At 70.7% G+C, this 57,455-nt stretch carries 52 protein-coding genes and 1 riboswitch (1 of these 53 running past the window's edge); of the genes, 20 read left to right on the top strand and 32 right to left on the bottom strand.

Annotated elements, in window-relative coordinates; all coding sequences use genetic code 11:
• On the bottom strand, window positions 1–681 hold the 5' portion of the coding sequence (locus tag ABT061_RS43790) for a bifunctional 5,10-methylenetetrahydrofolate dehydrogenase/5,10-methenyltetrahydrofolate cyclohydrolase (RefSeq protein WP_350929518.1). Its footprint begins 234 nt before the window's first position; only the first 681 of its 915 coding nucleotides appear in the window; it begins with the start codon at window positions 679–681; its stop codon lies off the left edge, out of view.
• A 14-nt stretch (window positions 682–695) separates the two neighbouring features.
• A riboswitch (ZMP/ZTP riboswitch) is annotated at window positions 696–778 on the bottom strand.
• A gap of 42 nt (window positions 779–820) precedes the next feature.
• Window positions 821–1,993, bottom strand: a complete 1,173-nt coding sequence (locus ABT061_RS43785) for a pyridoxal phosphate-dependent aminotransferase (RefSeq protein WP_350929516.1) — start codon at window positions 1,991–1,993, stop codon at window positions 821–823.
• 209 nt (window positions 1,994–2,202) lie between these two features.
• On the opposite strand from ABT061_RS43785, the gene ABT061_RS43780 reads away from it, so the two are divergent.
• From ABT061_RS43780 to ABT061_RS43770, 3 genes are all read left to right on the top strand, one after another.
• On the top strand, window positions 2,203–5,331 hold the full coding sequence (locus tag ABT061_RS43780; protein WP_350929540.1) for a DEAD/DEAH box helicase: 3,129 nt from the start codon (window positions 2,203–2,205) through the stop codon (window positions 5,329–5,331).
• A gap of 43 nt (window positions 5,332–5,374) precedes the next feature.
• Window positions 5,375–6,220 (top strand): SWIM zinc finger family protein, encoded by an 846-nt coding sequence (locus ABT061_RS43775; protein WP_350929514.1) that lies wholly within the window; start codon window positions 5,375–5,377, stop codon window positions 6,218–6,220.
• Between the two features lie 237 nt (window positions 6,221–6,457).
• A complete protein-coding gene (locus tag ABT061_RS43770) occupies window positions 6,458–7,750 on the top strand; it encodes a serine hydrolase domain-containing protein (RefSeq protein WP_350929512.1) in 1,293 nt (430 codons plus the stop codon).
• A gap of 90 nt (window positions 7,751–7,840) precedes the next feature.
• Here the strand turns inward: ABT061_RS43770 and ABT061_RS43765 are convergent, their stop codons facing one another.
• Both ABT061_RS43765 and ABT061_RS43760 read right to left on the bottom strand, forming a co-directional pair.
• Complete coding sequence (locus tag ABT061_RS43765; protein ID WP_350929510.1) at window positions 7,841–8,224, bottom strand: type II toxin-antitoxin system death-on-curing family toxin; 384 nt, start codon at window positions 8,222–8,224, stop codon at window positions 7,841–7,843.
• Window positions 8,221–8,424, bottom strand: coding sequence for a FitA-like ribbon-helix-helix domain-containing protein (locus ABT061_RS43760; RefSeq protein WP_350929508.1), 204 nt, complete (start codon window positions 8,422–8,424; stop codon window positions 8,221–8,223). Before ABT061_RS43760 ends, ABT061_RS43765 begins: the two co-directional genes overlap by 4 nt.
• Window positions 8,425–8,752: 328 nt before the next feature.
• On the opposite strand from ABT061_RS43760, the gene ABT061_RS43755 reads away from it, so the two are divergent.
• Genes ABT061_RS43755 through ABT061_RS43740 form a run of 4 tightly spaced genes read left to right on the top strand, consistent with a single transcriptional unit; the run spans window position 8,753 to window position 11,391 of the window.
• Window positions 8,753–9,700, top strand: a complete 948-nt coding sequence (locus tag ABT061_RS43755; RefSeq protein WP_350929505.1) for a DUF418 domain-containing protein — start codon at window positions 8,753–8,755, stop codon at window positions 9,698–9,700.
• Window positions 9,697–10,491 carry a carbon-nitrogen hydrolase family protein gene (locus ABT061_RS43750; RefSeq protein ID WP_350929503.1) on the top strand — a complete coding sequence of 265 codons (795 nt, stop codon included), beginning with the start codon at window positions 9,697–9,699 and terminating at the stop codon, window positions 10,489–10,491. The genes ABT061_RS43755 and ABT061_RS43750 overlap by 4 nt, the downstream gene beginning before the upstream one ends.
• A gap of 10 nt (window positions 10,492–10,501) precedes the next feature.
• Complete coding sequence (locus tag ABT061_RS43745; RefSeq protein ID WP_245651881.1) at window positions 10,502–10,963, top strand: hypothetical protein; 462 nt, start codon at window positions 10,502–10,504, stop codon at window positions 10,961–10,963.
• Entirely contained in the window at window positions 10,960–11,391 is a 432-nt protein-coding gene (locus tag ABT061_RS43740; RefSeq protein ID WP_350929501.1) for a hypothetical protein, read from the top strand. The genes ABT061_RS43745 and ABT061_RS43740 overlap by 4 nt, the downstream gene beginning before the upstream one ends.
• A gap of 100 nt (window positions 11,392–11,491) precedes the next feature.
• On the opposite strand, the gene ABT061_RS43735 is transcribed toward ABT061_RS43740, so the two are convergent.
• From ABT061_RS43735 to ABT061_RS43705, 7 genes are all read right to left on the bottom strand, one after another.
• Window positions 11,492–12,988 (bottom strand): carboxyl transferase domain-containing protein, encoded by a 1,497-nt coding sequence (locus ABT061_RS43735; protein WP_350929499.1) that lies wholly within the window; start codon window positions 12,986–12,988, stop codon window positions 11,492–11,494.
• Between the two features lie 31 nt (window positions 12,989–13,019).
• Window positions 13,020–14,177: a CaiB/BaiF CoA transferase family protein gene (locus ABT061_RS43730; protein ID WP_350929497.1), complete on the bottom strand. Its 1,158-nt coding sequence runs from the start codon at window positions 14,175–14,177 to the stop codon at window positions 13,020–13,022.
• Window positions 14,178–14,356: 179 nt separating this feature from the next.
• Window positions 14,357–15,016, bottom strand: a complete 660-nt coding sequence (locus ABT061_RS43725) for a histidine phosphatase family protein (protein WP_350929495.1) — start codon at window positions 15,014–15,016, stop codon at window positions 14,357–14,359.
• A 115-nt stretch (window positions 15,017–15,131) separates the two neighbouring features.
• On the bottom strand, window positions 15,132–15,335 hold the full coding sequence (locus tag ABT061_RS43720; protein ID WP_350929493.1) for a cold-shock protein: 204 nt from the start codon (window positions 15,333–15,335) through the stop codon (window positions 15,132–15,134).
• Window positions 15,336–15,745: 410 nt separating this feature from the next.
• Window positions 15,746–17,608, bottom strand: coding sequence for a hydantoinase B/oxoprolinase family protein (locus tag ABT061_RS43715; RefSeq protein ID WP_350929491.1), 1,863 nt, complete (start codon window positions 17,606–17,608; stop codon window positions 15,746–15,748).
• Entirely contained in the window at window positions 17,586–19,691 is a 2,106-nt protein-coding gene (locus ABT061_RS43710) for a hydantoinase/oxoprolinase family protein (RefSeq protein ID WP_350929489.1), read from the bottom strand. Before ABT061_RS43710 ends, ABT061_RS43715 begins: the two co-directional genes overlap by 23 nt.
• A gap of 214 nt (window positions 19,692–19,905) precedes the next feature.
• Entirely contained in the window at window positions 19,906–20,349 is a 444-nt protein-coding gene (locus tag ABT061_RS43705) for a hypothetical protein (RefSeq protein ID WP_350929487.1), read from the bottom strand.
• A 302-nt stretch (window positions 20,350–20,651) separates the two neighbouring features.
• Between ABT061_RS43705 and ABT061_RS43700 the strand changes: the two genes are divergently transcribed.
• Both ABT061_RS43700 and ABT061_RS43695 read left to right on the top strand, forming a co-directional pair.
• Window positions 20,652–21,290: an SRPBCC family protein gene (locus tag ABT061_RS43700; RefSeq protein ID WP_350929484.1), complete on the top strand. Its 639-nt coding sequence runs from the start codon at window positions 20,652–20,654 to the stop codon at window positions 21,288–21,290.
• A 263-nt stretch (window positions 21,291–21,553) separates the two neighbouring features.
• Window positions 21,554–22,195, top strand: a complete 642-nt coding sequence (locus tag ABT061_RS43695) for a thymidine kinase (protein ID WP_350929482.1) — start codon at window positions 21,554–21,556, stop codon at window positions 22,193–22,195.
• Window positions 22,196–22,220: 25 nt separating this feature from the next.
• On the opposite strand, the gene ABT061_RS43690 is transcribed toward ABT061_RS43695, so the two are convergent.
• The 3 genes from ABT061_RS43690 to ABT061_RS43680 form a co-directional block, all read right to left on the bottom strand.
• A complete protein-coding gene (locus tag ABT061_RS43690) occupies window positions 22,221–22,919 on the bottom strand; it encodes a DsbA family oxidoreductase (protein ID WP_350929480.1) in 699 nt (232 codons plus the stop codon).
• Between the two features lie 327 nt (window positions 22,920–23,246).
• Window positions 23,247–23,459, bottom strand: coding sequence for a DUF5999 family protein (locus ABT061_RS43685; RefSeq protein WP_350929478.1), 213 nt, complete (start codon window positions 23,457–23,459; stop codon window positions 23,247–23,249).
• Window positions 23,460–23,982: 523 nt separating this feature from the next.
• Window positions 23,983–24,990 carry a LysR family transcriptional regulator gene (locus ABT061_RS43680; protein ID WP_350929476.1) on the bottom strand — a complete coding sequence of 336 codons (1,008 nt, stop codon included), beginning with the start codon at window positions 24,988–24,990 and terminating at the stop codon, window positions 23,983–23,985.
• Window positions 24,991–25,133: 143 nt separating this feature from the next.
• Between ABT061_RS43680 and ABT061_RS43675 the strand changes: the two genes are divergently transcribed.
• Window positions 25,134–26,030, top strand: coding sequence for a serine hydrolase (locus tag ABT061_RS43675; protein ID WP_350929474.1), 897 nt, complete (start codon window positions 25,134–25,136; stop codon window positions 26,028–26,030).
• 63 nt (window positions 26,031–26,093) lie between these two features.
• On the opposite strand, the gene ABT061_RS43670 is transcribed toward ABT061_RS43675, so the two are convergent.
• Window positions 26,094–27,116: a LacI family DNA-binding transcriptional regulator gene (locus tag ABT061_RS43670; RefSeq protein WP_350929472.1), complete on the bottom strand. Its 1,023-nt coding sequence runs from the start codon at window positions 27,114–27,116 to the stop codon at window positions 26,094–26,096.
• A 207-nt stretch (window positions 27,117–27,323) separates the two neighbouring features.
• Between ABT061_RS43670 and ABT061_RS43665 the strand changes: the two genes are divergently transcribed.
• The 4 genes from ABT061_RS43665 to ABT061_RS43650 are packed head-to-tail and all read left to right on the top strand — an operon-like array spanning window position 27,324 to window position 32,086.
• On the top strand, window positions 27,324–28,586 hold the full coding sequence (locus ABT061_RS43665) for an ABC transporter substrate-binding protein (protein WP_350929470.1): 1,263 nt from the start codon (window positions 27,324–27,326) through the stop codon (window positions 28,584–28,586).
• Window positions 28,583–29,515: a carbohydrate ABC transporter permease gene (locus tag ABT061_RS43660; protein WP_350929468.1), complete on the top strand. Its 933-nt coding sequence runs from the start codon at window positions 28,583–28,585 to the stop codon at window positions 29,513–29,515. Before ABT061_RS43665 ends, ABT061_RS43660 begins: the two co-directional genes overlap by 4 nt.
• A complete protein-coding gene (locus ABT061_RS43655; protein ID WP_350929465.1) occupies window positions 29,512–30,297 on the top strand; it encodes a carbohydrate ABC transporter permease in 786 nt (261 codons plus the stop codon). Before ABT061_RS43660 ends, ABT061_RS43655 begins: the two co-directional genes overlap by 4 nt.
• Window positions 30,290–32,086, top strand: a complete 1,797-nt coding sequence (locus ABT061_RS43650) for a glycoside hydrolase family 127 protein (RefSeq protein ID WP_350929463.1) — start codon at window positions 30,290–30,292, stop codon at window positions 32,084–32,086. Before ABT061_RS43655 ends, ABT061_RS43650 begins: the two co-directional genes overlap by 8 nt.
• A gap of 22 nt (window positions 32,087–32,108) precedes the next feature.
• Here ABT061_RS43650 and ABT061_RS43645 read toward each other — a convergent pair whose 3' ends face one another.
• The 7 genes from ABT061_RS43645 to ABT061_RS43615 all read right to left on the bottom strand — a co-directional run bounded on the left by ABT061_RS43645 (window position 32,109) and on the right by ABT061_RS43615 (window position 38,757).
• Complete coding sequence (locus ABT061_RS43645; RefSeq protein WP_350929461.1) at window positions 32,109–33,008, bottom strand: hypothetical protein; 900 nt, start codon at window positions 33,006–33,008, stop codon at window positions 32,109–32,111.
• A gap of 233 nt (window positions 33,009–33,241) precedes the next feature.
• Window positions 33,242–34,174 carry a nucleoside hydrolase gene (locus ABT061_RS43640; protein ID WP_350929459.1) on the bottom strand — a complete coding sequence of 311 codons (933 nt, stop codon included), beginning with the start codon at window positions 34,172–34,174 and terminating at the stop codon, window positions 33,242–33,244.
• 1 nt (window position 34,175) lies between these two features.
• On the bottom strand, window positions 34,176–34,925 hold the full coding sequence (locus ABT061_RS43635) for a glutamine amidotransferase (RefSeq protein ID WP_350929457.1): 750 nt from the start codon (window positions 34,923–34,925) through the stop codon (window positions 34,176–34,178).
• Between the two features lie 10 nt (window positions 34,926–34,935).
• The gene (locus tag ABT061_RS43630; protein WP_350929455.1) at window positions 34,936–35,988 is read right to left on the bottom strand and encodes a phosphotriesterase family protein; all 1,053 of its coding nucleotides are present in this window, start codon (window positions 35,986–35,988) and stop codon (window positions 34,936–34,938) included.
• Complete coding sequence (locus tag ABT061_RS43625) at window positions 35,985–36,986, bottom strand: ABC transporter permease (protein ID WP_030923544.1); 1,002 nt, start codon at window positions 36,984–36,986, stop codon at window positions 35,985–35,987. The genes ABT061_RS43630 and ABT061_RS43625 overlap by 4 nt, the downstream gene beginning before the upstream one ends.
• Window positions 36,983–37,756: an ATP-binding cassette domain-containing protein gene (locus tag ABT061_RS43620; protein WP_030923543.1), complete on the bottom strand. Its 774-nt coding sequence runs from the start codon at window positions 37,754–37,756 to the stop codon at window positions 36,983–36,985. Before ABT061_RS43620 ends, ABT061_RS43625 begins: the two co-directional genes overlap by 4 nt.
• Before the next feature lie 17 nt (window positions 37,757–37,773).
• The gene (locus tag ABT061_RS43615) at window positions 37,774–38,757 is read right to left on the bottom strand and encodes a substrate-binding domain-containing protein (protein ID WP_350929452.1); all 984 of its coding nucleotides are present in this window, start codon (window positions 38,755–38,757) and stop codon (window positions 37,774–37,776) included.
• Between the two features lie 208 nt (window positions 38,758–38,965).
• Here ABT061_RS43615 and ABT061_RS43610 point away from each other — a divergent pair, with 208 nt between their 5' ends.
• Window positions 38,966–40,036 (top strand): LacI family DNA-binding transcriptional regulator, encoded by a 1,071-nt coding sequence (locus ABT061_RS43610; RefSeq protein WP_350929449.1) that lies wholly within the window; start codon window positions 38,966–38,968, stop codon window positions 40,034–40,036.
• Window positions 40,033–41,124: a M20 family metallopeptidase gene (locus tag ABT061_RS43605; protein ID WP_350929447.1), complete on the top strand. Its 1,092-nt coding sequence runs from the start codon at window positions 40,033–40,035 to the stop codon at window positions 41,122–41,124. Before ABT061_RS43610 ends, ABT061_RS43605 begins: the two co-directional genes overlap by 4 nt.
• 252 nt (window positions 41,125–41,376) lie before the next feature.
• Here the strand turns inward: ABT061_RS43605 and mnhG are convergent, their stop codons facing one another.
• From mnhG to ABT061_RS43565, 8 genes are all read right to left on the bottom strand, one after another.
• Window positions 41,377–41,712 carry a monovalent cation/H(+) antiporter subunit G gene (mnhG, locus tag ABT061_RS43600; protein ID WP_350929537.1) on the bottom strand — a complete coding sequence of 112 codons (336 nt, stop codon included), beginning with the start codon at window positions 41,710–41,712 and terminating at the stop codon, window positions 41,377–41,379.
• Window positions 41,713–41,717: 5 nt separating this feature from the next.
• Window positions 41,718–41,978 carry an MrpF/PhaF family protein gene (locus ABT061_RS43595; RefSeq protein WP_350929445.1) on the bottom strand — a complete coding sequence of 87 codons (261 nt, stop codon included), beginning with the start codon at window positions 41,976–41,978 and terminating at the stop codon, window positions 41,718–41,720.
• Window positions 41,975–42,535 (bottom strand): Na+/H+ antiporter subunit E, encoded by a 561-nt coding sequence (locus ABT061_RS43590; protein WP_350929443.1) that lies wholly within the window; start codon window positions 42,533–42,535, stop codon window positions 41,975–41,977. Before ABT061_RS43590 ends, ABT061_RS43595 begins: the two co-directional genes overlap by 4 nt.
• Window positions 42,532–44,136: a Na+/H+ antiporter subunit D gene (locus tag ABT061_RS43585; protein ID WP_350929441.1), complete on the bottom strand. Its 1,605-nt coding sequence runs from the start codon at window positions 44,134–44,136 to the stop codon at window positions 42,532–42,534. The genes ABT061_RS43590 and ABT061_RS43585 overlap by 4 nt, the downstream gene beginning before the upstream one ends.
• Window positions 44,136–44,954: a Na(+)/H(+) antiporter subunit C gene (locus tag ABT061_RS43580; protein ID WP_350929439.1), complete on the bottom strand. Its 819-nt coding sequence runs from the start codon at window positions 44,952–44,954 to the stop codon at window positions 44,136–44,138. The genes ABT061_RS43585 and ABT061_RS43580 overlap by 1 nt, the downstream gene beginning before the upstream one ends.
• Complete coding sequence (locus ABT061_RS43575) at window positions 44,951–47,740, bottom strand: Na+/H+ antiporter subunit A (RefSeq protein WP_350929437.1); 2,790 nt, start codon at window positions 47,738–47,740, stop codon at window positions 44,951–44,953. The genes ABT061_RS43580 and ABT061_RS43575 overlap by 4 nt, the downstream gene beginning before the upstream one ends.
• 210 nt (window positions 47,741–47,950) lie before the next feature.
• Entirely contained in the window at window positions 47,951–48,637 is a 687-nt protein-coding gene (locus ABT061_RS43570; RefSeq protein ID WP_350929434.1) for an SRPBCC family protein, read from the bottom strand.
• 108 nt (window positions 48,638–48,745) lie between these two features.
• Window positions 48,746–49,813 (bottom strand): fatty acid desaturase family protein, encoded by a 1,068-nt coding sequence (locus ABT061_RS43565; RefSeq protein WP_502991611.1) that lies wholly within the window; start codon window positions 49,811–49,813, stop codon window positions 48,746–48,748.
• Window positions 49,814–50,074: 261 nt separating this feature from the next.
• Here ABT061_RS43565 and ABT061_RS43560 point away from each other — a divergent pair, with 261 nt between their 5' ends.
• The 3 genes from ABT061_RS43560 (at window position 50,075) to cydB (ending at window position 53,819) form a co-directional block, all read left to right on the top strand.
• Window positions 50,075–50,977: a polysaccharide deacetylase family protein gene (locus tag ABT061_RS43560; protein ID WP_350929432.1), complete on the top strand. Its 903-nt coding sequence runs from the start codon at window positions 50,075–50,077 to the stop codon at window positions 50,975–50,977.
• A 464-nt stretch (window positions 50,978–51,441) separates the two neighbouring features.
• The gene (locus tag ABT061_RS43555; protein ID WP_350929430.1) at window positions 51,442–52,866 is read left to right on the top strand and encodes a cytochrome ubiquinol oxidase subunit I; all 1,425 of its coding nucleotides are present in this window, start codon (window positions 51,442–51,444) and stop codon (window positions 52,864–52,866) included.
• 11 nt (window positions 52,867–52,877) lie between these two features.
• Window positions 52,878–53,819: a cytochrome d ubiquinol oxidase subunit II gene (gene cydB / locus ABT061_RS43550; RefSeq protein WP_350929428.1), complete on the top strand. Its 942-nt coding sequence runs from the start codon at window positions 52,878–52,880 to the stop codon at window positions 53,817–53,819.
• Between the two features lie 94 nt (window positions 53,820–53,913).
• On the opposite strand, the gene ABT061_RS43545 is transcribed toward cydB, so the two are convergent.
• Complete coding sequence (locus ABT061_RS43545) at window positions 53,914–55,500, bottom strand: LLM class flavin-dependent oxidoreductase (RefSeq protein ID WP_350929426.1); 1,587 nt, start codon at window positions 55,498–55,500, stop codon at window positions 53,914–53,916.
• A 119-nt stretch (window positions 55,501–55,619) separates the two neighbouring features.
• On the opposite strand from ABT061_RS43545, the gene ABT061_RS43540 reads away from it, so the two are divergent.
• On the top strand, window positions 55,620–56,165 hold the full coding sequence (locus tag ABT061_RS43540; RefSeq protein ID WP_350929424.1) for a MarR family winged helix-turn-helix transcriptional regulator: 546 nt from the start codon (window positions 55,620–55,622) through the stop codon (window positions 56,163–56,165).
• Between the two features lie 89 nt (window positions 56,166–56,254).
• On the opposite strand, the gene ABT061_RS43535 is transcribed toward ABT061_RS43540, so the two are convergent.
• A partial coding sequence (locus ABT061_RS43535) for a purine-cytosine permease family protein (RefSeq protein WP_350929421.1) occupies window positions 56,255–57,455 on the bottom strand: 1,201 nt, incomplete at its 5' end.

Below are 57,455 nucleotides of genomic sequence, written 5' to 3'. Positions count from 1 at the left end.
GACGAGGATGTCGGCACGGCGCGTGTAGCGGGGCCAGTCGCTCACCCCGGTGTGCACCACGGTGACGGCGGCGTTCGCCGTCGGGCGCTTCTGCGCGAGGAGGATCGACAGGGGCCGCCCGAGCGTGGCCCCGCGCCCGAGGATGACCACCTCCCGACCGGCGACCGGGATGTCGTAGTAGGCGAGCAGCGCCTCGATCCCCGCTGGCGTGCACGGCAGCGGACCGGGAAGCTCCAGCGCCAGCCGCCCGATGTTGAGCGGGTGCATGCCGTCGACGTCCTTGTCGGGATCCATGACCTGCAGGGCCCGGTCGTAGTCGAGGTGCCTGGGGACGGGGTGCTGCACGAGCAGCCCGTGCACCGCCGGGTCGTCGTTGAACGCGGTGATGACCGCGTGCAGGTCCGCCTGGGTGGCGCTCGCGGGCAGGTGCTCGTGCGGCGAGGCGAACCCGAGCTCGGCGGCCTGCCGCTGCTTGATCCGGATGTATCCGGCGCTGGCGTCGTCGTCGCCGACGAGAACCGTCGCCAGGCTGGGGGTGACGCCCCCGCGGGTCAGCGCGGCCGCCCGCGCGGCCACGTCGGCGAGGATGCTCTGCGCGACCGGGCCACCGGGAAGCAGCCGGGCGGACCGCGCGCTCTCGGACTCCGAACCGTCTGAGCCGTTTCGAACGGGCTGGGACATGCGTCTCCTCTCGACGTGGGCGCCCAGGCGGTCGACTCCCACGACGAGCTCCCCGATGGTTGATGCCATCCCCTTGCCGCCAGTCGCGTCACTCTCAGGATGCCCGATCGGCATCCTCCAGGTCGAACCGCCCCACCCGTCAGGAGGGGGTGCCGAGCCGGGCCAGGCGGCTCACCGCCTCATCGATGACCTCGTCCCTCTTGCAGAAGGCGAAGCGGACGAAGTGGCTGCCCCGCTCGGGGCGGGCGTAGAAGACCTGGGTGGGGACGGCGACCACGCCCGCCAGGGACGGCAGTTCCCGGGCCAGGGCGAGGCCGTCGGTGAAGCCGAGGGGGCGGATGTCGGTCTGCACGAAATAGGTGCCCGCGGGGCGGTAGACCTCGAAGCCCGCCGCGGCCAGCCCCGCCGCCAGCCGGTCGCGCTTGGACTCCAGGTCGGCCCGGAGACGGGAGACCCAGTCCAGCTCGTGGCGGAGGCCGTGGGCGACGGCGAGCTGCCAGGGCGCGGCGGCGGTGAAGGTGAGGAACTGCTTGACGGTCTGCGCGGCCCTGACGAACTCGGCCGGGCCGCAGATCCAACCGGTCTTCCAGCCGGTGACCGAGAAGGTCTTGCCGGCCGAGGAGATCATCACGGTCCGCTCCCGCATGCCGGGCAGGGTGGCCAGCGGGACGTGCTCGACGCCGTCGAAGGTGAGGTGCTCGTAGACCTCGTCGGTGACGGCGATCAGATCGCGCTCCTGGCAGAGCAGGGCGATCTCGTTCAGCTCGGCACGGGTGAGGACCGTGCCGGTGGGATTGTGCGGGGAGTTGACCAGGACGACGCGGGTGCGCGGTCCGACCGCGGCGCGCAGCTCGGCGGGGTCGAAGGTGAAGCGGCCCTCGACGGGGCGCAGGGTGACCGGGCGGAGCACCGCTCCGGCGAGGGCGACGGAGGCGGCGTAGGAGTCGTAGTACGGTTCGAACGCGATCACCTCGTCCCCTGGCTCGCAGAGCGCCAGGATCGCCGCCGCGACGGCCTCGGTGGCGCCGACGGTGACGAGGATCTCGCCGTCGGGGTCGAAGGAGAGGCCGTAGTGGTCCTTGTGGTGCTCACAGACGGCCTGGCGCAGCTCGGGCACGCCCGGCCCCGGCGGGTACTGGTTGGCGCCCTCGCGGATCGCCGACACCGCACGCTCCAGCATCGCCGCGGGCCCGTCGGTGTCGGGAAAGCCCTGCCCCAGATTGATCGAACCCGTCCGCAGGGCCAGCGCCGACATCTCGGCGAAGATGGTCGTGCCGAACCCGCGCATCCGTGTCACCAGAGGATCGTCCACGCGCCCCAGCGTAATCGGCGCCCCGGATCACTCGTCCGCGACCGTGCGGGTACGGCGCCGGCGCGGATCAACCGATCACTTCACCTCGCATACCGCCGGAGTCGTCGGTGCGCGAGACGGGCACCGGCCGCCTGGCGCTCCGCGGACGAGGGCCAGGCGCCGCGCCACAGCTGTTACGGTCTTTCGTGGCGCGAGGAGGGGGCTTGGCGGTGCTGGTCATCCATGGGGCCTGGGTCGGTGACAGGCTGGCGCTGTGGGGGGAGGATGCGGACGGTTCCGCCGGGAGCGCCTCTCGGGCGAAGGTCCGGCCGCATCCGTTCGCGGCCCCGGCGACGGGCCTGGCGGGCGGGGTGCCGCTCTGGGGAGAGATCGCGGCGGCGGCCGTGGGCAAGGCCGTCCCCGAAGAGCTCGTCCTGCTGCTGCCCGGCTCCGCGCGGAGCCCGCTGCCCTCCGCCGAGTCCGGGATCGAGATCGGCGCGCGGCAGCCAAAGATCGGCCGCTGGCGGGTGCCCGCCCTGCTGATCGAGCCCGGCGCGGCACTGAGCCTGCTCGACGCCGTGGACGAGATGACCCGTCTGCCGGCGGAGAGGTACGAGCCCGACGAGTTCCCCGACGGAGCGGACCGGACACCGGTCCCCGGCGCCTCCCTGCGCTATCTCGCCGTCGTCGCGGCGTACGCCCGTGATCTGATCCGCCGGGGCCGGGTGCTGCCACAGCTCGTCGCCGAGGACGCGGGCTACGCGGCCCGGTGGCGTCCCGTGCTGACCGGTCCCTACGCGGCCCGCTTCCGTGAGCTGGCCGCCGCGATGCCGCCCGTCTGCCGGGCCGTCGTCGAGGAGCGGCCCTCGGCCCACGTGCTGATCGAGGCCGTGGCCTGCCTCACCGACGCCGCGGTACGGCGGGCGCTCCCCGACCGCCTGCTCGGCGGGCACCGGCCGGGACCGCGCGCTCCCCTCCCGGACCGCTGGATGGTCGCCCTCACCGGTGCGGACGCCGCGCTTCCCGGGCTGACCCGGACCTCGGCGGAGAAGCTGGCCGGGCCGCTCCGCGAGTGGTTCGACTCCGCGCACCGGCTCGACGGCCCGGTCAGGGTGTGCTTCCGGCTGACCGAGCCCGAGAGCGGCCCGGAGCCCGAGCCCGCCCGCGACCTCGTCGCGGAGTACGGCGGCCGTCCGGCACCGCCCCCCGACGGCTCCCGCTGGCGGTTGGAGTTCGCCCTCCAGTCCTCGGACGACCTGAGCCTCTACCTTCCCGCGCCGCTCATCTGGGCCGGTGAGACCGTCCCCGGCCTGCCGGGGCGTCCCGACGAGGCGCTGCTCGCCGGGCTCGGCCGGGCGGCACGCCTTTACCCCAGGGTGGGAGAGGCGCTACGCGATCGCCGTCCTTCCGAGCTGGTCCTCGACACGGCCGGCGCGTTCGCGTTTCTCCGCCAGGCCGCCCCGCTCCTGCAGGCCGCCGGGTTCGGCGTGCAACTGCCCGCCTGGGCCGGCACCACGAGGCTCGGCCTCAAGCTCACCGCCCGCTCGCAGCCGACCGGTCCTGGCGCGGCGGCCGACCAGGGTTTCGGGCTGCACCAGCTGGTGGACTTCCGGATGGACCTGGCGATCGGCGACGAGACGATCAGCGAGGAGGAGCTGGCCGAGCTGGCCAGGCTCAAGGTGCCGCTGGTCCGGGTGCGGGGCCGCTGGGTCGAGCTGGACGACCGGCAGCTCACCGCCGCGCTCAGAGCCGTCGAGCGGCGCCGATCGGGTGAGATGACCGTCGGCGAGGTGATCCAGGAGGTCATCCACGGCGGTGACGAGGAACTGCCGGTCGTCGGGGTGGACGCCGACGGTCTCCTCGGCGACCTGCTGTCCGGCGAGGCCGACCGCCGCCTCGTGCCGATCACGACTCCGGCCGACTTCCACGGCGTGCTCAGGCCGTACCAGGAGCGCGGGCTGTCCTGGCTCAGCTTCATGTCCGAGATCGGGCTCGGCGGCATCCTCGCCGACGACATGGGCCTGGGAAAGACCGCGCAGACCCTCTCCCTGCTGCTCAACGAGCGTGCGACGGGCGTGCGGCCGGGGCCGACCCTGCTGGTCTGCCCGATGTCGCTGCTCAGCAACTGGCAGAAGGAGGCCGCCAGGTTCGCCCCCTCGCTGGAGGTCTACCTGCACCACGGCACCACCAGGCTGCGCGGGGCGGAACTCGCCCGGCGGGTGGAGCGGGCGGACCTGGTCCTCACCACGTACGGCACCGCCCTGCGGGACCGTGAGACGCTGGCCGGCCTCTCCTGGGCCAGGGTCGTCTGCGACGAGGCGCAGGCCATCAAGAACAGCGCCGCCAGGCAGGCACAGGCCGTACGGGCGCTGCCGGCCAGGAGCAGGTTCGCGCTGACCGGCACGCCGGTCGAGAACCACCTGGCCGAACTCTGGTCCCTGATGGAGTTCTGCAACCCCGGCCTGCTCGGTTCGGCCAGGGCGTTCCGGGAGCGCTACCAGGAGCCGATCGAGCGGGACGGCGACGCCACCGCGACCGCCGCGCTCCGGCGCGCCACCGGGCCGTTCGTACTCCGGCGCCTCAAGACCGACAAGACCATCATCTCCGACCTGCCGGACAAGATGGAGATGAAGGTCTGGTGCACCCTCACCTCCGAACAGGCCACCCTCTACCAGGCGGTGGTCACCGACATGATGGACAGGATCGCCGGCAGCGAGGGCATCGAGCGGCGCGGCAACGTGCTCGCGACCATGCTGAAGCTCAAGCAGGTCTGCAACCATCCGGCGCACCTGCTCAAGGACAACTCGCGGCTGTCCGGCCGGTCGGGGAAGCTGGCCCGGCTGGAGGAGCTGGCGGAGGAGATCGTCGGCGAGGGCGACAAGGCTCTGGTCTTCACCCAGTACGCCGAGTTCGGCACGCTGCTCCAGCCGTACCTCTCGGCGCACCTGGACCGCCCGGTGCTCTGGCTGCACGGCGGGCTGCCGAAGAGACAGCGGGACGCGCTGGTGGAGCGGTTCCAGGACGACGACGAACCGATGCTCTTCCTGCTCTCGCTCAAGGCGGCGGGCACCGGGCTCAACCTGACCGCGGCCAACCATGTCATCCACGTGGACCGGTGGTGGAATCCCGCCGTGGAGAACCAGGCGACCGACCGGGCGTTCCGGATCGGCCAGACCAGGAACGTGCAGGTCAGGAAGTTCATCTGCGTCGGCACCCTGGAGGAGAGAATCGACGAGATGATCGAGCGCAAGCAGGCGCTCGCCGAGAGCGTCGTCGGCACCGGCGAGGACTGGATCACCGGCCTGTCCACCGACCGGCTACACGAGCTGTTCCGTCTTGGAGCGGAGGCCGTCTCATGAGCGGGCGCGGCGCGTTTTCGGTATGGGTCCGCGAGGAGGCGTCATGAGCAGGAGCGGCTGGTTCGAGCCGTCCGTGCCGATCCGGGTCGAGGGCGGCATCCGGGTCCGTAGCAAGCGGGGCTCGATCGGCGAGCGGTGGTGGTCGCGCCGGTTCATCGACATCCTCGAAGACGTCTGCGACCCGGGCAGGCTCGGCCGGGGCCGCTCGTACGCCCGCTCCGGCCAGGTCCTCGACGCAGAGCTCGGGCCGGGGCTGGTCACGGCCCGGGTCCAGGGGTCTCGGCGCACCCCGTACCGGGTCGAGATCCAGATCACCTCCTACCGGGCGGACCAGTGGCGTAAGCTCACCGACGCGCTGGCCGCCCAGGCCCTCTACCGGGCCAAGCTGCTCGCCGGCGAGATGCCGCCGGAGATCGAGGACGCCTTCCGCGCCTGCCGCCTGCCGCTCTTCCCCGACACCGGCGACCTGGACATGACCTGCTCGTGTCCCGACTGGGGCTTCCCCTGCAAACACCTGTCCGCCGTGCTGTACGTGCTGGCCGAGAGGTTCGACGACGACCCGTTCCTGGTGCTGGCCTGGCGGGGCATCGCCAGGGACGCCCTGCTCGACGCCCTCCGCGAGGCGGGCGGCACCACCGCGCCCGGCTCCGGCTCCGGCGAGCACAGACCCGGACTGTTCGACGTGGACGACGCGCCGTTCACCGACCGGCTGACCGCCTTCTACGAGCCGAGCGTCTCCCCGGCCCGGCTCCGCGACCGTACCGGCCTCCCCGTCCCCCCACCCGACCTGCTACTGCGCACCCTCGACCCGCCACAGATCAAGGCCCGGCACATCCCCATCCTGGACCTCCTCCGCCCCGCCTACCGAGCCTTCACCGACGACACCTGACCCGGCGCCGATCATTCGGCGAGCCGACGAGCCTCCTCGTTGTCACCTGGAGGACCTTCCAGGCGTTCGGCCACGGCCGATGACACCGCCTGCCGCCTGCCGCGTCCCCGCCTCTTCGCGCACACCCCCTTCCTTCCGGCAGGCGGCCGGCGCCTTACCTGTGAGGGAATTGGCACATCACGAAATGATTGCGAAGATCATTTCATCGTGATCCCGTCCTGAAAGCGGTGGTTGTTGATGAGAACACGCGCAGGAAGCTCCCTTCGACGGCAGGCGATCTCCGGGCTCGGGCTACTTCTGGCGTGCGTCACCGTGCTCCCCGCACCCGCCGTCGCCGCAACGGCAGACCCCTCGCCTGCCGCGACCGGGGCGGGTCTTGACCATCGGGCCCTCCGGCAGACCCTCGACGCGATCAGGGACGCGGGGATGTACGGCGTCTACTCCGACGTACGCAACGGGCCCGCGCGGTGGAGCGGCGCCGCCGGAGTGGCCGACGTGGACACCGGACGTCCGGTCAGGCCGGAGATGCCGCACCGGGTCGGGAGCATCACCAAGACGTTCACCGCCGTGGCGATTCTCCAGCAGGTCGAGAAGGGCCGGATCGAGCTGGACGCGCCGATCGCACGTTATCTCCCCGACCTCATCCCTGGCGAACGGGGCAGGCAGGTCACCGTACGGATGCTGCTGAACCACACCAGCGGCATCGCCGACTACATTGCCGGGGCCTTCCCCTCGCTGCTCGTGGGATCGACGCAGAGCGTGGACGACAACCGGCTCCGCACGGCCCAGCCGGAAGAACTGGCGAGGATCGGCCTGGAGTCCCCGCCCACGAACGAGCCGGGGCGGTCCTGGGCCTACTCCAACACCAACTACGTGATCGCCGGACTGCTGCTGCGGAAGGTCACCCGCACCGATCCCGAGCGGTACGTCACCGACCACGTGATCCGCAAGGCAGGGCTCCGCGGGACGTACTTCCCGCGCACCCCGTTCATCCTCGGTCCGCATTCCAAGGCGTACGAGTCCTTCTACGGGCTGATCGATCCGCCGCGTGACTACAGCGTCTACAACCCGTCCTGGTTCGGCATGGCCGGGGCGCTGGTGTCGACCATGGACGACCTCAACCGGTTCTACCGCCTGCTGCTGGACGGGAAGCTCCTGCGGCCCGCCGAGCTCGCCCAGATGAAGACCACGGTCCCGGTCACCGACGGGCTGGGCAACGTCGTGATGAACTACGGCCTCGGCGTCTACAACGAGGACACGCCCTGCGGGCGGGTCTGGGGACACAGCGGCGGCGTGTTCGGGATGGTCACCTACGCCCTGGCCCGCGAGGACGGCGGCCGCCGGCTCTCCATCGGCGTCAACCTGACGAAGTACAACGAGATCGACGGGGGCCGGGTCGTGCCGCATCCGATCGACTACGCGATGGGCGGCCACCTGCTCCAGGCCCTGTGCGGCCCGGCGACTCCCTCCGCCAGGGGCATCGGCACCTGGACGCCCTTCCAGGCCGACCAGGTGCGCGTCAAGAGGTAGCGACCTCCCGAGGCGGGGACGGCGGTTGGGCGCGCCCGGCCCCTCCCCGCCCAACGGGGCGCCACCGGCCGGCGACGGGGTGGGTCCGCCTCAAACGGTCACGGCGAAGCTCCGGAGCACGTCGGCGATCTCATCGACCTCGGTGAGCTTGCCCGAGGCGACGGCGATGACAAAGTCATACGCCTCGTCCTCATCGGCGGGCTCGATCATGGCACCGTTCTTGGCACAGAAGACATACATCGTGAGCCAAGCCGCCCGCTTATTGCCGTCGACGAACGGATGGCTGGAAATGATCGAATGAAACAGCGCCGCAGCCTTGGTGAACAGGTCCGGGTAGGCGTCCTGCCCGAACACCGATGTCCGAGGACGGAACAGTGCCGCTTCCAGAAGACCCAGGTCACGCACCTGGATCGGCGCGCCAACAGCCCTTCGTGCGATCCGTAGCCCCTGCTCCAAGGTGATGAACAGCGTCACTCGCCAAGCCTTCTCAGGAGATCGGCAAAACGCTCGGCCCCTCGCGCAGCGAGATCCTCGGTGAGGTCGTCGTCGGCGACTCTGGCGAGATAGTCGTCGATGGCATGCAACGCGACCTGCTGCATGCTCCGCCCCTCTCGCTCCGCGCGTCGCCGGAGGGCTTCGGTCTGCTCGTCGGAGAGCCGCAATGTCATAGCCATGCCTCCCACCGTACGGCGAATCCGGTATCACAGCGATACCACAACCGAGAGGATATAAGTCGTTACCCAGAGTGGCGGCTCGTTTTACCGGACGACATCCGGCAAGGACTTCACATCCCCGGTACAGCCGGTCAGCGGACCGGGATCACCGCCCGACCGGGGTCACCCGGGGGAGCCGAACCGGCCGAGAACCCCGCGATGGCGTCGCGGTACCGGGGTGATGTCCCGCTCGCGGGTTCGCGCGGGCGGCGATCGCCACACCTCCGAGAGGGCTTACGGGGGAGATCATCTATGCATAGTTGATTATGGGGTGATACGTCTATTTCCTGTGACCCGACGATTCCACGAGCTCGACGCGCTCCGCGGCTTCGCGGTGTGCGGGATCATGCTGGTCAACACCTGGCAGCACACCCGCGACCACCTGAGGAACCCAGGCCAGAACGCGGTCGACTGGGTGATCGACAACCTGCTGCAGAGCAGGTTCTATCCGATCTTCTCGTTCCTGTTCGGGCTGAGTTTCGTCCTCTTCCTCCAGTCGGCGGCCGAGCGGACCGAGAGCCCCCGGGCCGTGCTGCTGCGCAGGCTGGCGGTGCTCGCGGCGCTGGGCGCGCTCCACCAGATCGTCAACCCCGGCGAGGTGCTCCTGCCGTACGCGATCTTCGGGGCGCTGATCCTGCTGCCCGCCTCGTTCTTCCCGCAGCCCGCGGTGGTACTGCTGGGCGTCGCCCTCACCGCCTGGGCGGTACACCAGGGCGGCGGGGTGATCCTCATCCCCGGGCTGTTCGTGCTGGGCATGGCCATGATGCAGCGGCCGCCGCCCGAGTGGCTGCTGCCGTTCGCGTTCGCGGCGAGCGTGGTGCTGGGCGTGGCGCTCACCTGGCTCTGGGTACGCATCGCGGGCGACCCCGTCCTCTTCAACCGGGCCGTCTACCCGGCCGCCGGGCTCGCCGCCGCCACGGCCTACTGCACCGGGTTGCTGCTTCTGCTGCGGACCCGGCTGCGTGACCCGCTGCTGGCGGCTCTGGCGCCGCTCGGCCGGATGGCGCTGACCAACTACCTGATGAGCACACCGATCATCCTGCTCTTCCTGCCACTGCTCACCTCGGATGCGACCCGGCTGGCCGGTGTGGCGCTCTCGGTCGCCGTCCTGGTGTTTCAGGTACTGTTCAGCCGGGCGTGGCTGGCCAGATTCAGGTACGGACCGCTGGAATGGGCGTGGCGGAGCCTCACGTGGATGGAACGAGTGCCGAACCGACGGATAGGGTCACACCCGTGACGCGCATCGCCCTCTGCCAGATCCCGGTCTCGGAAGACCCCGCCGCCAACCTCGATCGTGCCCGCACGGCCCTCGGCGAGGCCGCCGCGGGCGGCGCCGAGCTGGCGATCTTCCCGGAGGCCACGCTCACCCGGTACGGCAGGAGAATCACCGACCTCGCCCAGCCGCTGGACGGACCGTTCGTCACCGGGCTGGCCGAAGCCGCACGGGAGCACGGCCTTTCGGTGATCGCGGGGGTGTTCGAGCCCGGTGATCACCGGGTCCACAACACCGCGGTCGCCATCGGCCCCACCGGCTCGATCGAGGCGGCCTACCGGAAGATCCACCTGTTCGACTCCTTCGGCGCCCGCGAATCCGAGCTGGTCGCGCCGGGCGACACGCCGGTCGTGGTGGAGCTGGCCGGGCTCCGGGTGGGCCTGGTCACCTGCTATGACATCCGCTTCCCCGAGCTGACCAGAGCCCTGGTGGACGCCGGGGCCGAGTTGTTCGCGGTGATCGCCGCGTGGGGTTCCGGGCCGATGAAGGAGGAGCACTGGACCACCCTCGTCAGGGCCCGGGCGATCGAGAACACCACCTGGGTCGCGGCCGTGGGCCAGGCGCCGAATCCGGAGGCCCGCGACAACTTCGGGATCGGACGGAGCATGCTGGTCGACCCGATGGGGGTGGTACGCACCGATATGGGCCCCGAACCCGGCGTACAGATATGCGAATTCGACTCCCAGATCACGATTGCCACCCGGAATGCCCTGCCGTGCCTGGAACACCGGCGACTCCGGGCCGGTGGATCGTAAAATGCCGACCGTGAGTGATCCACCTGGGCGTAGAACGCAGATGCAGAAGGTCATACCTCCTCGGCTGCTCGTGCCCTATCTGGCCGGCAGACGCACCGTGATCTCCGGATACGTATACCGGGTTCAGGACTGCGCGCGGCTGACCACCCCCGCTCAGCTCTTCGCCGGTCTCGACCTGGGGTTCGACGGCTCGGAGCTGACCGCCACCGTCCCGGAGATCTATCTGATGCGCTGGTACGCCCGCGACATGGACGCCTACGTCGTGCCGTACGGCCCGCACATGGGCGGTGACTGGAACGATTCACCGCCCTTCGCCGGGAACGGCTTCACCACCTCGCGGGATCACGTCGTGCCGCAGTTCCACACCACGCCCATGCCGATCCCCGCCGGGGCCGAGATCATCCACGTGACCGACGGCGAGGAGCGCCTCTTCGGCCGCTACGACGGCCTGAGCTGGCGGCCCGCCTCATGAGCGCCGAGATCGAGCCGGTGGCCTCGGGGTTCGCCGCCCACTACTCCGGCCGGACGTACGCCGCCGCCCTCGGCCCGGGTACCACCGAGGTGGTGCTGTTCAACGAGGAGGCCCGGCCGGGCTTCGAGGCGGCCTCCGGCTACTGGCGGCTGGTCGTCGCGCGCGAGGACCTCGACTGGCTGGTGCTGGTCCGCACCGTCGGCGCGTTCGGCGGTGAGCCCTGCCTGGTCCTTGACGTCTCCGAGGAGAACGGTGAGGAGAGCCTGCACATCGCCTACACCGGGCACAGCGGGGTGAAGGCCGAGGCCCTGGGCTACTGGATGGTCGACCACGGGGCGTACGAGGTGGTCGTCCCCCGCGACGAGGTCTTCTCCGTACGGATCGAGCGCCTGCCGGTCCCGCTCACCCCGGTGCTCTCGGAGCCGTGACCCCCCTCGCGCCTGACATCCCGCCTGAGGGCTCCCAGGTGACCTGCCACGACGCGCGGCCGGGGTGGAGACCCGCCGCCGTCCCGCCGCCGCCGCCCGCTCAGCCCACGCCGAGCCGGCGGTAGCGGGAGAGCCTGGCGGCGAGGCGGTCCGCGGGGGGCTGCCCCAGCAGGGTCGCGATCTCGTACTCCAGTGCCCGCGAGACCCGGCGGCAGAACGCCTCCGGCTCGTAGGCGGCGTCGGGGAACTCCGGGATGATCCGGTCGACGAGGCCGTCCCGGCGCAGGTCCGTGGATCTCACCCCCTGGGCCTCGGCGATCTCCGGGGCGAAGTCGACACTCCGGTACAGCAGCGCCGACGCTCCCTCCGGGGAGAGCGGCGACAGCCAGCCGTGCTGGGCACAGAGCACCCGGTCGGCGGGGAGCAGCGCGAGGGCGGCGCCGCCCGCGCCCTCCCCCAGCAGCAGGCAGACGGTCGGGGCGTCGAGCATCACCAGGTCGGCCACGGAGCGGGCGATCTCGGCGGCCAGGCCGCCCTCCTCCGCCGCCCTGGAGAGCGCGGCCCCGGCGGTGTCGATCACGGTGACCAGTGGCAACCCCAGCTCGGAGGCCAGGCGCATCCCCCTCCTGGCGACCCGGAGCCCGGCCGGGCCGAGCGGGGCGTCGATCCGCTGGTGCCGCCGGTCCTGGCCGAGCACGACCGCGGGGACCTCGCCGAACCTGGCCAGGGCGAGGATCAGCCCGGGATCGTGCTCGCCCTCACCGGTGCCGTTGAGCGAGGTGGCCTCGGAGGCTCCGAGCTTGAGCAGTGCCCGCACGCCGGGGCGGTCGTCGCGGCGGGAGCGGCTGATCGCGTCCCACGCCTGGACCACCGGGATCCACTCGTCCGGCTCGGGACCCGGATCCAGCCCCTCACGGGGGGCGCACAGCACGGCGAGCACCCGGATGGCGACCCGCCGGGCGTCCTCGGCCGACACCACGGCGTCGACCAGGCCGTGGGCGAAGAGGTTCTCGGCGACCTGAACACCCTCGGGAAACGGGTAGCCGTGCAGCGCCTCGAACACCCTCGGCCCCAGGAACCCGATCAGCGCGCCCGGCTCGGCCGCGGTGACGTGCCCCAGCGAGCCCCAGGAGGCGAAGACGCCACCGGTGGTGGGATGGCGCAGGTAGACGACGTACGGCAGGCCCGCGGCGCGGTGCGCGGCCACGGCGGCGGTGACCTTCACCATCTGGACGAAGGCCATCGCGCCCTCCTGCATCCGGGTGCCGCCCGAGGCGGGGGCCGCCAGCAGCGGGAGCCGCTCGGCGGTGGCCCGCTCGATCGCGGCGGTGAGCCGCTCGGCGGCGGCCACCCCGATCGAGCCGGCCAGGAAGGAGAACTCGCACGCGACGATCGCCACCCGGCGCCCGTCGAGCAGGCCCTCCCCGGAGACCACCGCCTCGTCGTATCCCGTCCTGGCCCGGATCGCGGCCAGCTCCTCGGCGTATCCCGGGTTGGTCGGGGAGGGGTCGGCGGGCGGCTCGTCCCACGAGAGCCAGGTACCGGGATCGAGGAAGGTGTCGATCAGGGTCCGCGCGTCGGGCCGCGCCGGGGTCATATCCGCGCTCCGCGGGGGATCCGCCTTCCTGTCATCGTTCACGTTCCTCCAGCCAGGCGAGGACCTCGTCGTTGTGCTCGCCGAGGGCGGGCGGGGCGGTATGGCGCATGGGAAGGTCGCCGTCGAAGCGGAGCGGCGGTCCCGGCAGCTCGATGGTGCCGAGCACGGGGTGGTCGACCTCGACGACCAGCCCCTGGGAACGGGTCTGCTCCCAGGCGTAGACCTCGTCGATGGACCTGATCGCCCCGGCGGGCACCCCGGCCTCGCCGAGCGCGGCCAGCCAGTGCGCCCTGTCGTGCTTGGTGAGCCTCCGCTCCATGTCCGCGATCAGCTCGTCCCGATGCGCAAACCTTTCCCTGTTCGTGGCATATTTCGCGATATCTGGATCTATCTCCAGCAGGGTGGCGACCTTGCGCCACTGCGTGTCGTTCGCCACCGCGATCTGGATCATGCCGTCGGCGCAGTGGAAGGCCCCGTACGGGGCGATGGAGGCGTGGTGGTTACCGTTGGCGACGGGCACCTGGCCGCCGACGGTCCAGGCCGTGCCGTGGTAGGAGTGCACCCCGGTCACCGCGGCCAGCAGCGAGGTCCGCACGACCTTGCCCCGCCCGGTCCGCTCCCGCTCGTACAGCGCGGCCAGCACGCCGTAGGCGCCGTGGATGCCGCCGAGCAGGTCCGCGATCGAGGCGCCCACCCGGTACGGCTCGTCGGCGGACGGGCCGGTCAGGCTCATCAGCCCGGCCTCGCCCTGCGCGATCTGGTCGTACCCCGGCCTGCCGCCCTCCGGGCCGTCATGGCCGAAGCCGGTGATCGACAGGATGACCAGGCGGGGGTTGAGCTCGTGCAACCGCTCGACGGGGAAGCCCAGCCGGTCCAGGACGCCGGTACGGAAGTTCTCCACCAGCACATCGCTCTGCCGCACCAGGCGCTCGATCAGCGCCTTGCCCTCGGCGGACTTGAGGTCGAGGGTGATCGACTGTTTGTTCCGGTTGGCCGCCAGGAAATAAGTAGAAATATCACCATCAGGGCCTACGAACGGTGGGCCCCAGCCCCGGGACTCGTCACCTCCCCCGGGATGTTCCACCTTGATCACCCGAGCACCCAGATCGCCGAGCATCTGCGTGGCGTGCGGACCCGCGAGCGCACGAGAGAGATCGAGAACGACGATGTCGCCGAGTGCTCCCTGCAAGATCAACCTCCGATGCGTGGCGGCCGGACCCGGCCGGAGGAGCGCTTCCTCCGTTCCCGGCCCGCTTGCCATGAGACTGGCACGATACCCGGATGAGGGAATCCCATGATCCCCCATACCAGTACCCGGCGGGACGCGCGGGGTGAGATCATCAGGAAAACTCCGGCCGGAGCGGAGCATTACCGCGGCCGTGTCCCCAGCAGGTGGCCCACCTCGTTGAAGACCTCGGGCCTGGTTCCGCGCCACACCGAGACCGAGGCGTTGCCGACCGGGCCGAACGCCTCGACGGAGTCGATCGGGACATCCTCGATCACGTGCTTGAACATCAGCACGACCGAGTCGTGCGCGACGACGAGAACCCGGCGCCCGGCGTGCCCGGCACGCAGTTCCTCGACCACCTCGCGTATCCGACCGGCGACATCGGGGAAACTCTCCCCCTCCGGGGGCCGGAAGCCGCCGTACAGGCGTGCCACCAGGTTCTCCGACTCACCGGGAAACCTCTCCCTGAGCGCGAGCAGGTTCATCCCCGACCAACGTCCCATGTCATGGTCCCTGAGCCTCGGCTCCAGCCGGATCTCGGGGTTCACACCCAGCTCGGCGGCGACCAGCTCCCAGGTCTGCACGGTCCTGCGGTACGGCGAGCACAGCACGAGTTCCGGCGGATCCCCTGCCGCCAGGTGCCGCCCCAGCTCGGTGGCCTGCTCCCTGCCGAGCGGGGTCAGCTCGGCCTCGGAGTCCGGGCGTTCCAGGACGACCGCCCGGCCCGCGCGGAAGGCCTCCTCGAAGGCCACGTTGGACTCGCTCTGACCATGTCGTACCACAGTGATCGTCAGCGGCATTCCCTCATGAAAACGCCTTCTCGCTCAGCGGGCAAGGAGCGCCGGGCACGGAACGAGCCGGGGCCCGCACCCTTCGAAGGATGCGGGCCCCGGCCCTTGCCGTGCTGGTGCTACGTCAGACCGGAACGATGTTCTCGGCCTGCGGGCCCTTCTGGCCCTGCGTGACGTCGAAGGAGACCTTCTGGCCCTCCTGCAGCTCACGGTAGCCCTGGGCGGCGATGTTGGAGTAGTGAGCGAAGACGTCGGCGCCGCCGCCGTCCTGCTCGATGAAGCCGAAGCCCTTTTCCGAGTTGAACCACTTCACGGTTCCCGTAGCCATAACCTTCTCCTTCGATAGGGGGCAGAGCCGGAATCCGCACCGCGCGGATCCCGCGTCGCCGCGATGAGCCCATCCGGAGATGACCGGGAAAACAAAAATGCACCTGACGGATGACCTTCAGGTGCACACAGAGTTTCATGGGTACCACAACCGCAACTACCCATAGTTTAGCACCACCACGACCCGGCACACGAACTCGCCGGGCCCCTCCTCCGGCGTGCTGCCGGGGGAGGGGAAAGCCGATCGCCAGGACGGGCCGGCCGTGGTCCTCACGGCCGTCGTGGCGGGGTGTCTCTCATCTCCCGAGCGACCTGATACGGACCGTGAGGCGAGGCCGGGGGTGACCCTCCGCCGGGGCTCTCGGCGCGGAACGCCGATGCGGGCGGTACCCGAGGAGGACACCCGCTCGGCTACCTGAAGTCCACCTCCGCGTGCGGCAGGCCGCCCGACAGGGAGGGGAAGCCAGGGCCCCGGTCGAAGAAGGGCGCGTCGTCGGTGACCAGGGCGCGGAGTTCCGCGCGGCGGATCTCGGTCGCCTCGGCGTCCACCTGGGGATCGTCCTGCGAGCCGGACAGGATGACCCCGTAGTCGTCGCGGGCGCCGTCGGCCGAGACCTTGCCGTCGCGGACGTCGGCGGCCACCAGGGCGGGGTCGCGGTCCAGCGGAGAACCCCAGCCGCCACCGCCGGTGGTGCGGACCCGGATGATCTCGCCCGCGCGGACCGGCGAGTCGTCCACCAGGCCCTCCATCTCCGTCCCGTCGATCTCCACGACGAAGGGTTTTCCGGCCCGGCCGCCGTTCACCCCCCAGCAGGACAGGATCGAGCGGTCGGCGATGGACATGAACGAGGCGTCGCGGAGCATCCGCAGGTGTTTGTCGTAGCCGAGACCGCCCCGGTAGAGGCCGGGGCCGCCGGAGTCGCGGGCCAGGCCGAGCCGCTCGACCCGGAAGGGCCAGCGGGACTCGGCGAACTCGACCGGGATGTTGCGCGAGTCGGGCACCACGTGGATGGTGTCCTCCCCGTCCGCGTACCACCGGCCGCCCGAACCGCCGCCGAGGACCTCGCGCATCAGGTACGGGGTGCCGTCGAGGCCGTCGCCGTAGACGCCGGTGTAGCGGATGGTCTCCTGGTCGGCGGGCATCCGGCCGCCGGTCGCCTTGGCCAGCACCCCGGCCAGCACGCCCAGCAGGCGCAGGATCACGAAGGTACGGGCGTTGGTGGGGGCCGGGAAGATCGGGGTGAGCAGGGTGCCCTTCTCCGGGAACCGCATCTCGATGAGGGGCACGACGCCCTCGTTGACGTCCAGCTCGGCCATCCGCTCGGGGGTGTCGGCCAGGTTGCGCAGGATCGGCGCCAGCCACTTCTTCAGGAACACCCCGTCGGCGTAGTCGCCCGCGTGGTTGATCGGCCCCTTGGCCTGCGGCGAGGTGCCGGTGAAGTCCATGACCAGCGGCACCTGGGCCGAATGGTCGACGGTGAGGGTCATCCGCTGGGTGTGCAGGCGGGGGGAGTCCACGCCGTCGTGCTCGGCGTAGTCCTCCCACACGTGGGTGCCCTCGGGGATCTTGGCCAGCAGTTCCCTGCGGAACGTCTCGGTGGTGTTGGAGATGATCGCGTCGAAGCACGCCTCGACCGCCTCGCGCCCGTACCGGTCGAACAGCTCGCCCAGCCGCCGCGCGCCCATCAGGCAGGCCGAGCACTCGGCGTCCAGGTCTCCGGCCAGCGAGTCGGGCATCCGTGAGTTCCGGGTCATGATGGTGAGCGCCGCCCGGTTGGGCACGCCCTCGTCCCACAGCTTGATCGGCGGGACCATCAGCCCCTCCTCGAACACGCTGCGCGCGTTGCTCGGCATGGAGCCGGGCACGCCCCCGCCGATGTCGTCGTGGTGGCCGAACGCCTGCACGAAGGCGACGACCTCCCCGCCGTGGAAGACCGGGACCGTCACGCACAGGTCGGGCAGGTGCCCGATGCCCCCCTCGGACAGGTAGACGTCGTTGTGGAAGAACACGTCGCCGGGCTTCATCTCGGCGGTCGGGAAGTCCCTGACGATCGGCTGGACCAGCGCCGAGTAGGACCTGCCGGTCAGCTTGCGCAGCCGTACGTCGTGGATGCCCGCGCGGAAGTCGTGCGCGTCGCGGATCATGGGCGAGCGGGCGGTACGGGCGATGGCCGTCTCGACCTCCATCTCCACGGACGCGAGCGTTCCCTCGACGATCTCCACCAGCACCGGGTCTGCCGCGCTCGTCGATTCAGCCGTTGTCGTTCGCTGCACGGCGCACCTCCAGGTTTCCGAACTCGTCCATGGTCGCGGTGAAGCCGGGGTGAACCGGCAGGGTGGAGCCGTACTCCTCGATGACCGCGGGACCGCTGATCTCCGCTCCGGCCGCCAGGTCGGCGCGGCGGTGGATCGGGGTGCTGCCCCACTCGTCGTAACAGACCTCGCGGAAGGCGACCGGCTCGGGCCGGCTCGTACCGTGCGGCCGGCGTCCGATGGCGGGGCGGGTGATCGGGCCGATACCGGAGACCCGGAGGTTGACCCACTCGACGCCGTGCCGGGGGTCGTCACGGTAGCCGTACCCGTAGAGCTTGTGGTGCTCGGTGTGGAAGCGGTCCAGCACCTCGGCCCGCCACGCCTCGTCCAGCGGTCCGGCCGGGGCCATCACCCTGACCTCGTAGGCCTGGCCGTAGTAGCGCAGGTCGGCGCTTCGCGCGTAGACGTGCGCCTCTCCGGCGAAGCCCTCGCGGTCCAGGGCCGAGGCCGCCTGTCCCTCCAGCTCACCGAAGATCTCCGCGGCGGCCGCGAGCGAGAGGTCGCGGGTGACGAAGGTGCGCACGTAGTCGTTCTTGACGTCCACGGTGAGCAGCCCGAACGCCGAGACGTTGCCGGGGTCGGGCGGGACGATCACCGAGGGCAGGCCGAGGATGTCGATGAGCCTGCAGACCAGTAGCGGTCCCGAGCCGCCGAAGGCGACCATGGGGAAGTCGCGCACGTCCAGGCCGCGCTTGACGGTGATCTGGCGGATGGCGTTCGACTGGTTGAACGCGCTGATCTCCAGGATGCCCGCCGCGGTCCGTTCGGGAGTCAGTCCGATCTTGCCCGCGAGCGCCTCGATTCCCTGCCGGGCGGCGTCGGCGTCGAGCGGGATCTCCCCGCCGAGCAGGTGCGCCGGAACCCGGCCGAGGAAGACGTGCGCGTCGGTGACGGTGACCTCGGTGCCGCCCCGGCCGTAGCAGAGCGGCCCCGGGTCGGCCCCCGCGGACTTGGGCCCGACCTTCAGCGTGCCCTCCGGGGAGATCCACGCGATGGAGCCGCCGCCCGCGCCGACGGTCACGATGTCGATCATCGGGATCTTGCAGGGGTAGCGGCCGATGCTGCCCTCGGTGGTCAGCGACGGCTCCCCGTCGACGACCACCGCGACGTCGGTGGAGGTGCCGCCGCCGTCCAGGGTGATCACCGAAGGGTGCCCGGCGGTGGCGGCGATCAGCGCGGCGCCGAGCGCGCCCGCGGCCGGTCCGGAGAGCACCGTGGTGATCGGCTGGTGCACCACCTCGGCCGCGGAGAGCACGCCGCCGTTGCTCTTCATGACGGAGAACGGCAGGCCCTCGCCCGCACGCGCGGCCCCCGTCTCGCCCTCCTGGCCGTCCGCCTCCAGCCGTTCGGCCAGGTTGGCGATATAGCGGCGCATCGTCGGTTTGACCGCGGCGTCGACCAGCGTGGTGACCGAGCGCTCGTACTCGCGGTACTCGCGCAGCACGTCGCACGAGATCGAGACGACGGCATCCGGGTGCTCCCGTTCCAGGACCTCCCGCATGCGCAGTTCGTGGGCGGGGTTGGCGTACGAGTGCAGGAAGCAGACGCCGATCGCGGTGATGCCGCGATCACGGAACCACCGGGCCGCCTCGACGGCCCGCTCCTCGTCGAACGGCCGCACCTCGGCCCCGGTGTGGTCCAGGCGCCCGCCGACGGTCCTGACCCGGTGCACCGGGACGATGCGGGGCGGCTTCACCCAGAAGTAGGAGTTGCCGTAGCCGTCGGGCACGCTCTGGCGGGCGATCTCCAGGATGAACTCGAAGCCCTCGGTGGTGACGAAGCCCAGGTCGGCGATACGGTCCTCAAGGAGTTGGTTGGTGGCGACCGTGGTGCCGTGCACCACCGCCGACACGGCTTCCAGGGTCACCTCCTCGGCCCCGGCCGCCTTTCTGAGGACCTTCCATACCCCCTCCATGAACCCGTCGGCCGGGTTGGCGGGGGTGGAGGGAGTCTTGGTCGTGGTGATCTCACCGGTCTGCTCGTCCACCGCGACCACGTCTGTGAACGTGCCCCCGGTGTCGACCCCGATACGGACGCTGCGCATGCCCCCGTGTCTACCCAGTCCCGGCGAATCCGCAAATCGGCGGACCCTGCCGAAGCTACGGCCGATCCTTGGGCAGTGTTGGCGGGAGCGGAGGGGTCAGTACCGGTGGACGTCCGGGACCGCAGGAGCCGGACCCTGCCGCGGAGACGCGAAAGGCCGGCCCTGCCGGAGGTCGTCCGGAGGCCGGCCCCGCTGGAGGTCCGCGGTGCCTGTTCTAGCGGCGCCGGGGACCCATGGTGGTGTTGATCACCGAGTCGGCGTCGTGCGCGTGGACCTTGGCGGCGAGGCGGATGGCGATCTCGTTCGTACGGCGCAGCTCGGCCTCGACCCTGTCCTTGCCGGACTGGCCGATCTGCACGCCGAAGTAGGCGCCGATGATCGCACCCGAGACGCCGACGAGCCCGGCGAACGGCGCGGTCGTGTCACCCCCGCGCAGCGTGATCACCGCGAAGCCGATCAGGATGACCACGAGCCCCACGATGACGACGTAGAACCCGTACCGCCAGCGAGCCGCCTCGGCCTGGGCGGCGACGGCCTCGTCCTCGCTCATCATCGCCGCGAGCGCCACCGGTATCTCCGCGGTCTCCGCGGAGGGGCCGGAGGTCAGGGTGGCCGGGGTCTTGCCGAGAGGTGGAACGGTCTTGTTGGTGGTCGTCACTGGTTCTCCCACTTTCCGATATGCCAAAGGGAATCTCCCACGCTTTTCACGGTCAAGCCAAGTCAAGCCCAGTCAGGCTATGCCAGCCAGGGACCACCCACTCCTACCAGCAGATCTTCCCTCCAAACCCCCTCGTACCTCCCGTCTTTCGCCCTCGGTCGCAGACCATGACCTTTCAGGCGGATGTCCGAGGATGGACCGTTACAAAACATGAAGATCACGATCTGTGTTCGGAACGTGGAAACCATGATCGGATGCGGTAGAAGACTTTCATCACCTCCCCCTCTTCTCTTGAGGTATCCGTGACAAAGCTCTTCCGGCTTCTCCTGGCCCCGCTGTCCGCCGCCGCCCTCCTCCTCACCGCCTTCACGAGCCCTGCCCGCGCCGACACCGACCCGCTGCTCGCCGCCCAGTGGCAGATCGCCTGGAACACCTACAGGTTCTACGAGTGCCTGACCGCCCCCCTGCCGATAACGGGAAGGAAGCAGGTCAAGCGTGATGTCTCCATCGAGATCAACGCCCCGGTGCAGCACGTGTTCGACGCCTACTCCAATATCAACAACCATCTGGGCATGCACTCGTTCCTGAAGCGGGTCGTCACGCACGCGGATTGGAACGAGCCAGGAACGCGCTACGTCAACTTCACCGCGGTCGAGGAGATCCCGGTCGCCGGGCTGCCGGTCACCAGCGACACGCATGCGCAGCAGCGCGTCCACCGCGACGACCTCTACTACGAGACCGACACCTGGACGCTGCCGAACGTCGTCACGCACCAGAAGATCGTCTTCACCGACCTGGGCGACGGGCGGACGCGGGTCACCGAGCACCTCACCTTCGAGGCGAGCATCCTGCTCATCGACTTCACCGTGACCAACGGCGTCTCCTCCCACCAGGCGACGCAGGCGGGCCTGAAGGCGGCGATCGAGAGCGGCCTGCTCTGATCGTGAGGATGTAGGTGAACGCCTCCCGATGGGGTCCGGCCCTTGCGCCGACCGACCGCCGACCGACCACGGCGTCCTCGACGGGATCTGTCGACTCCATCCGGGAGGCGTTCGTCCGCACTCACCGGCCGATGGGGCTCACCCGCCGGGCGAGCCCCATCGACTCCCCGGCACCACGGGGATCGTACGGTCAACGAAAGCGACAAACCGGTCACCAGGGGTGGAGATCGCTGACCGCGTCAGAAGTACTAGGCTGGCGCCCCGTGACCGAAACGTCTGCCCTCTCCGCCGTTCCCGCCGTCTCCCGGGACGGGGTGCTGCGCTTCTACTTCGGCCCGATGGACTGCGGCAAGTCCACCCTGGCCCTGCAGATGAACTACAACCACGGCCGTCAGGGCAGGCGCGGCCTGGTGCTCACCAAACACGACCGCTCGGGCAGCGCGCAGGTCACCAGCCGGATCGGCCTGGGCAGCGAGGCCGTCGAGGTCGACGACGACCTGGATCTGGTGGCCCTGGTCCGCGCGCACCAGCCCATCGACTACGTCATCTGCGACGAGGCGTGCTTCTACACGGTCGCCCAGATCGAGCAGCTCGCCGACCTCACCGACGACTACGGCATCGATGTCTACGCCTTCGGCCTGGCCTCGGACTTCCGCTCGCGGATGTTCCCCGCCGCCCAGCGGCTCTTCGAGCTGGCCGACGAGATCAACCGCCTCCAGGTCGAGGTCCTGTGCTGGTGCGGACGCCCCGGGCGCCTGAACGCCCGGGTGGTCGGCGGCAGCATGACCCGTACCGGTGAGCAGGTGGTCATCGGCGACACCGGCGCCGCTCCGATCCGCTACCAGGTGCTGTGCCGCCGCCACCACCGCTCCGGCGAGCTCGGCCTGCCCGGTCTTCCCGGCTGACCTCCCCCTCGCGGGCCCGGCGTCGTCAGACGGCGCAGTACCCCTCGTCGTCGCAGGCGTCCCCGCCGGTCTGGGCGGCCTTGACCGCCCTGGCGGCCGGTGACTGCCCGGTGCGCTCGGCGACCTCTTCGAGGGCGGCGAGCAGGGTGTCCTCGGGCTGGGCGCCGGAGACGGCGAACTGGCCCTCGAACAGGAAGAGCGGCACCGAGCTGACGCCGATGGCGCGGGCCCGGGCCAGTTCCTCCCGCACCGCCGCCGCGCCGTCCTCACCGTCGAGGTCCGCCCGTACGCCGAGCTCCCCGGCCAGCTTGGCGAGCACCTCGCGCGAGCCGACGTCGAGACCGTCGGTGAAGTGAGCCCGGAAGAGCGCGTACAGCGCCTCCTCCCCCTTGCCCTGCTCTCCGGCGAGCCGGATGAGGCGGTGCGCGTCGAAGGTGTTGGCCTGGATCGCGTGGTCGAAGTCCAGCACCAGCCCGTCCTCCGCGGCGACCCCGCCCACCCTCCCGAACATCTGCGCGGCCTGCTCGGCCCCGCCGAACTTCTTCGCGGCCCAGGTGAGCGTGAGCTCGCCGTTGGACTTCGCGTCCGGCATGAGCTGGAACGGTCTGAACTCGACCTCCACCTCCCCGCCCTTGGCCCGGTAGCGCTCGACGGCGCGGGCGAAGCGGGCGTGGCCGATGTAGCACCAGGGACAGACGACGTCTGAGTAGATTTCAACCTTCACGTACCGCTGTAACCGGTGCGGAGGGCCGCTCATTCCGCGGTGTCGCCCGCGGCCGCGCGGCCACGTGGCACCCGGTGAGACGGAGGTCAGTACGGCAGCCGCCTGCCCGCCGGAGTCCGCAGGTCCAGAGTGAGCCGGGCGGCGGAGCGTGACCGCTTGCGGAGGTGGACCCGACGCATCGTCATCCGACCTTTTCGGGCTGCCGGTCGCCGGTCGGCTGCCATGCCCCGGGCGCCGGGACCGGGACGGAAAAGAGCCGCCGGGGCGCCGTCCCCCGGTGCGGGGACGGGTCGGCGGCCATAGCGGCGGCTGGAGCGGCGAACGCTCTCATGCCGCCCCGACGCAGTGGCTGTGATGGGCGGGAATATCGCGATGGGCGGGAATGCTACGTCCGTCGGGCATAAGCTCCCCGGTGTCATCGAAGACCACCACGCCGTTGCAGAGCAGCCCCCACCCCTGCTCCGGGTGAGAGACCAGGAGACGCGCCGCCTCATGGTCAAAAGCGTCCGCGGACGGACAGGGGGGTATGTGCTGGCACACGGTCTTGCTCCGATCTTGATTGTCTGCGGGAAGGACTCCCGGCTCAGCGGGAGACGGCGCGGACGACCTTCCCGGCCGACCTCGCATCGGCTTCACGGAATCTCGCCTTCGCCTCCGCGCCGGCACTTCGTGCGCTCCAACGCGACCAGGTTCTGGTGGGCGGCTCCGGTGGCGACCACGGACTCCCCCGCCGGCGTCACCGCGTCCGTCTGTCCGATGACCCGAACATGACGCGGGATCTTCTAGCGGCGTTCCCTGAGCAAACAAGTTGTTAATTTGTCGCCTTCTTGGTGCTAATTAACCTTTGTCTACACCCGTACATGCCCATCGTCGATAGAGCCGAGGTCTTGTCCTGGTAGAGCATTCTTTGCGATGGGAGGTCCCCTCGATACCAGGCGGAACCTGCCGAGCGTGGCGGGGAAATCGCGGCCGGACGCGGTCGGCGCCGGGGCGATGTGACAGGCGTCGAACTCCTCGTGTCACACCGCACCGGACCGGCGGCCGAGATACGGCCGGGAGGACGTCAAGGGGCGTAGACGACGGACCAGGGACGGGGCCCGAGCGACGGTGCCGTCTCGGGTGTCGCCGGCGGTGTCCCGGCCGTGCCGTGCTGGGCGAGGATCTCGGCGGCCAGGACGGCGAAGCGGGTGGCCGCCGGGTGGGCCGACCGTTCCGGCCAGGCGACGCAGATCCCCCGCCGGAGAGGATCTCCGGCCAGGGGGCGCCAGATCACCCGTGGCTCCCTGCGCGCCATCGCCTCCTGCTCGAACGCCACCCCGTGCCCCGCCAGCACCAGTCCCAGCAGGAACTCCGGGTTGCGGGCGTGCCGGAGCCGTACCGGGGAGAAACCTTTCGTGCGGCAGACGTCGAGCAGGTGGTCGTACCAGGCCGGGGAGGTCTCGCGGGGGAAGACGACGAGATCGTGCCCGGCGAGCTCGGCCAGCTCGATCTCCCATGGCCGCGATCCTGACCGCTCCGGTCGCGGTTCTGACCGCGCCAGTGCCAGGGGGGAGGTACGTGGCAGCACCACGCCCAGCGGGATCTGCACGACGGGGCCGTACAGCAGACCGGGGGTGTCGACGGGGTGGTGCACGAGACCCGCGTCGAGCCCGGCGGAGGCCAGGCGGCGGAGCTGTTCCGGGACCGTGAGCTCATGGAGCTCCAGGTGTAGCCCCGGGGTGTCCTCGGTGACGCGCCGCAGCAGGGCGTGGAGCGTCACGGCCGGGATCTCCGGAGGCACCCCGACGCGGAGGGTTCCCAGCTCGCCTTCACCGGCCTGACGCATCATCGTCCGCAGGCGCTCCTCGCCCGCGAGGAACCGCCTGGCCTCCCCGACGAGAAGCCGCCCCGCCGCCGTGAGCTCGATCTGGCGGCGCGAGCGGTCGAACAACTCGGCGCCGAGCTCGCGCTCCAGCCGCTGGATCGACTGGCTGAGCGGCGGCTGGGCGATACCGAGCACCTCCGCGGCATGGCCGAAGTGCAGTTCTTCGGCGACGACGAGGAAATGTCGCAGGTGCCGGGAAAGGTCCACGGCGCCACGATAGGCGATCGTCCACCCGCGCCTTCATCCCCCGAGGTCCATCGGACCTCCCCGGGCATGGACGGCCGAGCTTCACAGACATCCGGCTCGCCACGCGTCACGGGCCGCCGGCGGGCCTGGATAGCGTTGCGGGTGTGTCGACAGAGGAACGGATAGCGGAGATCTTCACGGCGGCCGGCCTGGACGGTCATCTGCACGCGCTGGACATCACCGGGGGGCGTGAGGTCGGGGTACGCGCCGACGAGCAGGTGGTGATCGCCTCGATCTTCAAGGTGCTGCTGGTCCTGGAGTTCGCCCGCCAGGCCGCGGCCGGCCAGCTCGACCCGGCCGAGCGCGTGCTGGTGACGGCCGGGGACAGGCTCGGCGGCTGGGGGACCGCCGGATGCGCGGACGACGTGGAGATATCGCTCCGCGACCTGGCCCACTTCGCCATGTCCGTCAGCGACAACACCGCCGCCGACCTGCTGATGCGCAAGGTAGGCCTGGACACCGTCCAGATGCTGGCCGCGGAGCTGGGGCTGGGGCGCACCCGGGTGATCGGCGGGCCCAGGCAGTTGCTGGAGTCGATGCTCGCGGATGTGGGGGCGCGGGACGACGCCGAGTTCGCGCGGATCTTCCCGACCCTGCCCGCCGAGCGGGTCTGGGCGCTGCGGGTCTTCGACCCCGGTCACACGACCTCGAGCACCGCGCGCGAGATGACCCGGCTGCTCGGGCTGATCTGGCGCGACGAGGCGGGACCGCCGCAGGCGTGCGCGGCGGTGCGCGACTACATGGCGCGGCAGATCTCCTGGACACGGATCGCCTCGGGGTTCCCCGCGGAAGTGCGGGTGGCCGCCAAGACGGGGACGCTGCCCGGCCTGCACATGGAGGCGGGGGTCGCCGAGTATCCCTGCGGCGGGAGATACGCGGTGGCGGTGTTCGCCAGGAGCGAGCAGCTGCACGCGACCCGGCGCATCGACATCGACCTGGCGATCGGCCAGGCCGCCCGGGTCGCCGTCGACGCGCTACGCGCCGGCCCCGGCCGCGGATGAGTCCCGCCCCCGGGCCCGAGAACCCGCGCGGCCGCCGATGCCGCGACGGCCGCGCGGCCCTGATCAGGAAGGGCCGGGTGGTGCGGTGGAGTCGCGGATCACGAGCCGGCAGGGCATGGTGTGGATGCCGGGGGCGACCTTCCCGTCGATGGCGGCGAACAGGTGTTGCGCGGCCGTGTGCCCCAGCCGTTCCAGGTTCGGGTCGACGCTGGTGAGCAGCGGGCGGGTCTCGGCCGACAGCACCTCCCAGTTGTCGTAGCCGATCACCGCGATGTCCGCGGGCAGGCGCCGGCCGCGCTCCCTGGCCGTCTCCATGAAGCCCGCGGCGATCTGGTCACTGCCGCAGAACACCGCGTCGAGGTCGGGCTGCGCCATCAGCAGCATCTCGGCCGCCTGCCGCCCCCACCGCTGGGACCAGGCACCAAAGAGGGTCTCGCCCGCCTGTTCGAGACCGGCCTCGGCGAGCTCCCGCCGCACGCCCTCGGCCCTGTCGATCGCGGCCTTGTAGTCCGTGGGACCGGTGACATGGGCGATCCTGCGCCGCCCGGTGGCCAGCAGGTGCCGTACGGCGAGCATCGCGCCGCCCACGTCGTCGGGCACGAAGGAGACATCGTCGGCGTCGTCGGAGGGACCGTAGGCGTACACCACGGGAACCGGCAGGTCACGGCTGATGGAGGGGCGCGGGTTGGTGCTCTCCCCCACCACGATCAGGCCGTCGACCCGCCGGGACAGGAGCATGCGGATGTGGTGCTGCTCGCGGATGACGTCGCCGCGGGCGTCGCAGAGCATCACCGCCATCTCCCCCGCGCCGAAGGCGTTCTCCGCGCCGAGAAGGACGGGGATCCCGAATCTCCCGGCGCTGTCGCTGGTCAACAGGCCGACCGTACGGCTCTGTCCGGTCAGCAGGTTCTTGGCGAGCGCGTTCGGCCGGAAGGAGAGCTGTTCGGCCGCTTCGAGCACGCGCTGCCGGGTGTCGGCCCTGACGTTGTCCTTCCCATTGAGTGCCTTGGACACGGTGGCGATCGACACGCCGGCCAGCGAGGCCACGTCACTGATGGTCACCGCACGTGACCGCCTGCCAGCCATCTGACGAAATCCTTTTCTTTATACCTTGTCAGCAGGGTCGGCCATCATGATGGTGGCCCCCCAGAGGGTAGCCCTCACCCTCACCCAACAGCAAGGTCAGCCTCCCATCGGCAGGGGATTGACACGGTCTGATGTTTCTTTTACGTTTCCGAAAACCTTTTAGTTCTATTTCGCGCGTCGCGGGGGATGCCGGAAGAGGAGAAGACCATGCAGCCACGCGCCGGGATGACCGCCATCGTATTGTTAGCGCTAACAACAGCGGCGGCCTGCGGCGGGAGCGAGAAGACCGCCGCTCCCGCCGATGAGGCCACCACGATCACCATGTGGACGCGCGCCGCGACGCAGGCGCAGAGCGAGCGGCTGGTCAAGGCGTACAACGCGAGCCACAAGAACCAGGTGAAGCTGACGGTCATCCCGACGGACAACTACCAGCCGCGCATCGCGGCCGCGGCCGGGGCGAAGCAGCTGCCCGACGTGTTCGCGGCAGATGTGATCTTCGTCCCCAACTACACCTCGCAGGGCCTGTACCTGGACATCAGCGACCGCATCGCCGCGCTGCCCTACAAGGACAAGCTCGCCCCCTCGCACATCAGGCTGGGCACGCTGGACGGCCGCTCCTACACGCTCCCGCACACCCTGGACCTGTCCGTCTGGTTCTGGAACAAGGACCTGTACGAGAAGGCCGGGCTGGACCCCGAGAAGGGGCCCACGACGCTGAAGGAGTTCGCCGAGCAGGCCACGGTCGTCGACGAGAAGCTCGGCAAGGACGGCAAGGTGCATGGCACCTTCTTCGGCGGCAACTGCGGCGGCTGCTACGTGTTCACCTTCTGGCCGTCGGTGTGGGCCTCGGGCGCCCAGGTCATGGACGCCGAGGGCACGACCTCGCTCAACGACCAGGCCGCCATGACGGACGTGTTCAAGATCTACCGCGACCTCTACGCCAAGGGCGTCACCGGCCCGACCGCCAAGGAGGAGCAGGGACCGACCTGGACCGGTTTCTTCCCCAAGGGGGAGATCGGCGTGATGCCGATGCCCTCGACCACGCTCGGCTCGATGCCGAAGGAGATGAGGATCGGCGTCGCGCCCATCGCCGGCCCCGACGGCGGAGAGTCCACCTTCGTCGGCGGCGACTCGGTCGGCATCTCGTCGACCAGCGAGAACGCCGACGCCGCCTGGGACTTCCTGTCCTGGACGGTCTCCGACGAGGCACAGGTCGAGGTCATGGCCAAGAACAAGGACATTCCAGCCCGCACCGACCTGGCCGACAACAAGTACTCCGCCCAGGACCCGAGGGTGGTGCTGATGAACTCCATGGTCGCCAAGGGGCAGACGCCGTACGCGCTGCGGTTCGGGCAGACCTTCAACGACCCGCAGGGGCCGTGGCTGCGCCTGGCCAGGGAGGCCGTGTTCGGTGACGCGGGCAAGGTCGCCCAGCTCAACTCCGAGATCACCAAGTCGCTGCAGCAATGACGGTGACACTGACCAGGCATGACGGGAAGGCGGTGCGGGGAGCCGTCCCGGCGCCGCCCCCCTGGTGGCGGACCCGGCGGGCGCAGGGCTGGGTCTACGCGGCCCCGACCGCCCTGATCGTCGGCGTGCTGTTCCTGGCACCGCTGGCACTGGTCGTCTGGATGTCGCTGAACCGCTGGCCGCTGCTCGGCCGGGCGACGTTCAACGCGCCGGACAACTACTTCAAGATCGCCGACAATCCCCTCTTCCTCGACGCGGTGGGCTTCACGCTGAAGTACACCGCCATCACGACCGTGCTGCTGTCGGCCATGGCGCTCGGCCTGGCCCTGCTGGTGCAGGAGCGCAGGCCCGGTGTCGGCTTCTTCCGTACCGCGTTCTTCCTGCCGGGTGCGGTCGGCTTCGCCGCGGCGGCGCTGCTCTTCTACGGCATGCTCAACAACGACTTCGGGCCGATCGACCCGATCCTGCGGGCCCTGGGCCTCACCGACGAGCCGGTGAGGTGGACCGGAACCCCGAACATGGCGCTGTTCTCCACGATCGCGCTGGTGCTGTGGCGGTTCGCCGGGTTCAACATGCTCATCCTGCTCACCGGGCTGCAGTCGATCCCGGTCGAGGTCTACGAGGCGGCCAGAAGTGACGGCGCCGGCCGTTGGCAGATCTTCACCAGGATCACGCTGCCGCTGCTCCGTCCCACGCTCGCGCTGATGCTCGTCCTCAGCGTCACCGGCTCCCTGCTCGCCTTCGACCAGTTCTTCATCTTCACCAACGGCGGCCCGGACAACAGCACGGTCTCCATGGTCATGGTCGTCTACCGCGACGCGTTCTTCCGCTTCGATCTGGGCGGCGCCGCGGCGCTGTCCGTCGTGCTGCTGGTCGCCCTGGTCGCGCTCAACGCCCTGCAGATGCGGGTACTCAGGAGGTCGAAGTGAGCAGACCGGTGAGAACGCCCTACTACACCACGATGTCGGCCCTGGCGGTGCTCTTCCTGTTCCCCCTGCTGTGGAGCGGCTGGTCCTCCTTCGACGGCGGGGTCGGGAACTACCTGGAGATGGCCCGCTTCGGCGAGGGCGTCGGCACCTACCTGACCAACAGCGTGCTGGTCTCGGCGATGACCGTCGCCGGCACGCTGGGAGTCTCCGCCCTGGGCGGCTACGCCTTCGCCCGTTTCGACTTCCCCGGCAAGAACCTGCTCTTCCTCGCCACGCTGGCGATCCTGATGGTGCCGTACGCGACCATCCTGATCCCGCTCTACGTCCTGCTCGGCTACATCGGGCTGCAGAACTCGCTGATCGGTCTCGCGCTCGTCTTCGTGATGTTCCAGCTGCCGTTCGCGCTGTTCATGATGCGCAACGCCTTCGAGGCGATCCCGCGCGAGCTGGAGGAGGCCGCCCTCGTCGACGGCTGCGGCACGTTCCGCGCCTTCGCCCGCATCCTGCTGCGCGCGGTGCGGCCCGCCCTGGTCACGGTCGGTCTGTTCGCCTTCCTGGCCTCGTGGAACGACTTCTTCGCCCCGCTCATCCTGCTCAACGACGGTGCGAGCTTCACCCTGCCGGTGGCCGTGGTCAGCATGACCCAGCGCACGTTCGGCGCCGTCGACTACGGCATGCTGCAGGCCGGCGTCATGGTCATGGCCGTGCCCTGCCTGATCCTCTTCATCGTCCTCCAGCGCCACTACGTGCGCGGATTCATGTCAGGAGCCCTGCGTGGTTAGTCCCGTCATGCCCTCGGCGGGGGCACTGTCCCCGCTCGGCCTCGATGCCGTACGGCTCACCCCGGGTTTCTGGGGTGACCGGATGGCGCTCAACCGCGAGGTCGTCATCGCCCACTGCCAGGAGTGGATGGAACGGGTCGGCTGGATCGGCAACTTCCGCGGCGTGACTCCCCGCCGGGGCCGGGAGTTCTCCGACTCGGAGATCTACAAGCTGCTGGAGGGGATGGCCTGGTCGGACCACCCCGCCCTGGAGGAGCTGGCCGCGACCGTGGCGCGGGCGCAGGAGGAGGACGGTTACCTCAACACCCGCTGGAGCGGGCGGCGCTACACCGACTTCGAGTGGGGCCACGAGCTGTACTGCTACGGCCACCTGATCCAGGCAGGCGTCGCCCGGCTCCGCGCGCACGGCGAGGACACGCTGACCGAGGTGGTCCGCCGGGCCGCCGACCACGTCTGCGCCCGCTTCATGGACACCGAGGAGACCTGCGGTCATCCCGTGGTGGAGACGGCGCTGGTCGAGCTGTACCGCGTCACCGGGACCGAGCGCTACCTGGAGATGGCCCGCAGGTTCGTCGAGCGGCGCGGCAGGCCCGCCCTCGGTGAGATCCAGTTCCATCCCGCGTACTTCCAGGACGATCTGCCCGTACGGCGGGCGCGGGTGTTCCGCGGGCACGCGGTGCGCGCCCTCTATCTCGCCTGCGGCACGGTGGACGTGGCCGTCGAGACCGGTGACACGGAGCTGCTGCGGGCGGTCGAGACACAGTGGGAGCGCACCGTCGCCCGGCGCGTCCACCTGACCGGCGGGGTGGGCTCGCACCACTCGGACGAGGCCTTCGGCGAGGACTTCGAGCTGCCGGCCGACCGCGCCTACTCCGAGACCTGCGCCTGCATCGCCTCGATCATGCTGTCGCACCGGCTGCTGCTGGCCACCGGCGACGTGCGCTACGCCGACCTGGCCGAGCGGACCATGTACAACGTGCTCGCCACGGCGGTGGCGCTGGACGGGCGCTCGTTCTTCTATGTCAACCCGCTGCAGGTACGGGTCCCGGCCGAGCCGCGCGAGGGGGTCAACCACGGCTCCGAGGGTGGCCTGCGCTCGCCCTGGTTCGACGTGTCGTGCTGCCCCAACAACATCGCCCGTACCCTCGCCTCGCTCCCCGCCTACCTGGCCGCGGCGGACGGCGACGCCCTGCGCATCCACCATTACACGCCCGGCGAGATCCGCCACGACGGTCTCGCGCTCCGGATCGAGACGGACTACCCCTGGTCGGGCACGGTGACCGCGCACGTCGTCGAGGGCCGGGCCGGCCGGATCTCGCTGCGCGTACCGCCCTGGGCCCAGGGCGCGACCCTGACCTACGGCGGCGTGTCGCATCCGGCCGAGCCCGGCTACGCCACGGCCGAGGCCGACTGGCGGCCGGGAGACCGGATCCGGCTCGACCTGCCGATGCGGCCCCGCTGGACCTTCCCCGACCGGCGGGTGGACGCGGTCCGCGGGTGCGCCGCCGTCGAACGCGGCCCGCTCGTCTACTGCGCCGAGTCCACCGGCGACGAGCCTCCGCTGGCGCAGGTCACGGTGGAACCCCTCACGCCGGTCGAGCGGCACGTCGACGGGACCGTCGAGCTGGACGTCCCGGCCTGCCTGACGGCGCCGGAAGACGACGCCTGGCCGTACCGGGCCGATCGGCGGGTGGCCGCGGGCCGGCAGACGTCCCTGCGGCTGGTCCCCTATCACCGCTGGGGCAACCGGGGCCCCGCGAGCATGCGCGTGTGGCTGCCGCTGACCTGATCTCCACGCCGCAGGTGGTCATCTAGGAGGCGTCGGCGATCTCCCACAGCCGGGCGGCCAGTTGCTCCGGCTCGCCGTCGACCAGGGCCGAGACCCCGCGCCACCAGGCGAACCACTCGCCGCTGCGCCACATCCAGTCGATCCGCTCGATGGCGGCGATGACGTCGCCCCTGTTGCGCCAGACCGCACCCGCCTGTTCCGCGGAGGCGCCCTGTCGCAGCGCCCAGGTGTGCAGGGTCTCGGCGGCCTCGGTGTCGACCGGCTGCTCGTACGGGTCGGGATGCTCGTCCAGCCGGTGCGGGCCCAGCCCCGCGGCGACGCCCCAGCTCCACTGGGCCTCGGCGGGACGGGAGTAGCGCAGGGAGTCGAAGTCGAGGTTGGAACCGAGCTCGTTGTCCGCCCGGCGCAGCACCAGCGCGTCGAGGCGGCCGCCCGCGTCGAAGGAGACCACGATCCGCTGGCCGGGGCGCGCGTCGGGTGGCAGTTCGACCCGGTCCTCGGCCTGCCAGGAGTTGAGGTCGGTGACGGCGGCGGGGCGGCCCCAGGTCTCGTCCGCCGCGTCGTCGGCGATCCAGGCGGCGAGCATCTCCAGAACCGTCAGGTCGGTCCACGGTTCGATCGCGGTGGAGCTCCACAGCACCTCGTCCGGTGCGGGCAGCTTGCCGCCGCGCTCGCGCCGCCACCACCGCTCGCCGAGCTCGCGGGTGCCGACCAGCAGGGCGGCCAGCGCGGCGAGCTCAGTGGATCTGCGGGTGAGGGGGGCGCCTCGGGCGAGTTCGACGGAACGCGCGACACGGTCGGCGCCCAGCGCCGCTCCCGCCTCGCCCAGCAGCAGGGCGGCGTCCGGCCGCGCCTCGCCCAGTAGGTCACGGATCAGTCGTCTGGCCTCGGTCCTCGCGTCCTCCGCACGTCCCTCACGCATACCGACACGGTACGCCGGGAGATCCTTAGGCGCGAGCGTCACCGGGCGCTACCGCCGTGCCGTCGTCCTGCGGTGACACGGCGAGGTACACCGATGTGGCCGAGCGGTCTGCGCCACCGCCCCGAGCCCCCCGGCCGGCATGATCAGGTCGCGCACCGGCCCGCCGTTCGGCCGCCCACGTGTCACGTGGGCGGCCGAAGACCGCGCGGCGGCCCCTGGCCGGTGTCCGGGCGTCAGCCGAGGGTGTCGATCGCACCGATCATGATGTCCCAGAACCGGTCCCGGTCGAGTACGGTTCCGACGTTCGCGTTGGGCTCCCAGTCCATCCGGCCGTGCAGGTCGGCCACGGTGGCGCCCCGGGTGTGCTCACCATCCAGCTCGACCCGCAGACCCACCCGGACATGCGTGAGGACCGCGGGATCGATCAGGTAGGCGACGGTGATCGGATCGTGCAGCGGGGGCGCCTCGAATCCCCAGGTCTGGTGGTAGCTGGAGCCGAAGAAGGTGAGAAGTTCCACGCAGACACGGGCCAGCGGGGTGCCGAGCGCGGCTATGCGGTCGAGCACGTCCGTGGTGACGAGCGCCTGGTGGCTGACGTTGAGCCCCACCCAGGTGGTCGGGATGCCGCTGCCGAGCACCTCCGCCGCGGCCTCCGGGTCGGCGTAGATGTTGAACTCGGCGTAGGGCGTGTGGTTGCCGCGCTCGGTGGAGCCACCCATGATCACGATCTCGCGGATCCGGTCGCGGTCCCCGGGATGGCGGCGCAGCAGCGTGGCGATGTTGGTCAGCGGCCCGATGGCCACGACCGTCACCGGTTCGTCGGCGGCGGCGAGCGTGTCGTGGATGAGCTCGACACCGTGGCGCGAATCGAGGGGCACGTCGGGCTCGCCGAAGGCCGGGCCGTCCAGCCCGCTCTCCCCGTGCACATAGTCGCCGATCTCCAGCGGGCCGGCGAGCGGCCGGTCGCAACCGGCCGCGACCGGCACCCCGGTCACCCCCGCCAGGCTGAGCATCCGCCGCGCGTTGAGGGCGGTCTTCGCCACGGTCTGGTTGCCGGCGACGGTGGTGACCGCGCGCAGGTCGATCGCCGGGTCGGCCACCGCCAGCAGGATGGCCAGGGCGTCGTCGTGCCCCGGATCACAGTCGAGAATCACCGGGATCGGCATGTCAGATCTCCTTCGCCAGCCAGCGCACGGCCCGGGTGAAGAGGGTGCGGTAACCATCCCAGGTGACGAACTCCTCGGGGCACCAGTGCGGGGCGATGTCGGAGGCCCAGGCGAGAGTGCGGCCCGCCCCCGCCTGCCGTACGGCGAGCAGCGGGTCGGCGCCGACGGTGGCGAGCAGCCGGGCGTCCTCGGGGACCTCAAAGCGGTTGTAGCCGAGCAGGTCGGGCCAGTCGGAGGGCAGCCCGTCCACGATGGGATGGGTCGGATCGACGACGACGCCCGGAAGACCCTGCGGGGTCTCCACCCGGTCGTCGTAGGGAGCGATCCGGGCGGGGAGCACCCGCTCCACGGGGGTGCCGCGGAAGGCCGCCTTCGCCTCGATGCCCTGGAAGCTGAGATAGCCACCGGCCATCGCCAGGCCGCCGCCCTGCTCCACCCAGCTCGCCAGCAGGTCGAGCCGGTTCGCCGACTTCCTGCTGTGCAGCCAGGTGTCGGGGTGCAGCAGGATGCTGTTGGCGCCGATGTCGGAGAGCACGACGACGTCGTAGGCCGCCAGCTCCTCGAACGTCCCGGGGAACAGCTTGGGCACGTCGTGCGCGGGTAGATGGTCGACCTCGATGCCGTCTGCCACCAGTACGTCGCGCAGCGGCTCGAAGCCGGTGTGGTAGGTCGTCGTGGTGAACTCGTCGAACCCCTTGTAGTGGGTCGACACGCTCATCCACGACTCGCCGGCGACCAGCACGCGGGTCATATTGTCTCCTTCAGAGGGTCTTCGGGGTGGTGAAGAGCTCGCGCGGGTTGGCGACGAGCAGCCGGTCGGTGTCCTCGGGGGTCAGCCCGTGGTGGTGCAGACGCGGCACGAAATGCGTGAGGATGTGCGCGTAGCCGGTTCCGCCGTACCGGACCAGCATGGTCTTGAGGAACACGTCCTGGGAGAGCAGCAACCGGCCGCCCAGGCCGGCGCGGACCAGCCAGGCGACGGCGGCGGCGTTCTCCTCGTCGCACGGCGACTGGCCCTCGCCGGGGTAGAGGTAGTCCATGCCGCACATGTCGTATCCGAGGTAGGCCCCCCGGGTGGCGAGGGATACCTGGTAGTCGCGCTCACGCAGGCTGGGGTTCAGGTGTGACAGCACGGTGGCCGTGAGGAGGCCGCCCTCCTCGGCGACGACGTCGAGCACCCGGTGGCCGTGCCGTACCCACCCGGGCAGGTGCACCGAGAGCGGCACGCCGGTGCGGGCCTGGGCTCGGGCGGCGCCGCGGAGCACCTTCTCCTCGGCCGGGGTGAAGTCCGGGGAGATCCCGATCTCCCCGATCACCCCGGCACGTACTCCCCCGGCGCCGTCGACCAGATCTCGTTCGATCTCGTCGGCGACGTCGGCGGCGCTCATCCCGCGAACCCGGGCCGGGTGGGTGCGCTCCAGGTAGAAGCCGCAGCCCATCACGATGTTCAGGCCGGTGGCACGGGCGATGCGGACCAGCTCCGCCGGGGCGCGGCCGATGCCCTCCGGGGTGACGTCCAGCACGGTGCGGCCCCCACGGGCCGCGAATCGGGCCACCTCCTCGATCGCCACACCGGTGTCGTCCAGGGACACGTTGTCGCGGGAGAGGTAGGGGTCCAGCCTCAGCCGGCCGAGGAACTCCATCCGCACCGGCGAGCCGGCGATCAGCTCACCCTCGGCGTCGCCCTCGGGGGCGGGGTGCCAGGCGCTGGCGCCGTCGTTGCGCAGGTGCTCGTGGCAGAGAGTGATGCCGAGCTCGGCGACGGGCACCTCGCCGAGCACCGTGGTCGCGGTCGCGTCGGCCCGGCCGGTCATTTCCGCACCGCGCCGAACCTCGCCCACATTTTGTTGTTGGCGAAGATGGCCAGCAGGAGAATGCTGCCCTGCACGATCTGCACGTAGAACGGCGAGACGTGCAGCAGCACCAGGCCGTTGGCGATGACGCCGAGGGTGAGCGCGCCGAAGATGGTGCCGAGCATGCTGGCCCGTCCGCCGAACAGGCTGGTCCCGCCGAGCACGACGGCCGTGATGACCTCCAGCTCGAACCCGGTGCCCGCGTTCGACGACCCGGAGCTGAGCCGGGTGGCGATCAGCACTCCGGCAAGCGCGGCGGCCAGGCCGGCCAGCACGTAGACGGTGAGCCCGACCCTGCGGGTGTTCACACCGGTACGGCGCAGCGACTCACCGTTGGAGCCGAGACCGACCACGTAGCGGCCGAACGGCGTGCGTGTCAGGACCAGCCAGCCGAGCAGCGCGATCACCACGGCGAGGATGGCCGGCACCGGCACTCCGGCGATGCGGCCCTGGCCGAGCTGGACGATCCACAACTCACCGTCGATCGGAGTGGAGTACCCCTCGGTCGCGCGCAGGGCGGTGCCCCGCAGGATCGAGAGCATGGCCAAGGTGACGATGAACGCCGGGATGCCCTGGTAGGAGGAGAACCAGCCGTTGACGAACCCGATCGCCGCGCCGAGCGCGAGGATCGCGATGAGCGCGAGGGTAGGGTCCCAGCCCTGCTGCAGGACGATCGCCAGCAACGATCCGGACAGCGCGACCGTCGAGCCGACCGACAGGTCGATACCGGCGGTGCTGATCACGAAGGTCATCGCGACCGCGACGATCAGGGTCGGGGAGATCTGCCGGATCAGGTTGAGCAGGTTGCCGACGCTGGCGAAGCGGTCGGCGGAGAACGAGAAGAAGATCAGCAGCAGGACCAGCACGGCCCCGATGGCGATGGTCTGGGCGTGGCTGCCGATGTGGGCGGTGAGGCGGGCCGATCGGGTGGTGACCACCCTCTCACTGGTGACGGTCATGACCGCGCTCCCTCGGGCTGGTCGTGGGCGACGATCTCCGACACGAGCCGCTCCAGGCTGGTGGTGCGGGCGTCGAGGTCGGCGCGGAGCGTCCCCTCGTACATCACGCAGAGCCGGTCACAGACCCGGAACAGGTCCTGGAGGCGGTGGGTGATCAGAATCACCGAGACCCCCTGGGAGGAGACGGTCTTGATCAGTTCCAGCACGGTCTCGACCTCGGCGACGGCGAGCGCGGCCGTGGGCTCGTCGAGGATGAGCAGCTTGGGGCCGAAGGTGACCGCGCGGGCGATGGCGACCGCCTGCCGCTGGCCGCCGGAGAGCCCTCCCACCGGGATGTCGGTGAGGGGGATCCGGATGTTGAGCGCGTCGAGTTGCCGGCGCGCGTCCTCGTGCATCCGCTTGATGTCCAGCAGCAGGCCACCGGCCCGGCGCGGTTCACGGCCGAGGAACAGATTGCCCGCCACGTCGATGTCGTCGCAGAGCGCGAGGTCCTGGTAGACCATCTCGATCCCCAGCTCGCGAGCGTCGCGGGGGGTGGCGAAGGACACCTGGCGGCCATCGAAGACGATCTGCCCGGAGTCCGGCACGACGGTGCCCGCCAGCACCTTCATCAGGGTGGACTTGCCGGCGGCGTTGTCGCCGACCAGTCCCACCACCTCGCCCGCACCGACCCGCAGATTGGCCCCGCGCAGTGCGTCGACCATTCCGTAGCGTTTGCGGATGTCGCGCATGACCACACGGTCCGCGCCGGTCGCCTCGTAGTCGGTCATAGGGGTCTCTCCGCCGCTCACTTGAACGTGGAACGGTACTTGTCGACGTTTTCCTGGGTCACGATCGTGACGGGCACATCAATGGTCTTCTTGGCCTGCGCGCCACCGACCAGCGCCTTGACCTCCTTGACCGCCTCGTAGCCCTCGGTCCTGGGGTCCTGCTGCACGACTCCGGCGACGAAGCCGGCGTCGATGCCGCCGATCGCTTCCGCGGTGAGGTCCCAGCCGAAGACCTTGACCCGGTCGCTCGCGTTCTGCGACTTCACCGCGGCCACCGTGCCGAGCAGCGCGGGCTCTCCGGTGGCGTACACGGCCGTGAGGTCCGAGCGCGAGGTGAGCAGGTTCTCGGCGGCGGCCAGGGCGGCCTCCTGCTTGTTCTGCCCGTCCACGGTCTGGACGATCTTGGCGCCGGCCGCCTCGACGGTCGAGTTGAAGCCGTCCTTGCGCACGTTCTGGATGAAGGAGTTGAGCGCGCCGACCACGCCGATGTTCGGCGCGGCCACATTCTGCTTCTTGGCCCACTCGTTGACGAACGTGCCCATCTGCTTGGCCGCGTCCTCGTTGTCCACGCCCACCTGGGTGTCGACCGCCGGGGAGTCCACGATCGCGTCGACGGCCACGACCTTCAGTCCCGCGTCCTTGGCGATCTTGACGGCGGGCTTGATGCCCTCGACGTCGATGGCCACCACGATGACGCCGTCGAACTGCTGCTGGACGAAGTTGTCGATGGCCTCGTTCTGCTTCACCGGGTCGTCGTTGGCATTGAAGATCGTGAGGTCGACGCCCGCCTCCTTCGCGGCCTGCTGGGCGCCGGCGTTCATCTCGTTGAAGAAGATCGCCTGCTGGTTGATCTGCACCAGGCCGATCTTCGGCTTTTCTCCGCCGTCGGCCGAGGGCGCGGCGTCGGAAGCGTCCGTGCCGCCACATGCCGCGGCCAGCAGGCCGGTGGCAAGGATCGCCGTGACGGCGGTCAGGCGGGTGAAGCGAGTCGGTCGTGCCATCGAATCAGCCTTTCGAGACGCTGATACAGCGGGGGGTTGGTAATCGATTACCAATGTCCGGGGATGGTAGCGACCAGGGCAAACTCCCGTCAAGGTGACGTAAGGCCGCGGACGCTCTATGGTTCTAACAACCCGCACATGAGCGAGCTCACATGACGGGGAGGCGGCCGGTTATCCTCAGCGCGACCAGGGAAATCGATTACACAACATGGGCGTGACAATCCACGACGTGGCCAGAGCGGCCGGCGTCTCCGTGGCCTCGGCCTCGCGTGCCCTGTCCGGGCGTCGCAAGGTCACCGCCGAGGTGGCCGAGCGGGTGACCCGGGCCGCCACCGAGCTGGGCTACCGGCCGAACGCCATCGCCAAGGCACTGCGCGACCAGACCACCGGAACAATCGGCATGATCGTTCCCGGCATCGGCAACCCGTTCTTCACCACGATCGTCGAGTCGGTGGAGCATCAGCTCCAGGAGACCGGACATGACCTGCTGCTGTGCGCCTCCCTGTACACACCCGAGATCGAGGCCCGGCGGCTGAACACGCTGCTGGCCCGGCGGGTGGACGGCCTGATCATCAGCCCGTGCGACTTCGAGGCCAGCGCGCCGGCCGTGCTGAACGCGGCCCGGCAGGTGCCCCTGGTACAGGTGGACCGCTACATCGAGGGCGGCGGAGCCGACTGGGTCGGCGTGGACGACGACTCGGCGCTGGCCCAGGCGGTCGACCACGTGGTCGCCGGAGGAGCACGCTCCGTCGTCTTCGTCAGCAGCCGCCTGATGAACTCCTCCGCGAGGTTGCGGCTGGCCGGCTTCCAGCTCGCCACAGCCCGTGCCGGGATCGCCTCCCTGCCGCCGCTGCTCGGCGAGTTCACCCTCGCCTGGGGCTTCGAGGCCGGGCAGGCGCTGCTCGCCGGCGACGCCCTGCCGGACGCGGTGGTCTGCGGAAACGACGAGATCGCGGTCGGCCTGCTGCGGGCACTGCGGCTCGGCGGTGTGCGGGTTCCCGAGGAGATATCGGTGGTGGGGTTCGACGACGTCGGCCACGCGGCGATGTGCGACCCGCCGCTCACCACGGTGCGCCAGCCCGTGGAGGAGATGGCGGCCGAGGCGGTACGCCTGCTGAACCAGGTACGGGTGGGCGATCCACGGCCCGCGCAGCGCATCGCGATCGCCCCCCGGCTCGTCGTACGGCAGACCAGTCGCCCCGTGACCAGGGGCGTGGTCACCGCCGGAGCCGGAGGAAGCATGACCGGGGACGGTCAGGAAGACAAGGAAACGACATGACCGACGTCGTGGAACTGACCCGCGAGCTGATCAGGATCGACTCGGTGGGCGGTGGCGAGGCCGCGGTCGCCGAGCCGCTCGCCCGCAGGCTGGAGGCCGCCGGTTTCGAGGTGCGGGCGCACGACCACGCGCCCGGCCGTACCGGACTGGTGGCCCGGTGGGGAACGGGCATGCCCGTCACCCTCACCGGTCACCTCGACACGGTTCCGCTGGGCGGCCAGGCATGGACGCACGAGGCGCACGCCGCGGAGGTGGACGGCGACCGGCTCTACGGGCGGGGGTCGAGCGACATGAAGGCCGGAGTGGCCGCGCTGGTCGTCGCCGCCGAGCGGCACGCGCGCGGGCCGGGCCGCCGGGTGGCGCTGGAGATCGTCCTCACCGCGGGAGAGGAGACCGGCTGCGAGGGCGCGATCGACATGATCGCCCGTGGGCTGGTCAGCCGATCCCGGGGGCTGCTGGTGGCCGAGCCCACCGCGAACCGCGCCCTGCTCGGGCACAAGGGCGCGCTCTGGCTGAAGGCGACCGCCCAAGGCCGGACCGCTCACGGCTCGATGCCCCACCTGGGTGACAACGCGATCTACAAGCTGGCCCGTGCCATCGGCGCCGTCGAGCGCTTCGATCCCGGCGTTCCCCCCCACCCCTGGCTCGGCGCGCCGACCGCGAACGTGGGGACCGTACACGGCGGGATCAACGTGAACTCCGTCCCCGACCTCGCCGAAGCGACCGTCGACATACGCACGGTCACCGGCCAGGACCACGCGGAGCTACGCGAGCGGCTCCGGGAGAGGCTCGGCGGGGAGACCTCGCTGGAGGTGCTGACCGACCTGCCCTCGGTGTGGACCGACCCGGACGACCCCTTCGTGCGGGCCCTGCTCACCGCGGGGGCCCGCCCCCCGGGCGACCGACCGGCCGCCAGCTACTTCACCGACGCCTCGGTGCTGGTCGCCGCCTGCGGCGGAGTACCCACCGTGATCTGCGGCCCCGGGGAGCCGGAGCAGGCACACGTCACCGACGAGTACTGCGAGACTCCCCGGATCGAGGAGGCCGTCGAGATCTACACCGGCGCCCTGGCGGGGTTGCCGTCGTAACAAAAATCGGGGGAATTTGCCTGACCTGCGGTAACGCAGCCGGTCAGGTGCGCACCTGGAGCTCGGTGAACTCGGCCTCGGCCCGTGCGACGACGTCCGGACACACCTCGCGCTCGGTGTGTTCGGCCAAGGCCCGGTGGACGCCTGCCGGACTCGGGTTCCGCCTCCGCCGGTGCGATGTCCACCCACGTTCACCGGACGGCCGGGACCGTCCGGCGAACCGGTGAGGACTCCCTGACACCTGACAGAGCACTACTGGGCGCGAGCGTCGCCGGGAGACGGTACGGCCGTGCCGTCGTCGCCGTCGTCCTGCGGCTTCGCGGTGAGATAGGCGGCCCTTCCCACCATGTAGGCGGCCACCGCGGCCGTCACCACCTGGTAGACGGCGACCAGGATGATGACGCCGGCGATCTTCCAGCTGGGGTCGCGCAGCCACATGGCGAGCAGGATGAGGTGCAGGCCGAGCACCTGGGGCTTGGTCGCCGCGTGCATGCGCGCCAGGGTGCCGGGGAACCTGACCATGCCCACCCCCGCCGCGAACGCCAGCGTCGCCCCCAGCAGCAGGCAGACGGCCGCGGCCACGTCCATCGCGGTCACCGGGCACGCCCGGAGAAGAACCTGGCCAGCGATACCGAGCCGACGAACCCCAGCAGGGAGAGCACCAGCAGCACGGGCAGCATCGAGTACTCCCGGTAGGTCGCCGCCCCCGCCCCGATCGCGCAGATGACGACGGCGGTGAGCACGTCCAGCGCGACGGCGCGGTCCAGCATCGTCGGACCGCGCACCAGGCGGTAGAGCGTCATCGCCGCCGCGGCGGCGAGCAGTCCCAGAGCGATCAGGTAAACCGTCGTCATCGCACCTCCTCCTGATCCGCGCGAGTGCCGAAGGCGGCCACGATGCGGTTCTCCAACCGGGTCACGTCATCCTGGGTGACCTGGCTGACCGTCGACGGGTCACCGGGCACGCCGAGCACGTGGAGCAGGAGCGTTCTCTCCCGGACGTTCGCCTCCAGCACCAGGCTGCCCGGCAGCGCCGACAGCGCCACCGTCACCAGCACCGCCATCGACTCCGACGAGGCGCGCAGTCTCACCTCGACGAACTGGACCGGCGGCGGTTTGCCCAGTCTCAGCGCCCAGAAGGCCACCCGGAAGCTGGAGATCACCATGTCCCGTAAGAAGCGGATGAGGAACAGCAGGATCTTGACAGGGTGGAGCCGGATGCCGGTGTCCTGGATCGGCAGGGGCAGCAGCCACACGAGGACCAGCCCGGCCAGCAGGCCGCCGAGCACGTTGCCCACGCTCAGGTCTCCCCAGAGCAGCAGCCAGATCAGCGTCAGCCAGAGCACCTGCGGCAGCGGCACGGGCCTGCCCAGCAGCCGCAGCACCGTGAACGTCGGGCGGGGCTCGTTCACCGCTCACCGCCGAGCACCGCGGAGATGTACGGTTCGCGGGCCAGCAGTTCCTCCGCGGCCCGCTCCGACAGGGCGGACAGCGGGCCGGCCAGCACGGTGAAGGACAGGGCCAGCGCCACCAGGGCGGCCGTGGAGGCGAACATGAGCTTCGGCATGGTGACGGAGGTGACGATCGCCTCGTCGGCGGCCCCGGCGGCGGGCTTCGGGTCCGCTCCGTCCCTGTCCTCCTGGGTGTCCTCCTGGGTCTCCAGCACGGTTCCCCCCTCGGTGACCATTCCCGCGGGCGGCACCCGCCAGAACGCCTTGTTCCAGGTCGTGGCCACCGCGTACAGGGTGAGCAGGCTGGTCACCAGCCCTCCGGCGACCAGGGTCAGGGCCATCGGACCGCCGTTCGCCACTCCCGCCTGGATCAACCCGAGCTTGCCCAGGAAGCCTGACATCGGCGGGATGCCCGCCAGGTTCATCGCGGGCACGAAGAAGAGCACCGCGATCACGGGTGTCAGTTTCGCCAGACCGCCGAGACCCTCCAGGGAGGTGGTGCCGGTGCGGCGCTCGATCATGCCGGTCACCAGGAACAGGCTCGTCTGCACGGTGATGTGGTGGGCCACGTAGAAGATGGCCCCCGCCATGCCCTGGACGCTGAACAGGGCGACTCCGAACACCATGTAGCCGATATGGCTGACCAGGGTGAAGGAGAGCATCCGTTTTATGTCGGTCTGCGCCACCGCCCCGAGCACCCCGACGAGCATGGTCAGCAGCGCCGCCCACATCAGTATGTCGCCCACCGGACCGCCGGGGAACAGCAGTGCCTCCAGCCGGATGATCGAGTAGACGCCGACCTTGGTGAGCAGCCCGGCGAAGAGCGCCGTCGCGGGGGCGGGCGCGGTCGGATACGAGTCGGGCAGCCATGCCGACATCGGGAAGATCGCGGCCTTGACCACGAAGACCAGCAGGAGCGTCAACTCGACCAGCAGCCTGACATGCTGGGGCAGCACCGAGAAGCGCTCGGCCAGCTGCGCCAGCGACACGGTGCCCGTGGCGCCGTAGGCCACCGCGATCGCGACCAGGAACAGCAGTGACGAGGCCAGTCCTATCACCGTGTAGGTGGCACCCGCCCGGATGCGGGACTCGGTCCCGCCGAAGGTCAGCAACACGTACGAGCCGCCGAGCAGCATCTCGAACCCGACGAAGAGGTTGAACAGGTCCCCGGAGAGGAAGGCGTCCGACACTCCGGCGACCATGATCAGGTAAGCCGGGTGGAAGATCGACAGTGAGGCCTTGTACTCCTGGTCGGCCCAGGACTGAGAGAGCGAGTAGATCATCACGCAGAGCGTCACCGCGGAGGAGACCGCCAGCATCAGCGTGGAGAGCCGGTCGGCGACGAGCGCGATGCCGATCTGCCCGCCCCAGCCCCCGGCGTGGGCCACCAGCGGCCCCTGCCGATCCGCCGCGAACAGCAGGACCAGCGACACGAGCAGCACCACCGTGAGCGTGCCCACGCTGATGAGCGCCTGCAACTTGCGCAGCCTCTGGCCGATGGCCAGCTTGAGACCGACGGCCAGCAGCGGCAGCACCACGGGCACCGGGATCAGCGCCTCCATCAGTCCTCCCCCTCCAGCTCGGGATCTTCCGCCCTGGCCTGTCGTGCCCGGTCCTCCCGGATCGCGGCGCGCATCTGCCTGCGGGCGTCGCGCTGGCGGGCGCGGAGCCGCTTGCGGATCTCACGCTCGCGCGCCGCCTGTTCCCGCTGCCTGCGGTCGAACTCGGCGCGCACCTCACGGAGGCGCCTCTCCCGGCCCTCCTTGGAGACGTCCTCCGCCTGCTGGGCCTCGGCGAAACGCTCGGCGAGCCGCTCGGCGGACAGGCCGTCGTTCTTGTGCTGCTGCAACCAGTGGCCCAGGTCTACGTTGACGTCCAGGATCCGCTGCTCCAGTTCCTCGGCCTCCCGGCGCTCCCACTCGTGGTGTTCCTCCTCCAGCCGGGCCAGCTCGGCGCGCTGCTCGCGGACCAGTCGCTGGTACGCCGCCTGCCGGTCGAGCACGGCCTGGCTCAGCTCGCCCTGCCTGGCGCGCAGCCGCACCCGGCGGTCCTCGGTGTCGTCCTGCACCTCGTCGGCACCGGTGAGCTGCCAGGATCGATGGATCATGGCAAGCAGGAAGGCGGTGACGCCCAGCGTGATGACGATGGAGGTGAGCACCATGGCCTGCGGCAGCGGGTCGGCCATCCGCTCCGGGTCGGAGGCGCCCAGGATCGGCGGTTCTCCCGGCGGCCCGCCCACGGTGAGGATCAGCAGGTTCACCCCGTTGCTGAGCAGGATGACGCCGGCCAGCAGCCGGACCAGGCTCCTCTCCAGCAGCAGCGTGACCCCCGCGGCCACGAGCACGGCGACCACCAGGAGCGGCAGCACGGGCGCGGTCACCGGCCCTCCCCCTCGTCGATCTGCCGATCCAGCTCGGCGCCCAGGCTGCGCAGGATGTCCCGCACCATGCCGATCACCGTGATGTAGACCCCGAGGTCGAACAGGAGCACCGTCGACAGGTGCAGCTTGCCGACCAGCGGGACGTACAGGTCGGCGGAGAGCATGTCCAGCACTCCGGCGCCGCCCAGCAGCCCCACCAGCGCGGTGAGCGTGGACAGCAGGAGCCCCAGCCCGATCATCACCCCGGGGGCGACCGGTGCGGCGGCGGCCAGCTCGTACCTGCCTCCGGCGAGGTAGCGCAGGACCAGGGCGAGGCCGGCCACGATGCCTCCGGCGAACCCGCCGCCCACCCCGCTGTGCCCGGTGAACAGCAGGAAGACCGAGACCAGCATCACGGTGTGGAAGGTCACCCGGGCCACGAACTCGAGGACCACCGTCCGCTGCCCCGGCGGCAGGGTGGTCGCCAGCCAGTACGTCCGGGGCTCCTCCCCGGTTCTCTCCGGCGGGGATTGCGGCGCGTACGAGCGGCTGCGCAGGAAGATCAGGCCGGTCATGCCGAGGGTGAGCACGACGAGCACGGAGCTCTCCCCCATGGTGTCCCAGGCCCTGATGTCGACCAGGAGCGCGCTGACGATGTTGGCGGCCCCGGCCTCCTTCGCCGCTTCGGCCATCAGCGTGCCGATCGGTGTCGCCTGCCGCGCGTTCATCGCGAACATGCCGGCCCCCGCCACCACGACACCGCTCACGATGCCGAGGGTGAGCCGCGCGCCGAACGACAGCCGTCCCCGCTCCTCCCTCGGCCCGAGGGGAAGCCTCCGCAGCACCAGCACGAACACGACCAGGCTCAGCGTCTCGACGAGGAACTGGGTCAGCGCCAGGTCGGGCGCACCGTGGACGAGGAAGAGCAGCGCCGTGCCGTACCCGGTCAGGCCGGCCACCAGCACGAGCACGATGTGGGAGCGCACCCTGAGCGCGATGGCCGTCGCGGCGATGATGAGCACGCCGATGACGGGCTGCTCGATGCGGTCCCAGGCCACCACGTCCAGCCGGAGGTCGGGTCCGGGGCCGTACGCCAGCGAGAAGACCCCCACCGCCGCCACCGAGACGAATGCGATCATGAGGTAGTCGGGCAGCGAGCCGCGCTGGACGACGCCGGTCAGCTGCAGGGAGAAACGTTCCAGCCCGCGGACCAGTCCCCAGTAGGCCCGGCCGGAATCGATCACATGCAGGGCCTCCCCGATCCGCGCCAGCGGTTTCCTGGCCAGGAAGAGGAGCGCTCCACCCGCCAGTGCGACGGCCGAGAGCAGCAGCGGCACCGGGGCGCCGCTCCACAGCGCGAGGTGGGTGCCGTGGCCGGGCCCGGGGAAGGTGTCGGTGTAGCTCCGCATCGCCTCGCCGTACCGTGCGGCGAACGGGGCGACGGCGAGGCCGAGCACGGAGAGCAGCGCGGGCGGCAGGAACAGCGCGGCGCCGAAGGAGTGCACGGACACCGGCTCGACACCGGGCTTGGCGGCGAAGGCGCCCCACAGGAAACGCGCGCTGTAGCCGGCGGTGAGCGCCGACCCGAGGACGACTCCGGCGAGCACCACCGTGTCGATGCCCCGTCCGGTCAGCAGCGACTCGAAGGCGGCCTCCTTACCGGCGAACCCCAGGAACATCGGGATGCCCGCCATCGAGGCGGCGGCTCCGGTGGCGACCGCGGCCAGCCACGGCGCCGAGCGCCGCAGGCCGCTCAGCTCTCGCAGGTCGCGGGTGCCCGTGGCGTGGTCGATGATGCCGACGACCAGGAAGAGGGAGGCTTTGAACAGCGCGTGCGCGAGCAGCATCCCGACCCCGGCGATCGCGGTGTCGCGGGTGCCCGCGCCGAACAGCACCGTCAGGAAACCCAGCTGGCTCACCGTGCCGTAGGCGAGCAGCTTCTTGAGGTCGTGCTCGCGCAGCGCCCGCCAGGCGCAGAGCAGCATGGTGAGCAGGCCCAGGGGTACGGCGGTCCACCGCCAGGCGGCGAGCTCCCCGAAAGCCGGGCCCAGGCGGGCGAGCAGGTAGATTCCCGCCTTCACCATCGCCGCGGCGTGCAGGTAGGCCGAGACCGGGGTCGGCGCGGCCATCGCGGCGGGCAGCCACATGCTGAACGGGAAGACCGCCGACTTCGACAGCGCGCCGACCAGGATCAGCACCACCGCCACCGCCACCAGGCCGCCGGACGGCGGGCTCTGCACGATCCGCGAGATGCGGTACGTTCCCGCCGCCTCGCCGAGCATGACCATGCCGCCCAGCATCGCCAGGCCACCGGACGTGGTGACGATCAGCGCCTGCATCGCGGCGCGGCGGCTGGTCCTGCTGGCGGGATCGTGGCCGATCATCAGGTAGGAGAAGACCGTGGTCAGCTCCCAGAACACGTACAGCAGCAGCAGGTCGTCCGCGACCACCAGCCCGAGCATCGCCCCGGCGAAGGCGACGAGCACCCCGGCGAACCGGCCCAGCCCCTCGGCGCCCGCGGAGAAGTAACGCGAGCAGTACAGCACGACCAGCGCGCCCACGCCCGTGACCAGGGCCATCATCAGCAGGGCCAGCGCGTCGGCGCGGAAGGACAGCCCCAGGCCGAGGCCGGGCGCCCAGTCGTGATGCGACTCGACGGGAACGCCGGTCAGGGCGATCCAGATCGTGTAGCCGAACCCGCAGGCCGGCGGCACGGCGAGCATGAGGAACGCGGCCCTGCCGAAGCGGCGCACCAGCGCCGGAGCGAGCACCGCCGCCACGGCGTGCAGGATCAGCAGCGGCTCCATTTTCCCCCGTGACCCGTCGTGGCAGACGTACGCCAGGATCCTAAAAGGCGTAAGTTTGCCTGGTCAAACGCGCGGACCGCTGCCCCGAACACCGTAGATCCTTCATCGAGGCATGATCGACTCCTCGAACGTTCCTGCTGGCAGGGCCATTGACACCCCTCGGCGCCGCCGCCGGCGGAAGCGCTTACCCCTCTCCTTTTGTGAGCGACGTCACCGCTTTCTGCCGGTACGGCCGAGCAGCCAGCCGATCACCGCGCTGCCGAGCGCGACGCCCGCGCCCGTGCCGAACGCGGCGAGGAGCGACCAGGCGGGGACTCCGGCTCTGGGCTGTTTCGCCGGGCGCTCGAAGACGTGCGCGGGGCCGGCTTCGACCGTCACTCCCGGCGCGGCGGGTGCGGCGGGTGCGACGGTCTCCGCAGGTATCGTGGCGACGGGGGCCTCGCCGGAGACACCGGATACACCGGAGACGAGATGGCTCTCCACCGCGGAGAAGAAGTCACCCGCGGTCTTCCTCGCGACGGAGCCGAGCATGCGCTGGCCGACGCCACCGATCATGCCGCCGATCACGGCCTCGGCGTCGTAGTCGATCCGGGTGCCGCCCTCGACCTCGCTGAGACGGACCTGCACCGTGGCGTCCACGGTGCCGGGGGCGCCCTGGCCGCGAGCCCTGAGCACGAACCGTTCCGGAGCCTCGGGCTCCGACAGGGCGACCTCGCCCTGGTAGACGCCCTTGATGGAGGCCACTCCCGCGGTGACGGTCATCCGGTAGGTGTCCGGGCCCGTCTCCTCAAGGCGCTCGCACCCCGGAATCGTGCGTACGAGCACGGCCGGGTTCTGGAGCGCTGACCACACACGATCTCTGTCGATGCCGAGCACGGCACTGCCTGCGAGCTTCACATCAGCACCCTAGGCAATTTCGGGGCGGGCGGATAACAGCAACATCTGCCCGCCGGCGCGACCCTTCGTTGTCAGTGCTGCCGCTCTGACGCACGAGACCTGCCGGGGTCAGCCGGGCGCGGGGCTTCCGGCTCGCAGGGACGCGCCCACGTCGTGCAGATGGCGCAGCGCCTGTGCGTACGAGCTGACGATCCCGGACTCCAGGTAGTCGACACCCAGCTCCTCGCAGTAGGCCCGGACGATCGGCTGGGCGCGGCGCAGGTTGGGCATCGGCATGCTGGGGAAGAGGTGGTGCTCGATCTGGTAGTTGAGCCCGCCGAGCACGGTGTCGAGGACCCTGCCGCCGCGCACGTTGCGCGAGGTCAGCACCTGGCGCCGGAGGAAGTCGAGCTTCTCCTCGCCCCTGAGCATCGGCATCCCCTTGTGGTTGGGCGCGAAGGTGCAGCCCAGGTAGACGCCGAAGATCGCCTGGTGCAGCAGAAGGAAGACCACGGCCTTGCCCGGCGACAGTACGGTGAACAGCGCGCCCAGGTACAGGACCGCGTGCACGGCCAGCAGCGACGCCTCCACGGCCCGGTTCTTGGTCGTCGGGCGCAGCAGGGCCCGGACGCTGGACACGTGCAGGTTGAACCCCTCGAGCGTGAGCAACGGGAAGAACAGGAACGCCTGCCGGCGACCCAGGAGCCTGGACAACCCCCTGCTCTCGGCGGCCTGCTCGTGCGACCAGACCAGGAAGTCGGGGGCGACGTCGGGGTCGTGGTCCTCGTGGTTGGGGTTGGCGTGGTGGCGGGTGTGCTTGTCCATCCACCAGCCGTAGCTCATGCCGATGGCGAGGTTTCCGGCCACCAGCCCGGCGAGCTCGCTGGAGCGGCGGGAGCGGAAGACCTGGCGGTGGGCCAGATCGTGGGCGACCAGCCCGATCTGCGCGAACACCACCGCGAGGAAGGCGGCGACCAGCAGCTGGTACCACGAGTCGCCGACGGCGAAGAAGACGGCCCAGCCGCCGACGAAGGAGGCCGCCACCAGGCCGAGCCGTACGGCGTAGTAACCGGGGCGCCGGTCCAGCAGCCCCGCCTGGGTGATCCGGCGCGACAGGCGGGCGAAATCACTACCCCGCTCCACGCTTTCAAGGGGGGCGGGGGGATCCGCGTCGTCGATCGCGGTGGAGTTGGTCACGGTTCTCCTCAGATGGGCCGGATCACTCGAATGATTACGTCAACCGGCGACGCCATATCTCTACGTCAACCGGGCATGATGACTTTCCCAGGATTGCGTGCTCACCGCGCTCGCAAACCCCCGCTCCCACCCCTACTCGTGGTAGTGCTGACCCTACCCCGCCAAATGCCGTGATCAAGGAATTACAACAACATAGCCATTTGAATCGCCCGCGCGCGGCATGATCGAACAGACTCCCGGCTGCTGGCAGGATGGTCGCCCATGGCATCGGGGACGTACTGGACGATAAGAGCGGCGGCGACGGCGACGGCCCTGGCGGTGAGCGCCGGGTGCGCCACCGGCCTGGACGGCGGGGCCGGCGAGGGCGCCGCCCCCGCGCCGGGTGCCTCCTCCGGTGCGGGGAAGGCCCCCGCCGGCGGGGACGGCCGGGCCGCGAAGACACCGGCAGGGCCGCCGGGTGCGATGCCAAGACCGGGCGAGGTGGGCGTGATCCCCCGTCCCGCTGACGGCCTGCCTCCGGTGATCAGTTCCATCCCCACCAGGCGGAAGGTCGTCTTCCTGACCATCGACGACGGCTGGGAGCAGGATCCCGGCTTCGTGGCACAGGTCCGTGACCGGCGGATCCCCGTGGCGGCCTTCGTCACCCGCGACGCCGTGGAGGCCAGGGGCGCGACCGACCCGACCGCCCAGGGCGGCAGGTTCCTGGGCGCGGGCAAGTGGAGGTACGTACGCGACCTGCGCGACGCGGGGGCGACGATCGAGAACCACACGCTGACCCACCCGAACCTGCCCGCGCTCGGCTACGAGGGGCAGAAGGCCGAGATCTGCGGCGCCTCCACACTGATCCGCAGGCACACCGGCACCGCGCCCACCCTGTTCCGCCCTCCGTTCGGCAACCACAACACTCTGACCCGCAGGGCCGCCAAGGCCTGCGGCATCGACGCGCTCCTGCTCTGGACCGCGACCGTGCAGCCAGGCGGGAAGATCGCCTACCAGGTGCCCGACAAGAAGCTCCGCCCCGGCGATGTGCTGCTGCTGCACTTCCGTCCGAACCTCGCCCGTGACTTCGAGATCCTCGTCGCCAAGATCAGGCGCCGGGGGTTCGAGCTCGGCAACCTCGACGCGTACCTGAAGGCGGCGACCTCGAAGGCGGCGACCCGCTAGCACCGACCGGGAACCTCGGCCGGGTTTCCGGTCACCGTCCCGCCGCGGCCGTCACCGGCGACCGGGAGTCACCGAACACGGTGCCGAGGGCCCTGAGTCCGGCGCGGGAGGCTCGCGGTGTCGCCCGCGCGGCGTACCTCGAAATCACTCCGGAGGTGGACGCCCCGGGGGTGCCTCCCGCCCCACCATGGAGTCACGCCTCCGGGGGGATGGCGGGCGGCGGGGATGCGTCCATGTGACGGGACATGCGTGGCGACTCCCCGCGGCAGGAGGAGAGCCGGCGCCGCGAGCCGAAGGGCGGTCTCGGTCCGGCCGAGAAGTGCGGTCTCGCACCGGACCATGTGACAAAGATCGCACCAGCTCGCGGCGCCCCACCCTCTTTTTGCTCTACAGCTTGTAGTACTACTAAGGATAGAACTACGAGCTGTAGAGCAACGGACCCGTGAGGGGAACGCGAAGGGAAGATGGACGCACTAGACCTGGCCCGGTGGCAGTTCGGGGTGACCACCGTGTACCACTTTCTGTTCGTACCCCTGACCATCGGCCTCGGTGTCTTCGTGGCCGGCCTGCAGACCGCCTGGCACCGCACGGGCAAGGAGCACTACCTGCGGCTGACGAAGTTCTTCGGGAAGATCTTCCTGATCAATTTCGCGATGGGCGTGGTGACCGGCATCGTGCAGGAGTTCCAGTTCGGCATGAACTGGAGCGAGTACTCGATCTTCGTCGGTGACGTCTTCGGCGCCCCGCTGGCGCTGGAGGCACTGCTCGCGTTCTTCCTGGAGTCGACCTTCATCGGTCTGTGGATCTTCGGCTGGGACAAGCTCCCCAAACGCGTTCACCTGGCCACCATCTGGATCGCGGTCATCGGCTCCACCGTGTCCGCCTACTTCATCCTCGCCGCCAACGCCTGGATGAAGCACCCTGTCGGCTACGAGGTAATCGACGGCAAGGCCCGGATGACCGACCTGTGGGCGGTGCTCACCAACTCCGCCGCCCTCGCGCAGGTGCCCCACGTGGTGGGGGCGGCCTTCGTGGTCGGGGGCGGTTTCGTGCTGGCGGTCTGCGGCTACCAGGTCCTGAAGGAGCGGCGCGCCGCCACGGCGCGGCGGAACACCCCGAGCATCTGGCGGACCCCGATCCGGGCCGCGCTGGCCATGACGGCGATCGCCGGCGCGGTGGTCGCGGTCAGCGGGGACATGTCCGCCAAGCTGCTGTACGAGCAGCAGCCGATGAAGCTGGCCGCCGCCGAGGGGCTCACCCACGACACGGCCGGCGCGGCGTTCTCCCCGGTGCCGGGGGTGGAGATCCCCAAACTGCTCAGCTTCCTGTCCACCAACGACCCGAACGCGGTCGTCCAGGGCACGGCGGACATACAGGCCCGGTTCACCGAGCAGTTCGGCCCGGCCGACTACCTGCCCAACCTGCCGGTGGTCTTCTGGTCCTTCCGCGTGATGATCGTCTTCGGGATGGCCACGGTGGGCCTGTCGATTCTCGGCCTCTGGCTGACCCGAAGGCGCCGCGGCGGCAAGCACCCGCAGCAGGAGATCCCGGCCTGGTTCGCCAGGGCCGCCCTGCTGGCGCTGCCGCTGCCGACCATCGCGATGATCTCGGGCTGGCTGCTCTCCGAGATCGGCCGCCAGCCGTGGACCGTCCAGGGTGAGCTGCTCACCGCGGCGAGCGTGTCGCCCGGCGTGAGCCTCACCGAGGTGGCCATCTCACTTGCGGTCTTCACCCTGGTCTACGGCGTGTTCGCGGTGGCCGAGGCCGTACTGATCATCCGCCACGTCAAGGCAGGCCCCGAACCCGCCGTTCCCGCCGTGCCCCTCACCCCGCCCTCACGCGACGACCAGACCGCGGACGTCCGGCTCCAGCCGACCCTGATGTACTGAAGGCGACCATCATGGAACTCACCACCTTCTGGTTCGTACTCATCGCGTTCCTGTGGATCGGCTACTTCGTGCTGGAGGGCTTCGACTTCGGCGTGGGCATGCTGGCACCGGCGCTGGCCAGGAACGAGGCCGAGCGCAAGCAGGTCCTGGGCACGATCGGCCCGGTCTGGGACGGCAACGAGGTCTGGCTGATCACCGCGGTCGGCGCCATGTTCGCCGCCTTCCCCGCCTGGTACGCCGGGCTGCTCAGCGAGTTCTACCTGCCGATCACACTGATCCTCGTCGGGCTGATCGTGCGCGGCATCGGCCTGGAGTGGCGCGGCAAGGTCCAGCACGCCTCCGACCGCGCCTGGTGCGACCTGAGCGTGCTGGTCGGCAGCGCGCTCCCCGCGTTCCTGTGGGGCGCCGTCTTCGCCGACCTGCTGCGGAACAGCGCGGCGGCCGCGCTGGTCGGCGGGGTGCTCTCCCTCTCGCTGTGCGTGCTGCACGGGGCGGTGTTCGTCGCGCTCAAGACCTCGGGGCCGGTGCGCTCCCGTGCCCGGCGCGCCGCGATGATCGCCGCCGCGGTGGCGCTGCCCGCCGCGGTGGTGGCACTGCCGAACATCCCCGCCACGGACGCGGTGGCCGCCGGCTGGTCGGCGGCCCCGTGGCTCTGGGCGGGCGCGCTCGCCTCGATGGCGGCCCTGGCCGCGGGGATCGCGCTGACCTGGCGCGGCCGGGACGGCTGGGCGTTCGCCGCCACCGCCTCGTCCATCGCGCTGGGCGGCGGCGCCCTGTTCGGCGCCCTGTGGCCCGCCCCGCTCCCCGGCCTCACCGTCGCCGAGGCCGCCTCCGGCCCGTACACGCTGGGCATGCTCACCTGGATCGGCCTGATCGCGCTGCCGTTCGTGCTCGGCTACCAGGCGTGGTCGTACTGGGTCTTCCGCAAGCGCCTGGTCGCCGAGGTGTCCTGAGACACCCTGGCCCGCCTCTCACGGGTCGGGCTTCCCGCTTCACCGCCGGTCGCCGGTCGCCGGGAGAGCCCTGCCCCGAACCCGCGCGTGGCCTTCAGTGCAGGCCGAGCCTGGCGAGCGGCTCGACCAGTTCCCTCTCCTCGTACGACAGGTGGGACAGGAGCGTGTCGGTGAGCAGGTCCATGGCCGCCCGCAGTTCCTGGTGACCGTCCGGCCGGCCGACGAAGGCGACCAGCGCCCGGTCGACGCCTTCGAGGACCTCGTGGATGGCGTGGTGCTCCTGCTGGAGGCGGTCGACGACGGGCGTGAGCCTGGGGTCCGAACGGCGCAGGTGCGGGAAGAGGCTCTGGTCCTCCAGGGTGTGGTGGGTCGTGACGACGCGGCAGTAGGACTCGCAGTACGTGCCGACCGTCCAGTTGTTCTGGCGCATCGTCATCGTGTTGATGTGCGAGCGTGCGGCACCGGGATCCATGGCACCGGCGGTGACCTGGTCGACGAGCCCGCGAATCTCGGTGAGCTCCTTGCGAAGGTGGTCGTGGATGTCGACGAGGTGCTGTCCGGCCGCCCGCTGCCGGGCGGTGTAGGTGCGATCCGGGTCGGGATCAGGACCTGTCGGACGGGTGCTCTCGTCCCAGACCTGAACGTCGGCGAGCCGGACGCCGTCGTCCGGGGTGGGCGTGACTCCCAGGGCGGGGACCGCGCCCCTGATCCGGGCGGGCGGGACGACGGCCGCCGGCGTACCGCGTACCTCGGCGTCGGCGGCCCCGGACCGGTCGGCGGCGGACGGCCCCGAACCGCCGCGCTCGGCCTCGACGAGTTCGCGGACACCGGGAACGACCTCGGCGGCGAAGCGCCGGATGTCGTCGGGGTCGTCGCTCGCCAGGATGTAGGCGCTCATCCCCTGGGTGAGGGTGAGCTCGGCGAGTTGCTCGGCCCAGACCTGCGCCGGTCCCTGGAGGAAGTCGCGTCCCGAGCCGGTGAAGGCGCCGGAGATGTTGTACAGGCGCCGGACGTCACCGGGTGAGCGTCCCGCATCGACCGCGGCCTCGTCGATGGCGGCGTTCATCGCCGGGAGCGCGTCCAGGGCGGCGTAGGCGCTGCTGGGCAGCCAGCCGTCCGCGAGCCGCCCGGTCAGGTCGAGCATCCGCCTCTTGTAGGCCCCCAGCCAGATGCCGACGTCGTGGGCGGGCGCCGGGCCGGGGTGGGCTCCCCAGACGCGGTGATACCGACCGTCGACCCGTACGGACCCGCCGCCGGTCGCCCAGACGGCCCGGATGACCTCGATGCCCTCCTTGAGGGCGTCGACCCCCTGCGCCGCGTTCAGCCGGGGGCCGCCGACGGCGGCGATGGCGTCCCAGAAGGCACCCGCCCCGAGCCCGAGCTCGACCCGGCCGCCGCTGAGGATGTCCAGGGTCGCGACGCTGCGGGCCAGCACCGCCGGCGGGCGCAGCGGCAGGTTCGCCACGTTCGGCGACACCCGCACCGTCGAGGTGCTCGCCGCGATGACCGACAGCAGCGTCCAGGTGTCGAGGAACCGCGCCTGGTACGGATGGTCCTGCACGGTCACCAGATCCAGGCCGACCTGCTCGGTGAGCTGGGCGAGCGCGACGACCCGCTGAGCCTGCTCGGCGACCGGGGTCAGGAAGGTTCCGAACAGCAGCTCGTGCCCGTAGTCGGCCATGTCTCTCCTTGGAACGTCATGTCGGATGTGCGGCACCATGGCACGACAGATCGTATTTAAAACAGATAGATTGTCAAACAGAAGGTCTTTTTCACCTTTAGTACTGATAATCTGGCGACATGCCCGCAACCCAACGTCCCGGCACGGAGACCTCGGACGCCCTGGACAGCGACCTGGGCTGGACCCTCGGGGTGGTCTTCCGCGCCTACGTCAGGACGGCGAACGCACTGGTCAGCCACCTGCCCGGCGGGCCCAGGGGCTATCAGGTGCTCACCGCGGCCGCCCAGGAGCTCCCCGGCGGCCAGGGAGCGCTGGCGCAGCGCCTCGGCGTCGACAAGACGGTCATGACCTACCTGCTCGACGATCTGGAGCAGGCCGGCCTGGTCGAGCGCCGGCCGGACCCCGCCGACCGGCGCAACAAGCGCATCGTCGCCACCGAGCGGGGCAGGGCGACCTGGGCCGACACCCAGACCCGGCTGGAACACGCCGAGGAGCACGTCCTGGCACCGCTGGACCCGGCGGACCGCTCCGTCTTCCGCGAGCTGCTGAGGAAGCTGGCCATCCAGGCCAACACCCTGGACCCGGTGCACGACACCTGCCGGCTCGTCGCCGAACTGGCCCCCGACACCACTCCCGCCAAACCACGCCGCGCCCCCCGCCGCTGAACCCAGGCCTCCATCCACGCCGAGGCTGACCTCAACGAGGCCTGAGTACGGCATCTTTGACGGGCGTTCCGACCGGGACGCGCACCGTGTCAGGAAAACGCCGCGGGCCTGCGCCCGAAGGCATTGAGCGCAGTGGCGGCGAGAGCCAGGGCGAGGCCGGCGAGGGAGGCGGCGGGGACGCCGAGGAGGGCCAGGGCGGTGGCCGTGACACCGGCCGGGCCCCACGTCCAGACGGGGATCATGCGGGGTGCGCCGCCCCGGCGGCGGCGCCAGGCCTCGGCGGCCATCGGGACGACGAGCGGGGGCAGGGCGGCGGCCAGCGCCGAGAGCCAGGGCAGGAGATAGAGGTCGAACCGGAGGACGGCCAGCAGCGTGCCGGGGACGGCGACGGTCAGCATGGCCGCGGTCCTGGAGAGGCCGGGCCTGACCGACCTGATCGCCAGAGCGCCGGAGTAGGTGGTGGTCAGGCTGGGGGCGAAGACCGCCGCGGTGACGAAGAGGTTGCCGAACGCCGCGATGTCACCGGTGCCCGCCAGCGTCGCGACCACGTCGGGCGAGCCGGTGCGCAGCCACACCCCGGCGCCGGCCAGGGTCGCCAGCGACGCGGGGACCACCAGCAGCGCCACACACACCAGCAGGTCCCGCCGCCCGGCGAGGCCGTGGCTGAAGTCCGGTGCCCGCAGCGCGAAGACGGCGACGTACCCGACCAGGACCGCCACGTCCGGCAGGATGCCGCGGACGTCGGCGGTGACCGGCAGCACGGGCGGGCTCAGCCTGATCACGCACACGGCGACCAGCGCGAGCGCCGCCAGCGTGGTGACGACCGCGATCCGGTTGCCCAGCCGGCCGGAGGCGTAGGAGGCGGCCAGGACGGCGGCGGCCAGCAGCACCGCGCCCACCGGTCCCGGCAGGGAGGTCACGGTGCCGAGCGAGGCGCCGCCCAGCCCCACGTTGAAACCGTTCCAGCCGATCATGGCCAGGGTGAGCAGGACGCCCACCGCGGTGCGGGCGGCCGGGGAGAGGTAGGTGGGCGCGACATCCGTCAGCGTGCCGCCCTCGGCGCGGGACGAGCCCAGGCCCAGCATGCCCTGGCCGTACAGGAGCGCGGCCATGAGCGCAGCGCCGAGCAGGACGGCGACGATCGGCACCGCCCCGCCGTGGCGGTCGGCCATCGCCGCCCCCATGGTGAGCGTCGCCGGCGCGGCGAAGACGAGGTTCTCCCTGAGCGTGCCGTCCAGCACCGGCGCGTCCTGCTCGACGTAGCCGAGGCAGGCGCGCAGCTCGGCCAGC

The organism is Streptosporangium sp. NPDC002544 (assembly GCF_040295965.1).
In the GTDB taxonomy this organism is placed as follows: domain Bacteria; phylum Actinomycetota; class Actinomycetes; order Streptosporangiales; family Streptosporangiaceae; genus Streptosporangium.
The sequence above is the reverse complement of the archived record's forward strand: the minus strand, read 5'-3'. Positions and strand labels throughout refer to the sequence as shown.

Coding starts and splice junctions, on each gene's coding strand:
- ABT061_RS43660 (WP_350929468.1), top strand. CDS start 28,583: ATGACGGTGACACTGACCAGGCATGACGGGAAGGCGGTGCGGGGAGCC.
- ABT061_RS43670 (WP_350929472.1), bottom strand. CDS start 27,116: ATGGCTGGCAGGCGGTCACGTGCGGTGACCATCAGTGACGTGGCCTCG.
- ABT061_RS43720 (WP_350929493.1), bottom strand. CDS start 15,335: ATGGCTACGGGAACCGTGAAGTGGTTCAACTCGGAAAAGGGCTTCGGC.
- ABT061_RS43625 (WP_030923544.1), bottom strand. CDS start 36,986: ATGACCGTCACCAGTGAGAGGGTGGTCACCACCCGATCGGCCCGCCTC.
- ABT061_RS43620 (WP_030923543.1), bottom strand. CDS start 37,756: ATGACCGACTACGAGGCGACCGGCGCGGACCGTGTGGTCATGCGCGAC.
- ABT061_RS43595 (WP_350929445.1), bottom strand. CDS start 41,978: ATGACGACGGTTTACCTGATCGCTCTGGGACTGCTCGCCGCCGCGGCG.
- ABT061_RS43545 (WP_350929426.1), bottom strand. CDS start 55,500: ATGGCCGACTACGGGCACGAGCTGCTGTTCGGAACCTTCCTGACCCCG.
- ABT061_RS43610 (WP_350929449.1), top strand. CDS start 38,966: ATGGGCGTGACAATCCACGACGTGGCCAGAGCGGCCGGCGTCTCCGTG.
- ABT061_RS43635 (WP_350929457.1), bottom strand. CDS start 34,925: ATGACCCGCGTGCTGGTCGCCGGCGAGTCGTGGATGAGCGTGTCGACC.
- ABT061_RS43725 (WP_350929495.1), bottom strand. CDS start 15,016: ATGCCGCTGACGATCACTGTGGTACGACATGGTCAGAGCGAGTCCAAC.
- ABT061_RS43740 (WP_350929501.1), top strand. CDS start 10,960: ATGAGCGCCGAGATCGAGCCGGTGGCCTCGGGGTTCGCCGCCCACTAC.
- ABT061_RS43760 (WP_350929508.1), bottom strand. CDS start 8,424: ATGGCTATGACATTGCGGCTCTCCGACGAGCAGACCGAAGCCCTCCGG.
- ABT061_RS43615 (WP_350929452.1), bottom strand. CDS start 38,757: ATGGCACGACCGACTCGCTTCACCCGCCTGACCGCCGTCACGGCGATC.
- ABT061_RS43770 (WP_350929512.1), top strand. CDS start 6,458: ATGAGAACACGCGCAGGAAGCTCCCTTCGACGGCAGGCGATCTCCGGG.
- ABT061_RS43575 (WP_350929437.1), bottom strand. CDS start 47,740: ATGGAGCCGCTGCTGATCCTGCACGCCGTGGCGGCGGTGCTCGCTCCG.
- cydB (WP_350929428.1), top strand. CDS start 52,878: ATGGAACTCACCACCTTCTGGTTCGTACTCATCGCGTTCCTGTGGATC.
- ABT061_RS43645 (WP_350929461.1), bottom strand. CDS start 33,008: ATGCGTGAGGGACGTGCGGAGGACGCGAGGACCGAGGCCAGACGACTG.
- ABT061_RS43775 (WP_350929514.1), top strand. CDS start 5,375: ATGAGCAGGAGCGGCTGGTTCGAGCCGTCCGTGCCGATCCGGGTCGAG.
- ABT061_RS43735 (WP_350929499.1), bottom strand. CDS start 12,988: ATGACCCCGGCGCGGCCCGACGCGCGGACCCTGATCGACACCTTCCTC.
- ABT061_RS43640 (WP_350929459.1), bottom strand. CDS start 34,174: ATGCCGATCCCGGTGATTCTCGACTGTGATCCGGGGCACGACGACGCC.
- ABT061_RS43560 (WP_350929432.1), top strand. CDS start 50,075: ATGGCATCGGGGACGTACTGGACGATAAGAGCGGCGGCGACGGCGACG.
- mnhG (WP_350929537.1), bottom strand. CDS start 41,712: ATGGACGTGGCCGCGGCCGTCTGCCTGCTGCTGGGGGCGACGCTGGCG.
- ABT061_RS43540 (WP_350929424.1), top strand. CDS start 55,620: ATGCCCGCAACCCAACGTCCCGGCACGGAGACCTCGGACGCCCTGGAC.
- ABT061_RS43665 (WP_350929470.1), top strand. CDS start 27,324: ATGCAGCCACGCGCCGGGATGACCGCCATCGTATTGTTAGCGCTAACA.
- ABT061_RS43710 (WP_350929489.1), bottom strand. CDS start 19,691: ATGCGCAGCGTCCGTATCGGGGTCGACACCGGGGGCACGTTCACAGAC.
- ABT061_RS43585 (WP_350929441.1), bottom strand. CDS start 44,136: ATGGAGGCGCTGATCCCGGTGCCCGTGGTGCTGCCGCTGCTGGCCGTC.
- ABT061_RS43605 (WP_350929447.1), top strand. CDS start 40,033: ATGACCGACGTCGTGGAACTGACCCGCGAGCTGATCAGGATCGACTCG.
- ABT061_RS43555 (WP_350929430.1), top strand. CDS start 51,442: ATGGACGCACTAGACCTGGCCCGGTGGCAGTTCGGGGTGACCACCGTG.
- ABT061_RS43630 (WP_350929455.1), bottom strand. CDS start 35,988: ATGACCGGCCGGGCCGACGCGACCGCGACCACGGTGCTCGGCGAGGTG.